This is a genomic window from Pseudescherichia sp., from assembly GCF_032052675.1.
In the GTDB taxonomy this organism is placed as follows: Bacteria; Pseudomonadota; Gammaproteobacteria; order Enterobacterales; family Enterobacteriaceae; genus Pseudescherichia.
This window is the reverse complement of the sequence record NZ_DAMBWA010000002.1, coordinates 1-57,671: the sequence shown is the minus strand read 5'-3', so window position 1 is coordinate 57,671 and position 57,671 is coordinate 1. Positions and strand designations below refer to the sequence as shown.

Sequence of the window (57,671 nt, the reverse complement as noted above, 5' to 3'; positions counted from 1 at the left end):
AGAAGCCACCCCTGCCCCGGCACCGCAGGCGGCACCGGAAGCTAACCCTGTCCCAGCACCGCAGGCGGCACCGGAAGCCACGCCGCCAGCGGCAGTGCCTCAGCAGTAACCCCCATGCCCCTCTCTGGAGGGGCTATTTTTTGACGATGAGTCGCGCCTTGAGGGTCTGGCTGCGGGCGAGACTGTCCTCTTTCGCAATACGCTGCATGATCCGTTCCGCCAGGGTATAGCCCATCTCCCGAGCAGGCGTTGTCACCCATATAATCGGCAGCTCGTCCAGCGCGCTTTCGGGGACATCTGCAAAAGCGGCCAGGGTCACCTGCTGCTCAAAATAGCTATCCATCCCTGCCTCACCGCTCTGACGCCCCGCCCGCATTAAGCCAAACCAGGCACCCCGGGCAGTGATGTCGTTGTAACAGACCACGGCACTGATGGTGGGATTATGCCGTAGCAGTGCCGCGACCGCGTCTGCGCTCTGCTTCTGGCTGGTGTCGCACTCAACAACCCACTCGCTGTGAAAGGGTAAGCCATATTTCAGTAGAGTGGCGCAGTAGCCGCCTACTCTCTCTGCCCGCGTTAGCGAGGCGCTGTTGCCCCCCAGCCAGGCAATGCGCTGATGGCCACGTTGGATCAGATACTCAGTGAGCATCTGTGCCGCCTGCATGTTATCCGGCCTGACGCAGTCAGCGTCGTCGAGATAGCTGGCGCGCGAGGCAAACACAAGCGGAATGCCCTGCTCTGCGGCGCACGCCTGAAGCTCACCGCTCACCCCAGCCCCCCCGGCTATCACGACGCCGTCCACCCCCTGTGCCAGCAAGGTGTTAAAGCGCTGGAGAAGCTGCTCACCGCCGTCGCCGCCATGCAGGAGAAACACCATCCGCCCCTGGGCTTCAAGCGCCTCCGTAAGCCCTGCCGTGAGTTCGGCATAAAACGGTGAAGAGAGGTTACGTACAATCAGGCCAATCACGCCGCTCTGCCCGCCGCGTAGAGCGGAGGCCTGGCGATTGCGGACAAAGCCGAGTTTTTCGATAGCCTGGTTAACGCGCTCACCGGTGGCCGTAGAGATACGTCCTTTGCCGCTGAGCACCAGCGAAACGGTGCTGACAGAGACCCCTGCCGCGACGGCTACATCGTTAATGGTTATTTTTTTTGGCGTCATCATAAAAAAGCAAATCCCTGGTACTGGCTTAGATAAAACGATTTATCTATAGGACATATTTATACACTGAGTTATCGCTCAGCATTGTGATTTATAGCGCATAAAATTTAGGTAAAACGTTTTATCTTTCTCGCACAACAACCTCATCTGCATCTCTTTTCGACAAGGAGTCGTTTATGACGACGAAAACCGTACAGAAAATTACGCTGTGGGAATTTTTCCAGCAGTTGGGCAAAACCTTCATGCTGCCCGTCGCGCTCCTCTCCTTTTGCGGGATCATGTTAGGCATCGGCAGCTCGCTAAGCAGTCGTGACGTCATGACGCTGATCCCCGTACTGGGTAATCCGGTTCTGCAGGCTATTTTCATCTGGATGGGTAAGATCGGCTCCTTCGCCTTTAGTTTCCTGCCGGTGATGTTCTGCATCGCTATTCCACTGGGGCTAGCGCGTGAGAATAAAGGCATTGCGGCCTTTGCCGGCTTCGTTGGCTATGCGGTAATGAACCTGGCCGTGAACTTCTGGCTGACGGCAAAAGGTATCCTGCCCACCACCGATGCAGCACTGCTGAAGGCCTACAATATTCAAAATGTCCTCGGGATCCAGTCTATTGATACCGGGATCCTCGGCGCGGTGATCGCCGGGGTGATTGTCTGGCTGCTGCATGAACGTTTTCACACCATCAGGCTGCCCGACGCGCTCGCTTTTTTTGGCGGCACCCGCTTCGTTCCTATTGTGACCACCGTGGTGATGGGACTGGTCGGTCTGGTGATCCCGTTAATCTGGCCTGTGTTTGCAATGGGGATCCGCGGCCTGGGCCAGATCATTAACAGCGCAGGTGATTTTGGGCCGATGATCTTCGGCACCGGTGAACGCCTGCTCCTGCCGTTTGGCTTGCAGCATATTCTGGTCGCCCTGATCCGTTTCACCGACGCAGGCGGCACCCAGGAGGTATGCGGCCACACCGTCAGCGGCGCGCTGACCATATTCCAGGCCCAGCTGAGCTGCCCGACCACCCACGGGTTTTCAGAAAGCGCCACGCGTTTTCTTTCGCAGGGTAAAATGCCCGCATTCCTCGGCGGCCTGCCCGGCGCGGCGCTGGCGATGTACCACTGCGCCCGCCCGGAAAATCGTCATAAAATTAAGGGACTGCTGATTTCCGGCCTGATTGCCTGCGTTGTAGGCGGCACCACGGAGCCGTTAGAGTTCCTGTTCCTGTTCGTCGCCCCGGTGCTCTACCTTATTCATGCCCTGCTCACCGGTCTCGGCTTTACGGTGATGGCGGTGCTGGGCGTCACCATCGGCAACACCGACGGCAACGTCATTGATTTTGTCGTATTCGGCATCCTGCACGGTCTGGCGACCAAGTGGTATCTTGTGCCGGTGGTCGCCGCCGTCTGGTTCGCGGTGTACTACCTCATCTTCCGCTTCGCTATCCTGCATTTTAATTTGAAAACGCCGGGCCGGGATATCGAAACGGCCAGCACCGTCGAGAAGACGATGGCAGGCGCGCTGGGACGCTCGGGCTATAACGTTCCGGCCATCCTCGCCGCGCTGGGCGGAAGTGAAAATATCGTCAGCCTAGACAACTGTATTACCCGTTTACGCCTGTCGGTTAATGATATGTCGCGGGTGAACGTGCAGGCGCTGAAAGACAATCGCGCCATTGGCGTGGTACAGCTTAACCAACACAACTTACAAGTGGTGATTGGGCCGCAGGTCCAGTCGGTAAAAGATGAGATGGAAGCTCTGATGAACTCGGTGCAGGCGTAAAGGATAAGGCTATGTTTGACTTTTCGACAGTCATCGATCGGCATGGAACATGGTGTACGCAGTGGGACTACGTGGCCGATCGCTTTGGCGTGGCCGACCTGCTGCCCTTCACTATTTCGGATATGGATTTTGCGACCGCCCCCTGCATTATTGACGCCATCCAACAGCGGCTGGCGCACGGCGTGCTGGGCTACAGCCGCTGGAAGAGTGAGGATTTTCTTGGTGCGGTGTGCCACTGGTACCGAACCCGCTTTGCCACCGGGATCGATCCTGAAGCTATCGTCTACGGGCCATCGGTGATCTACATGGCCTCGGAGCTGATCCGCCAGTGGTCCGCGCCTGGAGACGCTGTCGCCATCCACACCCCGGCCTACGATGCATTTTATAAAGCCATTGAGGGAAACCAGCGTCACGTCCTGAGCGTGCCGCTGGAAAAAACCAATACCGGCTGGGTATGTGATTTCGCGACTCTGGAGGCCGTGCTCTCCCTGCCGGAGACTAAAATTCTGCTGCTGTGCAGCCCGCATAACCCGACCGGTAAAGTGTGGACGCATGACGAGTTGGAGGCGATGGCTATGCTCTGCGAACGTCATGGCGTCAAAGTGATTAGCGACGAGATCCATATGGATATGGTATGGGGCGAGGCCAGGCATATCCCCTGGTGTCAGGTAGGACGAGGCGAGTGGGCGCTGCTGACCTCCGGGTCGAAAAGCTTCAATATTCCGGCCCTGACCGGGGCGTATGGCATTATCAGCGACGCGCGACGCCGTGATGACTACCTCGCTGCGCTCAAGGGGCGGGACGGGCTCTCCTCCCCGGCGGTGCTTTCGCTCTGCGCGCATATCGCCGCCTACCGGGAGGGCGCCCCCTGGCTGGATGCGCTTCGCACCTACCTACAGGGTAATATGGCGATCATCGCCAGCCAGCTAAATCAGGCCTTTCCGCAACTTCACTGGCAGCCGCCCGAGGCAAGCTATCTGGCATGGATTGATCTGCGCCCGCTTAATCTGGACGACCGTGCGTTGCAGGATGTGCTCATTCACCAGCAGAAAGTGGCGATTATGCCTGGGTACACCTATGGTCCCGAAGGGAACGGGTTTGTAAGGCTGAATGCGGGCTGCCCAAGGGTGAAGCTGGATGAAGGGCTGAGTAGATTGATTGCAGGGATGAACACGTTGACACACTAAACCCTAAAATATCACGCTTGCTCTAGAGGCTTTGCCGCAAGCGACGCCTCCGGCGGCAGTACCTCAGCAGTAATTTTCCAGCCCCTCTTCTGAGGGGCTATTTATTTCACCTCTCAGTGCAACATTATGCAGTTATTTGCATATATCGACCTATGCCATTGATATAAAGAGTACCGACAATTTTGGTTGTTAATGAATCCATCACGTCAACAGGCGTTGGTTGAGGGCCATCTACTTCATATGCCATAGCGTATACGCTGGTATCGTCGGGACTCACGCCTACAGAGCTACAGGAAGAAGCGAGCTGTACCGAACTTATCACCTCCAGGCTGGCCAGATCAACTGTATAAACACCTGACGAAAGCGTTCCAACATATAAGTATGATTCACTTGCTGAAAGCGCTATAGCGCGTGGGCTATCATCCAGCATAATATAGACTATCTCTTTTGTTGCCGTATCAAGGGCCGCGATAGAGTTCCCATCTTGATTTGCGACGTAAAGGGTGGTGCCCTCTTTAGATATAATAATCTCCATTGGCAAACGGCCTACAAATACGGTATCTGTGACTGAAGAAGTTGCAATATCGATTAAGCCGATCTGATCTGTGCTATAGAGGGCAACATACACTGTTTTGCCATCAGGAGAAACAGTCACACCTCGAGCGTGGCCAGGAAGCTCAACTCCTTTCAGACGAATATTATTCAATGTATCAATAATTTCCAGGGTTTTAGTGGTATCGCCCGTAACATATAGCCTTGTTTCATCAGGACTCAACGCCATCTGAAAAGGCGTTATGGACGAACCACTTGGCTGCCGCGTGGTAATAGAACCCGTAACTGACTGTGATAATAAATCAACAATGATAATTTGATCGTTATAGCTATCAGCAATCCAGGCGATGGTATTGTTTTTGTTAACGGCAAACCCTTCGGGGGTTATCATCGACCCCAGGTTGATACTATAAACCTCCTCACCTGTTGATAAGTCTGTACCTGAAAAATAACCATCCCCGCCGGTCAAAGCGCAGGTGGCCCATAAAAAACCTGATGTAGATAGTATATTATGCATTTTTACTCCTATAATTAACTGAATAGATATATTAATGATTAATTTTGCGCGCCCAACCATTCTTATATATTTAACACGGATATATCTAATTTTTCTGAATGAGTTATGGGCAAAAAAAAGTCAACTCTTTAAGAATCATTACTATTTTGGGAACATTTGAGAAGTATTGTATAATCAGTTGCACTTCATCTAAAAAAGAGTGCGACCATGATTGACGCTAACCTCCCTTTAACCGACATTCACCGCCACCTTGACGGCAACATCCGGGCGCAAACCATCCTTGACCTTGGCCGTGAGTTTTCCCTCACCCTGCCCGCCGACTCACTTGAATCGCTGCGCCCGCACGTCCAGGTTACCGCTAACGAACCGGATCTGGTGAGCTTCCTGGCGAAGCTGGACTGGGGCGTCAAGGTGCTGGCCTCGCTGGACGCTTGCCGCCGCGTGGCATTTGAAAATATGGAAGATGCCGCACGCAACGGGCTGCACTATGTTGAGCTGCGCTTCTCCCCCCGCTATATGGCGATGACCCACGGCCTGCCGGTCGCGGGCGTGGTTGAAGCGGTGATCGAGGGCGTGCGTCAGGGCAGCCAGGCATTCAACGTTCAGGCGCGTCTGATCGGTATTCTTAGCCGCACCTTCGGCGAGGACGCCTGCGTCGAAGAGTTGGAGGCGCTGCTGGCCCATCGCGATGCCATCACCGGGCTAGACCTGGCGGGCGATGAGCTGGGCTTCCCCGGCAGCCTGTTCCTGTCCCACTTTAACCGTGGCCGCGACGCGGGCTGGCATATTACCGTTCATGCCGGTGAAGCCGCCGGACCGGAGAGCATCTGGCAGGCAATTCGCGAGCTGGGCGCGGAGCGTATCGGTCATGGCGTTAAAGCCATTGAGGATCGGGCTCTGATGGATTTCCTCGCCGAGCAGCGCATCGGCATTGAGTCCTGTCTGACCTCCAACATCCAGACCAGCACCGTGGCGTCGCTGGAGTCCCATCCGCTAAAAGCCTTCCTTGAGCACGGCATTCTGGCGACCATCAACACTGACGATCCGGCGGTACAGGGCGTAGATATCATTCATGAATACAGCGTGGCGGCCCCGCAGGCTGGCCTGAGCCAGGCGCAGATCCGCCAGGCACAAATTAACGGCCTCGAGGTTGCATTCCTCAGCGCGGCAGAGAAACAGGCGTTAAGAGATAGCCTGCGCACCGCGTAAAAAAATGCCGCCCGGGCGGGCGGCATTATGTTTGCTTTAGAGAGCGTTATGCCAGGCAGAGCGTCGACCGATGTTTGGCCGACTCGATGCCTAACTCAATCAGCTCCATGATCTGAATCGCCTGGCTGGCGGGAACCGGGTTTTCGCCCACGCCGTTAAGCGCATCGCGAATGCCGGCATAGTAGGCAGGATAGTTCCCCGGTACGGTGAGCCAGCTCTCCTCTACTACCTCTTCACCGTGCACGCGTGTCAACACGCCGTCGCGCATATCATAGCCCCAGTCCTCCTGCGGCAGACGCTCGCCGTTTTTCAACCGCTCCTCCTGAGGGTCGAGGCCATACTTGACGTAGCTCCCGCGAGTACCGTGGACGATATAGCGCGCCGACTCGGCCGCTGCCAGCAGCGTACCGTGCAGCACCACACGGCGCTGGGGATAGCTCAGCACCGCATGGAAGTAGTCCGTGGCCTGCGCCCCTGGACGCAGCTGGGCCAGATCGACGGTCAAGCTCACCGGCAGGCCAAACAGATTAACCGCCTGGTCGAGCAGATGCGGACCCAGATCGTACCAGATGCCGCTGCCCGGCCCGGCCAGCTCGCGCCAGCGATTACGCACCTGCGGGCGGAAGCGATCGAAATGCGACTCAAAATAGGTCACCTCGCCCAGCGCACCATCGGCCAGCAGCGCCTTCACCGTCAGGAAATCACTGTCCCAGCGGCGGTTATGGAACACCGAGAGCACGCGGCCCAGGCTTTTTGCCAGCGCATCAAGCTCACGTGCCTGTGACAGTGTCACGGTAAAGGGCTTATCCACGACCACATGCTTGCCCGCTTCCAGCGCTGCTTTCGCCAGTGGGAAATGAGTATCGTTGGGCGTCGGGATGACAATGAGATCGAGGGTAGGATCGTTGAAAAGATGCTTAGGTTCAGAGACGACCGGCACCGTAGGCCAGTCCGCCTTTACTTTCGCCTCATCACTGCTGGAGATCGCGGCCAGCTCCATACCCGACGTGCCATCAATCAGCGGGGCGTGGAATGTCTTACTGGCGTAGCCGTAGCCAATTAATCCGACCCGAATTTTATCATTCATTGTGCTGCCTCTCATCAGTGCGTGGGGATATTTCAATCCTCAACATAGTTGTCACAATAATATGCATTTTATAACTTATCTAAAACATCCTGTAGCACACTTTAACGTTCCAATTGCGAATAGGCTGAAAATATGGTTTGTTACTTGCTGAGGCTTTTTGGCACCGATACTATGCCATTTCTATATACAGGGAGAAATAGAAAAGTATGTCCGGAATAATGAATCGAATCATTGAATTAGCTGGGTGGATTGTGCTGGGCGTGAGCGCCATACTGCTGGGCTTTGCCAGCCACATAGATAACTACCAGCCGCCGGAACCTGCTGCTACCGTTCAGGCTAAATAGCGCCCACCCGCGTTATTTTTATACGCTTACCGCTACGGTCATTTGTCGCCGAGTGCGGTAGGAAATAGCGCGGGTAGCATTCGCTGTATAATGCTTTATACTCTCGCCCTGCAAAAGAGAATGAGCCACGCCAGGGGAGAGAATGATATGACCGCAACGCCTGCTGAACGCCCCGCTGAACGGATTGGAGGATGGTTGCTCGCCCCGCTCGCGTGGCTGCTGGTCTCCTTACTGGGTACGCTGCTTGTGGTGGCGCGTTTTATCGCTGTGCTGCTGACGCCTGACATGGTCGCCGTGCTGAATGCCCAAAGCGCCGGAGATAAAGCGCTGTGGTACACCTCGTTTATCTTTGCTGTTGCTATGGGCGGTTACACCCTGTGGCTAACCATCGCCTTCTTTAAGCGTCGTCGGGTGGTGTCGAAACACTATATCATCTGGCTGCTTATCACCATTCTGCTGGCGCTGAAGGCTTTTGCGTTTTCACCGGTTTCGGACACCCTGGCGCTGCGCCAGCTGCTGTTCCCGTTACTGGCTGCCGCCCTGATCGTGCCCTATTTCAAGCGATCGCAGCGGGTCAAGAAGACCTTCGTAAACCCGTAATTAACCCTATTCGTTGTACTGTTGTCGCCCGGATCGATTTATCCGATAATAGGCGGCTACTCTTTTTCAGGCTGAATAATGACTGATTACTTGCTGCTGTTTGTCGGAACCGTACTGGTTAATAACTTCGTGCTGGTTAAGTTCCTCGGTCTCTGCCCGTTTATGGGGGTGTCCAAAAAGCTGGAGACCGCGATGGGGATGGGACTGGCGACCACCTTTGTCATGACGTTGGCCTCTATTTGCGCATGGCTGATTGATACCTGGATTTTAATTCCACTGGATCTCATCTATCTGCGTACGCTGGCCTTTATTCTGGTTATCGCGGTGGTGGTGCAGTTCACCGAGATGGTCGTGCGTAAAACCAGCCCGGCGCTCTACCGCCTGCTGGGGATCTTCCTGCCGCTGATCACCACAAACTGTGCGGTGCTGGGCGTGGCGCTGCTGAATATCAACCTCGGGCATAACTTTTTACAGTCGGCGCTCTACGGTTTTTCCGCTGCCGTCGGCTTCTCGCTGGTAATGGTCCTGTTTGCCGCTATTCGCGAACGTTTGGCGGTGGCGGACGTACCGGCACCGTTTCGCGGTAATGCCATTGCACTGATTACCGCGGGTTTAATGTCTCTGGCCTTTATGGGCTTTAGTGGTCTGGTGAAGCTGTAATGTCTGCTATCTGGATAGCCATTGCGGCCCTGAGCGTGCTCGGGCTGATCTTTGGTCTGATTCTCGGCTACGCCTCGCGCCGTTTTGCGGTAGAGGACGATCCGGTCGTCGAAAAAATTGATAATCTGCTGCCGCAAAGCCAGTGTGGCCAGTGCGGTTACCCGGGCTGTCGCCCCTATGCCGAGGCCGTAGGGAGCCAGGGCGAGAAGATCAACCGCTGCGCGCCCGGTGGCGAAGCGGTAATGCTTAAAATCGCCACGCTGTTGAACGTCGACCCGCAGCCAATTGGTGACGATGCCGAGGCCGCCGAGCCGGTACGTATGCTGGCGGTCATTGATGAACCGAACTGCATTGGCTGCACCAAGTGCATCCAGGCCTGCCCGGTTGACGCCATCGTCGGCGCAACCCGCGCCATGCACACGGTCATCAGCGATCTCTGCACCGGCTGTAATCTCTGTGTTGCCCCGTGCCCGACGCAGTGTATCGACCTGCGTCCCGTCGCGACAACAACCGAAAGCTGGAAATGGGATCTGCAAACCATTCCGGTACGCATTATTCCTGTGGAACAACATGCTTAAGCTATTCTCCGCGTTTAAAAAAGATAAGCTCTGGGACTTCAACGGCGGCATCCATCCGCCAGAGATGAAAACTCAGTCAAACGGTACGCCGCTGCGCCAGATCCCGCTGGCGGGGCGTTTCGTCATTCCTTTGAAACAGCACATCGGCGCTGAGGGCGAGCTGTGCGTGGCCGTCGGCGATCGCGTCCTGCGCGGCCAGCCGCTGACTCGTGGGCGCGGACGTATGCTGCCCGTTCACGCTCCTACATCCGGTACGGTGGTGGCGATTGCCCCCCACTCTACCGCGCATCCCTCGGCGCTGGCCGAGCTGAGCGTGATTATCGATGCCGACGGTGAAGACCGCTGGATTGAGCGCGACGGCTGGAGCGACTATCGCTCCCGCTCCCGCGCCGAGCTGATTGAGCGCATCCATCAGTTTGGCGTGGCAGGCCTCGGCGGCGCGGGCTTCCCAACCGGTAATAAACTGCAGGGCGGCGGCGATAAAATCGAAACGCTGATTATTAATGCCGCCGAATGCGAGCCTTACATTACCGCTGACGATCGGCTGATGCAGGACTGTGCCGCGCAGGTCGTCGAGGGTATTCGTATCCTCGCGCAGATTCTCCAGCCGCGTCAGGTGCTGATCGGCATCGAAGATAACAAGCCGCAGGCCATTTCGATGCTGCGGGCGGTGCTGGCTAACGCGCACGATATCGTGCTGCGGGTCATCCCCACCAAATACCCCTCCGGCGGTGCGAAACAGCTGACGCAGATCCTCACCGGCAAGCAGGTGCCGCACGGCGGTCGTTCATCTGACATCGGCGTGCTGATGCAAAACGTCGGCACCGCCTTCGCCGTTAAGCGTGCGGTGGTTGATGGCGAACCGCTGACCGAGCGCGTAGTGACCCTGACCGGCGAGGCCGTTGCGCAGCCGGGCAACGTCTGGGCGCGCCTGGGTACGCCTGTACGCCACCTGTTAGACACAGCGGGTTTTTGCCCCTCCGGCGAGCAGCTGGTGATCATGGGCGGGCCGCTGATGGGCTTTACCCTGCCGTGGCTGGACGTGCCGGTGGTGAAAATTACTAACTGCCTGCTGGCACCTTCGGCAAGTGAAATGGGTGAGACGCAGGAAGAGAAAGGCTGTATTCGCTGCAGCGCCTGCGCCGATGCCTGCCCGGCAGATCTGCTCCCGCAGCAGCTCTACTGGTTCAGCAAAGGCCAGCAGCACGATAAAGCCACTGCCCATAACCTCGCGGACTGTATCGAGTGCGGAGCCTGCGCCTGGGTCTGCCCCAGCAATATTCCGCTGGTACAGTACTTCCGCCAGGAGAAGGCTGAGATCTACGCTATTGCCCAGGAGGAGAAGCGCGCAGCCGAGGCGAAAATCCGCTTTGAAGCGCGTCAGGCCCGCCTGGAGCGTGAGAAAGCGGCGCGTCTTGAGCGTCACAAGCAGTCTGCTGCCCAGCCAGCCGCCAAAGACAAGGATGCGGTGAACGCAGCCCTGGCCCGCGTGCGTGAGAAACAGCAGCGCGCCACCCAGCCGGTGGTGATCCAGGCCGGTACCGAGCCAGATAACAGCGCAGTGATTGCCGCTCGCGAAGCCCGTAAGGCCGAAGCCCGCGTGCGTCAGGCCGAAAAAGCCCAGCAGCCTGCTGCAGCTAGCGCGGCTGAGCCTGTGGATCCGCGCAAAGCCGCCGTCGAGGCCGCCATCGCCCGTGCGAAAGCACGTAAAGCGGCACAGACGGTTGCGCCTGAAGCGGCACCTGAACCGGCCGTCGAGGAGGCATCCGCAGCAGTCGACCCACGTAAAGCCGCCGTCGAGGCCGCCATCGCCCGTGCGAAAGCGCGTAAAGCGGCACAGACGGCTGCGCCTGAAGCGGCACCTGAACCGGTCGTCGAGGAGGCACCCGCAGCGGTCGACCCGCGCAAAGCCGCCGTCGAGGCTGCCATCGCCCGCGCGAAAGCACGTAAAGCGCAGCAACAGGTCGTTGATAAGATAGTTGATACCCCTGCGGCCAATGACGATCCGCGTAAAGCGGCCGTCGCCGCAGCCATCGCCAGAGCCCAAGCCAAAAAAGCCGCAAAACAGGCAGTTAACGAGGAATAGATGGTCTTTCGAATCGCAAGCTCCCCCTATACGCACAATCAGCGCCAGACATCACGGATTATGATGCTGGTCCTGCTCGCGGCCCTACCCGGTATCGCGGTGCAGACGTGGTTCTTTGGCTGGGGCACGCTGATGCAGATCCTGCTGGCAGGCGCTAGTGCCTTTGTTGCTGAAGGCGTGGTGCTTAAGCTGCGTAAGCAGAATGCAGGGGCAACCCTCAAGGATAACTCTGCCCTGCTCACCGGCCTGCTGCTGGCGATCAGTATTCCGCCGTTCTCCCCCTGGTGGATGGTGGTGCTGGGTACCGTTTTTGCGGTAATTATTGCCAAGCAGCTGTACGGTGGCCTTGGACATAACCCCTTCAACCCGGCGATGATCGGCTATGTGGTGCTGCTGATCTCTTTCCCGGTGCAGATGACCAGCTGGCTGCCGCCTCATGAGATTGCTGCCAACGTGCCCGGCTTTATGGATGCGCTTCAGGTTATTTTCACCGGCCACAGCGCTGGCGGGGCTAATATGGATACCCTGCGGATGGGCATTGACGGCGTTAGCCAGGCCACCCCGCTTGATACCTTTAAAACCTCGCTGCACGCCGGACACCCTGTCGAGCAGATTATGCAGTACCCCATCTACAGCGGCGTCCTGGCGGGTGCGGGCTGGCAGTGGGTCAACGTTGCCTATCTGCTTGGCGGGCTGTTCCTGCTGGGCAAAGGCGCTATCCGCTGGCATATTCCGGTCAGCTTCCTGGTGACGCTTACCTTCTGCGCCACGCTGGGCTGGATCTTTTCGCCGGAGAGCCTCGCCTCGCCGATGCTGCATATTTTCTCCGGGGCAACGATGCTTGGGGCGTTCTTTATCCTGACCGATCCGGTCACCGCCTCGACAACCAATAAAGGGCGCCTGATCTTCGGCGCGCTGACCGGGGTGCTGGTCTGGCTGATCCGCAGCTTTGGCGGCTACCCGGACGGCGTCGCCTTCGCGGTGCTGCTGGCGAATATTACCGTGCCGTTAATTGACTACTATACGCGTCCGCGCGTCTACGGCCATCGCTGAGGAGACCGCCATGTTAAAGACGATGCAGAAACACGGCGTAACGCTGGCCCTCTTCGCCGCCTGCTCTACCGGCCTGACGGCGGCTATCGCCCAGCTGACCAAATCCACCATTGCCGAGCAGGCCGCTATACAGCAGAAGGCGCTGTTTGACCAGGTGGTGCCCGCCAATCTCTATAATAACGATCTCAGCCAGAGCTGCTTTCTGGTTAACGCCCCGGAGCTGGGCAAGGGCGAGCGGCGGATCTATATTGCCCGCCAGAACGACAAGCCCGTGGCGGCGGTGCTGGAAGCGACCGCTCCGGATGGCTACTCTGGTGCTATTCAGCTGCTGGTTGGCGCAGATTTTAACGGTACGGTGCTGGGTGCGCGGGTAACCGAACACCATGAGACGCCAGGCCTTGGCGATAAGATCGAGCTACGCCTCTCAAACTGGATCACCTCCTTCAGCGGCAAAACGATTGCAGGCGCGTCTGACAGCCACTGGGCAGTGAAGAAGGACGGCGGCGATTTTGACCAGTTTACCGGCGCGACCATCACCCCACGCGCGGTAGTCAATGCCGTCAAACGTGCCGGACTGTATGCGCAGACCCTGCCCGCCCAGCTTAATTCCTTACCGTCTTGCGGAGAGTAAACCATGAGCGAAATTAAAGAGGTTATCGTCCAGGGACTCTGGAAGAACAACTCAGCGCTGGTGCAGCTGCTGGGCATGTGTCCGCTGCTGGCCGTAACCTCTACGGCCACTAACGCCCTGGGCCTCGGCCTGGCGACGACGCTGGTGCTAACCCTGACCAACCTGACTATCTCTGCCCTCCGCCGCTGGACGCCCTCTGAGATCCGCATCCCGATCTACGTCATGATTATCGCCTCGGTGGTAAGCGCGGTGCAGATGCTGATCAACGCCTATGCCTTTGGTCTCTATCAGTCGCTGGGGATCTTTATCCCGCTGATCGTGACCAACTGCATTGTGGTCGGCCGTGCAGAGGCCTTTGCGGCGAAAAAAGGTCCGGCGCTCTCGGCGCTGGACGGTTTTTCTATCGGCATGGGGGCCACCTGCGCCATGTTTGTGCTCGGCTCCCTGCGTGAAGTATTGGGCAACGGCACGCTGTTTGACGGCGCAGACGGTCTGCTGGGCAGCTGGGCCAAGGTGTTGCGCATTGAGGTATTCCATACCGATTCGCCTTTCCTGCTGGCGATGCTGCCTCCAGGCGCGTTTATTGGCCTGGGCATGATGCTGGCGGTGAAATACCTGATCGATGAACGAACCAAAAAACGCCGGGCGGCGGCGGCTGCTTCCGCGCCTGCAGTAGAAACCCCTGTCGCGCCCGGGAAGGCTTGATGAATAAAGTAAAACGGCTCGAGATATTATCCCGACTTCGGGAGAACAATCCGCACCCTACCACCGAGCTAAATTTTAACTCGCCGTTTGAGCTGTTGATTGCGGTGCTACTTTCGGCGCAGGCTACGGACGTCAGCGTCAACAAGGCGACGGCGAAGCTCTATCCCGTCGCTAATACCCCCGAGACGATGCTGGCCCTCGGCGTCGAGGGGGTGAAGTCTTATATCAAAACCATCGGCCTGTTTAACAGCAAGGCAGAGAACGTCATCAAGACCTGCCGTATCCTGCTGGAGCAGCACGGCGGCGAGGTGCCGGAGGATCGTGCCGCGCTGGAGGCGCTGCCCGGCGTCGGACGTAAAACGGCTAACGTCGTACTGAATACGGCCTTCGGCTGGCCTACCATTGCCGTTGATACGCATATTTTCCGCGTCTGCAACCGGACCATGTTTGCCCCGGGTAAGAACGTAGAACAGGTCGAGGAGAAGTTGCTGAAGGTCGTGCCGGCAGAGTTCAAGGTCGACTGCCACCACTGGCTGATCCTGCATGGCCGCTACACCTGTATTGCGCGTAAACCCCGCTGTGGCTCCTGCATTATTGAAGATCTCTGCGAGTACCGGGAGAAGGTGTACGAGTAATCTCTCCCCCCGCTCCTTTTTCTTTTTATAACGCCAGCTTATGTTTTCATGCCCACTCAGGGCGTGATAAAACTCGGCTGGTTATTACTTTTTAAGGTTAATCGTTTTTTTAATACAAAAAATTTCTATACGTTTGTGATAGAGATCACCCTGGCTAATGAAGGTTAAAAAAATGTTTAAATGTTTAGCCCGGCACCTGCATCAGACAGCATCCCATAAGCAATCGGCGGTAGATTAAACCACTATTTTTAGCAATAGCGGCCCATTGCGCTGCCTGAGAGGCAAAATAGCAGAAGATATCGCCATAGCCCCCAATCTTCCGATTTCATTTAGTGGAAAAAACTATCAAATGGCTAAAGCCAAAATTTAACGCTAAATAACAATCTTCCAACCGGCGCTTTATCCCGGACAATTTATATGTAACAGTTTATTACAAAGGTATTGCCTCAGCGTCCTGGATAGGGAACATTACCCGCCGTTTCCCCTCCCTTATAACTATAAGCTCGATGGGCTCTGGCCATCGCGCACTGAACACCCCCGTTAATATGGGATGTAAAAAAAGAGGTATATGTGTCGACTGCAAACAACAAACCAACAGAGAGCGTCAGCCTGAACGCTTTCAAACAGCCCAAAGCGTTTTACCTGATCTTCTCCATTGAGCTGTGGGAGCGTTTTGGTTTCTACGGCCTGCAAGGGATTATGGCAGTCTACCTGGTGAAACAGCTGGGTATGTCAGAATCCGACTCTATTACGCTGTTCTCCTCCTTCAGCGCCCTGGTCTATGGCCTGGTGGCCATCGGCGGCTGGCTGGGTGATAAGATCCTCGGTACAAAACGCGTGATCATGCTGGGCGCGATTGTGCTGGCTATTGGCTATGCGCTGGTGGCCTGGTCCGGTCACGATGCGGCCATCGTCTATATGGGTATGGCAACCATTGCCGTAGGTAACGGCCTGTTCAAAGCCAACCCCTCTTCGCTGCTCTCTACCTGCTATGCGAAAGACGATCCGCGTCTTGATGGCGCCTTCACCATGTACTACATGTCCATCAACATCGGCTCATTCTTCTCTATGCTGGCAACTCCGTGGCTGGCGGCGAAGTTTGGCTGGAGCGTGGCCTTCTCCCTGAGCGTGGTCGGGATGCTGATCACCGTCGTTAACTTCTTGTTCTGTAAGCGTTGGGTAAAACAGTACGGCTCGAAGCCGGACTTTGAACCGCTGCGCGTCGGTAGCCTGCTGGCCACTATCGCTGGCGTTGTTGTCCTGATCGCCGCGGCAACCTGGCTGCTGCACAACCAGGGTATTGCCCGTATGGTACTGGCGATCGTGGCGCTGGGTATCGTGATTATCTTTGCCAAAGAGACCTTCTCAATGCACGGCGCGGCGCGTCGTAAGATGATCGTGGCCTTCATTCTGATGCTGCAGGCGATTGTGTTCTTCGTCCTCTACAGCCAGATGCCGACCTCGCTGAACTTCTTTGCCATCCGCAACGTTGAGCACTCTATTCTGGGTATCGCCTTCGAGCCGGAGCAGTATCAGGCCCTGAACCCGTTCTGGATCATTATTGGTAGCCCGATTCTGGCCGCTATCTATACCAAGATGGGCGACACGCTGCCGATGCCGTTTAAGTTCGCCTTCGGGATGGTGCTTTGCTCAGCCGCGTTCCTGATCCTGCCGCTGGGGGCTAAATTTGCCAGCGACGCCGGGATCGTCTCTGTGAGCTGGCTGATCGCGAGCTACGCCTTCCAGAGCATCGGTGAGCTGATGATCTCCGGCCTTGGTCTGGCGATGGTGGCCCAGCTGGTTCCACAGCGCCTGATGGGCTTCATCATGGGCAGCTGGTTCCTGACAACCGCCGGGGCAAACCTGATCGCTGGCTACGTAGCAAACATGATGGCTATACCGGAAAACGTGACCGATCCGCTGATGTCGCTGGACATCTATGGCCGCGTATTCCTGCAGATTGGCATGGTGACCGCTGTTATTGCAGTGCTGATGCTGCTCACCGCGTCGAAGCTGAACCGCATGACGCAGATGGATGAGAAAGAGTTAGCTGAGTCTGAAGCAGCCTCCGCGTAACTGTCCCGGGAAACGCAAGCCAACAAAAAAGCCGCTGAGAGATCAGCGGCTTTTTTTGTTTTAACAGAGATGCAGGATACGGGGTTTTGTAGGCCTGGTAAGCGTAGCGCCACCGGGCATTACTCTGCTGGCGCAACAACGCCGGGCGACACTGCGTTTGCCCGGCCTACGTTTAAGGCAGATTATACCTCTGTGGCGCGGAACAGATGCTCGGGTCGGGCAATGCGATCCTGAGCTGCAACTACCTGTAGCTCATACTCGCCCATCTCTTTGGTGGTAAGCATGATTTCATACACTGCCGCCGTCACGTGCTCCAGCGCATCGCGCAGGGATGCCCCCTGAAGCAGTTTAACCAGCAGCAGCCCGCTGGTAACGTCGCCCACGCCCACCGGCTGACGCATACCAAAATCCACCAGCGGGCGGCTGATGTGCCAGGCTTCGCTCTGCGTGACCAGCAGCATCTCGAAGCACGCCATGCTTTTAGCGGCGCGTGCCAGATGCTTGATCAAGACAACCTCCGGCCCCTGAGCAATCAGCTCGCGGGCGGCGACAACGGCCTCGTTGATGCTGTTAACCGGATGGCCGCAGAGCATCTCCAGCTCAATCAGGTTCGGAGCGATAATATCGCTGGCAGGCAGGGCATAGCGCGCATGGAACTCGGCGACGCCGGGGGCGACGATGCATCCCTTTTCCGGATGGCCCATCACCGGATCGCAGAAGTATTTCGCCTGCGGATTGGCCGCTTTGACCTGGCGCACAATGCCCAGAATATGCTCACCCTGCTCCGCTGAACCGAGGTAGCCCGTTAACACCGCGTCGCACGTCTTTAGCTTGTCGATATCGGCAATGCCCTGCACGATCTCGGTCAGATGCGCAGGTGGCATCACGCAGCCGGTCCACTTGCCGTACTGGGTGTGGTTAGAGAACTGAACCGTGTTGAGCGGCCAGACGTTGGCGCCAAGGCGGCGCATCGGGAACTCAGCGGCGCTGTTGCCGGCATGACCAAAGACGACGTGAGACTGGATGGCGAGGATATTCTTCATTTTCTTACCCGGACATAAAAATAAGGGAGTGATTTCTCACTCCCTGTGCTTAGTGCATTACTTCCAGCAGATCAGACAGTAATTTTTCTTGCCGCGACGCAGCAGCGTATAGCGACCAAACAGGCGATCGCTGTCGGTAAAGGTGTATTCCGCGTCGGACTGTTTTTCACCGTTGACGGTGACCGCGTTGGAGGCGATGGTCTTGCGTGCCTGGCCGCGGGACGGCTGCAGCTCAGAATCTACCAGCGCCTGCATGAGATCCGCGCCCTTCTCCATTTCAACCATCGGGACGCCGTCCTGCGCCAGCTGCTCGAAGTCGGCTTCGCTCAGATCGCTAAGGGTACCGTTGAACAGGCTGGCGGTAATCCGTTTCGCCGCTTCCAGCCCCTCTTCGCCGTGTACCAGACGGGTCACCTGCTCGGCGAGCACGTACTGGGCGCGCGGCGCTTTACCGCTGTTCTTATCTTCCTCTTCCAGGGCGTTGATCTCCGCGATATCCATAAAGGTGAAGAACTTCAGGAAGCGGTAGACGTCGGCATCGGCGGTGTTGATCCAGAATTGGTAGAACTTATACGGGCTGGTTTTCTTCGGATCGAGCCAGACCGCACCGCCCTCGGTTTTACCAAACTTGGTGCCGTCGGCTTTGGTGATCAGCGGAACGGTCAGGCCGAAGACCTGATTCTGATGCAGGCGGCGGGTCAGGTCGATACCGGAGGTGATGTTGCCCCACTGATCGGAGCCGCCAATCTGCAGCGCCACGCCGTGCAGCTTGTTCAGGCAGGCGAAATCGTAGCCCTGCAGCAGGTTATAGGAGAACTCGGTAAAGGAGATACCCTGATCGTCACGGTTCAGACGCTGCTTCACCGCTTCTTTGTTGATCATCTGGTTTACCGAGAAGTGTTTCCCGATATCGCGCAGGAAGGTCAGCACGTTCATGCCGCCAAACCAGTCGTAGTTGTTTGCCGCAATGGCCGAGTTGTCACCGCAGTCAAAGTCGAGGAAAGGCGCAACCTGTTTGCGGATCTTATCGACCCACTCCTGGACGGTATCTTCAGTGTTAAGTTTACGCTCGGCGGCTTTAAAGCTCGGATCGCCAATCAGGCCCGTTGCGCCACCCACCAGCGCTACAGGCTTGTGGCCTGCCTGCTGGAAGCGTTTCAGGCATAACAATGGAACCAGATGCCCCAAATGCAAGCTGTCAGCGGTGGGATCGAAGCCGCAATAGAGCGCGATCGGGCCTTGCGCCAGTCGCTCTGCTAACGCATTTTCGTCCGTCACCTGAGCCACGAGGCCCCGCTCTTGCAATTGTTTAATCAAGTTACCGCTTGCCATCAAATTCTCCATGTATCTAACGCTGCACCTCTGCCGGTACACGACTTTTCGCTCGTTACGAAAGAGGGATAGAATAAAGCGCTGGAACCAGGAGTACCAGCGCTTAAATCAACATTTTTCAGCGATTAAGGCGCAAGACGATCGATTTTCCAGCCGCTGTTTTCACGCTGGTATAAAAAACGGTCGTGGAGGCGGTGCTGACCCCCTTGCCAGAACTCCATCTGCTCAATGCTGACGCGGAAGCCGCCCCAGAAGCTGGGTAGCGGCACCTCACCCTGCTGAAACTTCTGCTTAAGCTCAAGGAATTTACTTTCGAGCACGCCACGGGCGGAGATGCGGCTGGACTGCTGAGAAACCCATGCGCCAATCTGGCTGTCGCGCGGGCGGCTGTGAAAATATTTCACCACTTCAAGCGTAGAGAGGCGTTCTGCTTTCCCGATGACCATTACCTGGCGCTCCAGCATATGCCAGGGGAAAAGCAGGCTGATCTGGGGATTGTTCTCGATATGGTACGCCTTGCGGCTGCCGAGGTTGGTATAGAACACCAGACCTTTTTCATCATAGTGCTTGAGCAAAACGATACGCTGGTAGGGCTGACCTTTCTCATCAACCGTCGCCACCACCATTGCGGTAGGATCGGCGAGGCGAGCCTCACAGGCCTGGCTGAGCCAGCGTTCAAACAGATCTAGCGGCTGGGAAGGCAGATCGGCGCGGCGCAGACCGCCTTTGGTGTACTCGCGGCGCAGGTGTGCGATATGCTGCAGATCGCTGTTATTTGCATCATTATTGTCTGACATGGCGTTCGCTACGTGAATGTTCAGGTGACGCTATTGTGCGCCGCCCGGGTAAAAATCTCAACGCTGCGGATTTTGTAGCTGGCAGTTATTCAAAATAATGCGATCGTGCTTGTAAACCGTGGCGTTATCCCCTTTTGACCAGAAGACGTAGATCCCATCGGTATAGCGCGCGCCAGAGGCAGAAAGCCCCTGCTGCAACGTAAGCGGCGTATCGTCGAGCATGAAGCTAACCTCCTGGCGGGTCTGGTTTAGCTTAACCGTCAACGGTTTCTCATCATCGCACTGATACGCCAGCGTGTCGGTGTGCATACGTTCCATAAACTGGTTGTAGGTGGTACATCCAGCAAGCATCACGGGTAATAAAGCTATCAGTAATCTTTTCATGATCCATCCTAAAACATATCCCAGGGCAAAGCCTATCACGGCCTTGCCCCTGCTTTGTTTTAGTCTAACGTCTCGTTACAAAAGAAAATTTAGGTTATGTCTGATTATGCCGTGGATTAGCAGGAAAGATAGCGCCTAACACGCTGGGCTGAGAGGCTCCGGTAACGGAGGGCAAATTACCCGGCAGACCGGCAACGGTACGCCACGCTAACCAGGCGAAGGCCAGCGCTTCCATATCGTCTCCGCTAATTCCTGCCTCATCGGTCGTTCCTACCTCAATGCCCGGCAGCAGGCTGGCCAGCCGCGCCATTACCAGTGGATTTCGTCCCCCGCCGCCGCAGACCAGCAGACGTTCACAGCCGCCGCTCAACAATACCTGCTCAGCGATGCTGACCGCCGTCAGCTCTGCCAGCGTGGCCTGAACGTCGCTGCCCGCGAGACCAGGGAAATGGGCAAGCTGACGCTCTAGCCAGCCGTAGTTGAAGTACTCCCGCCCGGTGCTTTTGGGCGCGGGCCGGGCAAACCACGGATCGCTGAGCATCTGCTGCAGCAGCGGCAGGATGACGCTACCCGTGCTCGCCCAACGGGCGTCCTTATCGTAGGGCTGGCCCTTCTGCCGCCAGATCCATGCGTCCATCAGCATATTACCCGGTCCGGTGTCATAGCCTCTGACCGGCAACCCAGGAAAGAGCAGTGAAAGGTTGGCAATACCGCCAATGTTGAGCACCATACGCCGCTCAACCGGATGCGCCAGCAGCGCCTGGTGGAAGGCGGGAACCAGCGGCGCCCCCTGGCCGCCAAGCGCCATATCCCGACGGCGGAAATCGCCTACAACCGTAATCCCAGTGCGGGCGACGATCTGGTTGTTATCGCCAATTTGCAGCGTATGCGGCGCGTCGCCACCCGGCTCATGCCAGACGGTCTGGCCGTGGCAGCCAATGGCCACAATATCCTGCGGCCGCAGGTTTTCCTGTTTGAGCAGCGCCAGGACGGCATCGGCAAACAGTTTGCCCAGACGGCTGTCTAACTGCCCCAGTTGGGAGAGCGTGAGCTGTTGACCCTGGCAGATAGCGAGAATGGCCTCTTTCAGCGACACGGGAATAGGCCAGCTCAGGCTGGCCTGCTGCGCCACCATGCGATCGTCAATGGCCGCGAGGACAACATCTACCCCATCAAGACTGGTGCCTGACATAACGCCAATATAGCGACCCGATTTCATACGCCGTCCTTCTCTCTGCGTGGCTGTGTTCCAGTATCCCACCTTAAAGCGATTGCCCGGGATATGTGTAGCGCTATTTTGATTATTCAGTCCGAATTTGCACAGGATAACTTGTCCATTTATGGCTTGTTTAAGTAAAGTTAAGCTCTGCAACCGTACTATTTTCGCATTGTTTTGGCAGAAGGTGTGACCTGTCATCTTTAAATGCCATATAATTTATAGATGACGGATGCTCGTCCGAGCGTTTTAGGTGAACAGGAGATTCATAGATGATTTTACGTACACTGGCAGTTTCCCTGATTGGTTTCACTCTGGCGGGCTGCGTGAATGACAGCAGCCTCTCCGGGGACGTTTACAGCGCATCCGAAGCGAAACAGGTGCAAAATGTCACTTACGGTACCATTGTTAACGCGCGTCCGGTGCAGATTCAGGGCGGCAATGAAAATAATGTGATTGGTGCCCTGGGCGGTGCCGTGCTGGGTGGCTTCCTCGGTAACACCGTCGGCGGCGGCACAGGCCGATCGCTGGCAACGGCTGCAGGCGCAGTAGCAGGCGGCGTCGCGGGTCAGGGTGTCGAAGGTGCGATCAATAAAAGCCAGGGTGTAGAGCTGGAGATCCGTAAAGACGACGGCAACACCATCATGGTTGTGCAGAAACAGGGTAATACCCGCTTCGCAGCAGGCCAGCGTGTTGTACTGGCCAGCAACGGCAGCCAGGTTACCGTCTCTCCGCGTTAAGCATGCGAACAGTGGCCGCTACGGCGGCCCTTCCACCCTAAAAAAAGCCCTGCTTTCGCAAGGCCCTTGTCAGCGTTAGTCACGCGATTGTAACTCAATGATATTATGCTCAAGCCGGCCAATCAGGCTGATGAGCTGCTCCAGCTCGCTGGCTGAGATACCGGAAAGGATCTCCCCCCGCGTTTTATTGATGACGGACTCCATCTCATCAATGATGGGTGCGGCTTTCTCGGTGAGCTTGATACGTTTTGCACGCCGATCGCTGGCACAGGTCTGGCGCGAAATAAGCCCCTTCTCTTCCAGCTGATCCAGTGTACGCACCAGCGACGGCTGTTCGATGCCGATCGCTTTTGCCAGTTGAATTTGCGACTGTTCGGGCGGAAGCTGATGAATGTTATGCAGCGTTACCCAGTGCGTCTGCGTCAATTCCAGAGGTTTTAGGCGATGGTCAATCAGTGCACGCCAGATACGTACTAAACGTGCCAGATCAGAACCCAATGGCGATTCCAATTTCATCTCCTTATAATTAGCTTGCTAAGTTATTATGCTGATTTTAGAATAGTGTGCAATATTTATATTTCCAAAACAAACGTATTGCTTATTTTACCTAAAGCTGACCCGATCAGCTTAGAGCAGAAAAAGAGTGCGTTAACGTGGTTTTTGCTAAACCTATAAACAATGATAGTTAATGCAAAGGATTACGATTTGTGACGCTTATGCTTAATGCAACAGGATTGCCCCTACAGGATCTGGTGATCGGCGCCTCTCTCTATTTCCCCCCATTTTTCAAAGCGTTCGTATGCGGATTCATTATCTGGCTAGTGGCGCATCGTCTGTTGCGTGACTGGATCTATTCTGGCGAAATATGGCATCCCCTGCTGATGGATCTGTCGATCTTTACGCTTTGCGTCTGTCTGAGTTTCGTATTGCTGATTGCGTGGTGAGTATGTCGCTTAAAACAGTTAAATATTTTTCTACGATTGCGATCGCCGTTATCGCTGTGCTGGCGGGATGGTGGTTGTGGAACTACTACATGCAGTCCCCGTGGACCCGTGACGGCAAAATTCGCGCCGAGCAGGTGAGTATTACGCCTCAGGTTTCCGGCAGCATTACCCGGCTTACGATTAAAGACAATCAGTTCGTCAACGCTGGCGATCTGCTGCTGACGGTTGATAAAACGCCTTTTAACATAGCGAAACTTAATGCGCAAGCCGAGCTGGCTAAAGCGCGATCGGACCTCGCAAAAGCCACTAACGAAGCCACCCGCCGCCAGCATTTGTCACACAACTATATCTCCGCAGAAGATATGGATACCGCGAACCTGAACGTTAAAGCGGCCCAGGCCACCGTTGAGGCAGCCGAAGCGGCACTAAAACACGCGCAGTGGCAGCTTGAGCAGACCGACGTTCGCGCCCCTGTCGCGGGCTGGGTAACCAATCTTTCGACCCGTACAGGGGATTATGCCACCACCGGCCAGCCGTTATTCGCCCTTGTCGACAGCCACTCTTTTTATGTCATGGGTTATTTCGAAGAGACAAAGCTGCGCCATATTCGTGAAGGCGCGCCAGCCACTATTACCCTGTATAGCGGCAACGTAAAGTTACAGGGTCACGTTTCCAGTATTGGCCGCGCCATCTACGATCAGAGCGTAGAGAGTGATTCAGGCCTGGTGCCTGACATTAAACCCAATGTTCCCTGGGTGCGTCTGGCCCAGCGCGTGCCGGTTCGGATAGAGGTCGACTCGCTTCCCCATAACATCACGCTGATCTCCGGCACGACCTGCAGCGTTGCGATTGGGCAGCGTTAATGCGCGTTTCTTCTTTTAGCTGGCGTAATACGCCCTGGTTTAAAGCAACAGCCGGGCAATGGCGTTATGCATTACGTAACGCCATCGCCATGTGCCTCGCCTTAACGCTCGCCTACTGCTTTAACTTAGATGAGCCGTACTGGGCGATGACCTCCGCCGCCGTGGTGAGCTTCCCAACAGTGGGCGGCGTTATCAGCAAAAGTCTCGGTCGTATAGCTGGCAGTCTACTGGGTGCTACGGCGGCACTGATTATCGCTGGTCATACCTTAAATGAGCCGTGGCTCTTCTTATTTAGCATGGCGGCCTGGCTGGGTCTCTGCACCTGGGCCTGCGCATACTTTACCAATAACGTCGCTTACGCTTTTCAGCTCTCGGGCTATACCGCCGCCATTATCGCTTTTCCCACCGTTAATCTTGTTGATACCGTCCAGCTGTGGGATATCGCTCAGGCTCGCGTTTGCGAGGTCGTGCTCGGTATACTTTGCGGCGGGCTGATGATGATGATCCTCCCCAGCACATCCGACGGAACCGCCCTGCTCACCGCGTTGAAAAACATGCATGCACGCTTACTGGAACACGCCGGTCTGCTCTGGCAGCCTGAAACCAACGATGCCATTCGTTCCGCGCACGAGGGGGTTATTAACCAGATCCTGACGATGAATCTGCTACGTATTCAGGCCTTCTGGAGTCATTACCGCTTTCGTCGCCAGAATGCCCTGCTCAACGCGCTGCTGCACCATCAGCTGCGGCTGACCAGCGTCATTTCCAGTCTTCGCCGCCTGCTGCTGAACTGGCCCAACCCGCCGCAGCAGACCCGCGAGATCGTTGAACAGCTGCTCTCTGCGCTTGCCGCTCCCCATAGTGATCCTTACAGCATCGCACGAATTATCGCCCCCTTACGCCCACAGGACAGTAGCGACTATCACCACCTCGCCTTCTGGCAACGGCTACGCTATTTCTGTGCACTCTATCTGCGAAGCAGCCGCTGGCTGAGATCGCTGGAAAACGGCACGTCTGTCTCGCTGCATATCGCCAGGCGCAGCCCGGGGCTGGCGCGTCATACCGATAGTCTGGAAGCCTTATGGAGCGGTTTGCGCACCTTCTGTACGTTAATGGTGGTAGGTGCGTGGAGTATTGGCACGCAATGGGAGTCCGGTTCCAGCGCGCTTTCTCTGGCGGCAATTAGCTGCGTGCTCTATTCAATTGTCGCCACCCCGTTTAAATCGCTCTCCTTACTGATGCGGACCCTTGTGCTGCTGTCGTTATTCAGCTTTGTAGTGCAATTTGGCCTGATGGTGCAAATAACCGATCTCTGGCAATTTTTGCTGTTTCTTTTTCCGCTGCTGACCACCATGCAGTTACTGAAACTGCAAATGACGAAGCTGGCAGGGTTATGGGGCCAGCTGATTGTTTTTATGGGATCGTTTATCGCCGTGACCAATCCCCCCGTATTCGACTTCGCTGATTTTCTCAATGATAACTCGGCAAAAATCGTCGGGGTGGCTCTCTCGTGGCTGGCGTTCGCTATTCTGCGGCCCGGCTCGGACGCCCGTAAAAGCCGCCGACGTATACGCGCCCTGCGCCGCGACTTCGTCGATCAGCTCAGCCGCCGTCCGGCGCATAGCGAATATGAGTTTGAATCGCTGGCCTATCATCACATTAGTCAGCTCAGCACTAGTCAGGACGCACTGGCCCGCCGCTGGCTGTTACGTTGGGGGGTAGTACTGCTCAACTGCTCACATGTCGTCTGGCAGCTTCGCGAGTGGGAAACGCGTTCCGATCCGCTTTCACGGGTCAGAGACCTTTGCATTGTTCAGTTACGCGATGTGATGAGTGAGCGGGGAGTCGACCAACGCCATCTGACCACCACGCTGCAGACGCTACAGCGTATCTGCGATACCCTGTCCCATCACCATCAACCTGCCGCCCGAGAGCTGGCGGCGCTTATTTGGCGACTACAGATATCCCTGTCGCAGCTTGTACAAGCGCCACCGCCGGGGATGATAAGGTAATTAGTTAATCACGCCACAGGCGTAGCGTGCCCCGCCACCGCCTAACGGCTCTGGTTTATCGGCGTAGTTGTCGCCACCCACGTGGATCATCAGGGATCTGTTTTTCACTTCATCCAGTTTTTTCAGACGCGGGGAGACCACGGGCTCGGTTGCTTTCCCGTCGTTATTAACCTGAAGCACTGGCAGATCCCCCGTATGACCCGCACCTTCTGGCCCCTCATGTTTACCGGTTGTATGGGGATCAAGGTGACCTCCGGCTGCCTCAGCCGCCGACGGCTTACCCTCCTTCATGGCAGGCTCACAGCTTCCCTTGGCATGGACGTGGAAGCCGTGATCGCCAGGCGGAAGCGCTTTCAGATCGGGCGCAAATTCCAGCCCCTTATCCGTTTCGGTGATTTTCACCGTCCCGATGGACTGTCCTACGCCCTGAGAGGTGACAAGGTGCATCTCGACCTCTTCACTGGCAGCCTGCGCACCGGTGCAGGCTAACAGAGTCAATACGGCCAGGCTTAATCGCTTCATATGATCTCCGGTTATTGGCTGTTATCCCTGAAGTTTAAACCAGGGATGCAGATATCACCGGAGAATCAGATAATCAGCTATCAGGGTACGTCATACCCGAGGGCGGCTTTACGGATGCGGAACCACTGTTGGCGGGTAAGCGTGAGTGCTTCAGCAGCAATGGCCGCACGCACGCGCTCGATTTTACCGGAGCCGATAATCGGCAGGGGCGTAGACGGTAGCGCCATGACCCAGGCATAGACCACCTGTTCAATGGTTTCAGCGTTGATCTCCTGAGCGACCTGAGCCAGCTCATCGCGCAGCGGCTGGAAAGCCTCATCGCTAAACAGCCGCCCACCGCCGAGGCAGGACCATGCCATCGGGCGAATGCGCAGCTGCTGAAGCTGGTCGAGCGTGCCGTCAAGCAGCAGAGGCTGATGCACCGGCGAAATTTCAACCTGATTGGTCGCAAGCGTGAACGGCAGACGCGACTGCAGCAGCGCAAACTGTGCTGGCGTAAAGTTAGAGACGCCGAAGTGGCGTACCTTGCCGCTCTGGTGGAGCTGAAGGAACGCCTCGGCAACCTCGTCGGCATCCATAAGCGGATCGGGGCGGTGGATAAGCAGCAGATCGAGGCGATCGGTTGCCAGATTCACGAGGGACTGCTCGGCGCTACTGATAATGTGCTCTTTATCGGTGATGTAGTGGCCGATAACATGCTCTGGACGCGCCGTTGTGGCAATGCCGCACTTCGAGACCACCTCCATACGCTCACGCAGGTGCGGAGCCAGCTTAAGCGCTTCGCCAAAGGCGGCCTCGCACTGATAGCCGCCGTAGATATCCGCGTGATCGACCGTGGTAACGCCAAGATCTAAATGCGCCTCAATAAAGCTGACCAGCTGGCGTGGCGACATATTCCACTCCATAAGACGCCAGTAGCCCATGACAAAACGGGAGAACTCTGGCCCCTGGGGCGCAAGGGTAATACGCTGAACCATAACCGCTTCCTTTCTTTGCAAAGAGATAGGCAAAGAGTATACGTAAAACGGTGCTTAAAACAGTGAGGGCTGCTGCGGTTCTTCATCTGCCGGCTGGCTACCTGCGCGCATTTTGCGCAGGGCTCGCTGACGGCAGAGACGCAAAACGTTCTGCTTTTCGCTATCGCTCATGCGCTGCCAGTTAAAGCGCTCATCCCGGCTGCGCAGGCAGCCCCGGCAGTAGCCATGCTCGTCGGTCTGACAAATTCCCCGGCATGGACTAAGAATGGGGAAAAACTCCAGCTGTTCCGGCACGTCCTTCCTCCTGTAAACGATCGATACTCACTATTGAAGACGCCCGCTGGCCAGAAAGCAACCCTTGCATTAGACCGAATGGTCTATTAGAGTAATATTTATGAACAGAGATACCGAACACGATACCCGTGAACACTTACTGGCAACCGGCGAGCAGCTCTGCATGCATCGCGGGTTCACCGGCATGGGACTAAGCGAGCTCTTAAAAACGGCAGAAGTGCCGAAGGGATCGTTTTATCACTATTTTCGCTCGAAAGAGGCGTTCGGGGTGGCCATGCTTGAGCGTCACTATGTTGGTTACCACCAGCGGCTGGCGCACCACTTTGCTCATGGCAGCGGTAACTACCGCGATCGCGTCATCGCCTACTTCCAGGAAACGCTGAACCAGTTCGCGCAGAAGGGCGTTATTAGTGGCTGCCTGACGGTGAAGCTCTCGGCTGAAGTATGCGATCTCTCTGAGGATATGCGTAGCGCAATGGACAGAGGCGCGAGCCGCGTCATTGCGCTGCTGGCCGAGGCGCTGGAGAACGGGCGCGCAACCCGCTGCCTGGCGTTTGAAGGCGATGCCCTGACCCAGGGGCAGGTACTCTATGCCCTGTGGCTGGGTGCCAATCTGCAGGCTAAAATTTCCCGCAGTGCCCTACCGCTGGAGAGCGCGGTGGCACATGCTAAAACAGTACTTATCACGCCTGTATAACGCAGGCGTTTTATTTGACTTTTAACTAGTCGACCGGTCTATTCAGGAGAAGCTATGTCGAACAAACTGTTTACCCCGCTGAAAGTGGGTGCGATTACCGCGGCGAACCGCGTCTTCATGGCCCCACTGACGCGTCTGCGCAGCATTGAGCCAGGCGATATCCCTACTCCGCTGATGGGTGAATACTACCGTCAGCGCGTCAGCGCCGGGTTAATCATCAGCGAGGCAACGCAGATCTCTGCTCAGGCCAAAGGCTATGCCGGTGCGCCTGGCCTGCACAGTCCTGAGCAGATTGCCGCATGGAAAAAGATCACCGACGGCGTTCATGCTGAAAACGGCCATATGGCCGTTCAGCTCTGGCATACCGGCCGTATCTCCCACGCCAGCATTCAGCCGGGCGGCAACGCGCCGGTGGCCCCATCGGCAATCAACGCCGGGACCCGCACCTCGCTGCGTGACGAAAAAGGTAACGCGATCCGTGTCGATACCTCAACGCCGCGCGCGCTGGATATTAGCGAAATTCCGGGCATCGTTGACGACTTCCGTCAGGCCGTGGCTAACGCTCGTGAAGCTGGATTCGACCTGGTAGAGCTGCACTCCGCTCACGGCTACCTGCTGCACCAGTTCCTCTCTCCGTCAGCTAACCAGCGTACCGACGCGTACGGCGGCAGCGCTGAAAACCGCGCCCGTCTGGTACTGGAAGTGGTCGACGCCGTGAGCAAAGAGTGGAGCGCGGAGCGTATCGGTATCCGTCTCTCTCCGATCGGCACCTTCCAGAATACCGACAACGGCGATAACGAAGAGGCGGATGCCCTCTACCTGATCGAAGAGTTAGCTAAACGTGGTATCGCCTATCTGCACCTCTCCGAGCCGGACTGGGCGGGCGGTCAGCCCTACACTGATGAGTTCCGTGAAAAAGTGCGTGCGCGTTTCCACGGTCCGATCGTGGGTGCCGGAGCCTATACGCCTGAGAAAGCGGAAAGCCTGATTGCCAAAGGGCTGATCGATGCGGTTGCCTTTGGTCGCGACTACATCGCTAACCCGGACCTGGTAGAGCGCCTGCAGCGTAAAGCTGAGCTGAACCCGCAGCGTCCGGAAAGCTTCTACGGCGGCGGCGCGGAAGGCTATACCGACTACCCGACGCTGTAATCGGTACTATTACTGGCATTGATTTACTGGCATTGATAGCGGCAGGGATCCGCCGCTATACTAAAATAGACTTTATGACTTAAATGCCTGAGCAAAAAAACGAAAGAGGATATTATGCGCTTACTTCATACCATGCTGCGCGTGGGCGATCTGCAACGCTCCATCGAGTTCTACACCAAAGTTCTGGGCATGCAGCTGCTGCGCACCAGCGAAAACACCGAATATAAGTACTCGCTGGCTTTCGTAGGCTACGGCCCGGAGAGCGATGAGGCAGTGATCGAGCTGACCTACAACTGGGGCGTGGATAGCTACGATCTGGGTAATGCCTATGGCCATATCGCCCTGAGCGTGGAGAACGCAGCAGAAGCCTGCGAGCGCATTCGTCAGAACGGCGGCAACGTGACACGCGAAGCCGGCCCGGTTAAAGGCGGCACCACCGTTATTGCATTTGTTGAAGATCCAGACGGCTATAAAATCGAGCTGATCGAAGAGAAAGACGCGGGCCGCGGCCTGGGTAACTGATTTCAGCGGGCGCCCTCTGCGCCCGTTGTTTTATCTGCGCGAGACAATTTCCACTTACAGTACAATTTCTACTTAAAGTACAATCCCTACATAAAGTTTGCCATAATGCGCGCTGCTTTTTCCTGTATTAAGAGATCCTATGTCCGATAACGCACAGCTCACCGGTCTTTGCGACCGTTTCCGTGGTTTTTATCCTGTCGTGATTGATGTTGAAACCGCCGGGTTTAATGCCAAAACCGATGCGCTACTGGACATTGCCGCCATAACGCTAAAGATGGATAGCGATGGCTGGCTGATGCCGGACAGCACCCTGCACTTCCAGGTTGCCCCCTTTGAAGGCGCCAATCTGGTCCCCGAGGCGCTGGCGTTCAACGGCATCGATCCTAATGACCCACAGCGCGAGGCGGTGAGCGAATACGATGCGCTACACGCGATCTTCAAAATGGTACGCAAGGGAATTAAAGATTCCGGCTGCAACCGCGCCATTATGGTGGCGCATAACGCCACCTTCGATCACGGCTTTATGATGGCGGCGGCAGAGCGCGCCTCGCTCAAGCGTAACCCGTTTCACCCCTTCGTCACCTTCGATACCGCCGCGCTGAGCGGGCTGGCGCTGGGGCAAACCGTGCTGTCAAAAGCCTGCATGGCCGCCGGCCTGCCGTTTGACAGTACCCAGGCCCACTCCGCCTTGTACGATACGGAACAGACCGCCCTGCTGTTCTGTGAGATCGTCAACCGCTGGAAACGCCTTGGCGGCTGGCCGCTGCCGATTGTTGCTGACGAGGCATAACGCCACGAGTAAGGGCGAAATAGTGGCTGATGAGCTGCTGTAAGTGCTGCTTCGTCTGACGTTTTTGCCCCTCCGGGATCGCGCCGGGCGTTTGCTGCACAGCCATAAGACGGAGCTGCTCCTCCACCGGCACCGTCTTGTCAAAGGCCAGCGTGGCGGCAAACACCTGTGATTTCAGCTCGCTAACGGTAAGATATTTTCCCTTTTGACCATCAAGCGCATTGAGCTGCTCACTCAGGCTCTGCAGCCTTAACATGCCCTGATGCCAGCCGGTAAGCGATTCATCCGCAAGCCCGCTCGGCGTCTGCTCGTACGGCAGCGCAGAGAGCATATCTGGGCGGGCCAAATAGTACCAGCCAGCAAAGCCAACGGCACTCAGCGCAAAGGCGGTCAGCATTCCGCTCAGGAAGAGACCCACCCGTTGTGGGGCAGGTGCTGTTTCTTGCCCCCTCTCAAGGTTTGTCGCGCGCGCCTGCTGGATCACATACAGCGGCTGGGGAGCGGGCGCACTCTCCATTCGTATCAACGCCCCACGTACCTGTTGCAGCAGAGAGGCTATCTGGCTTACCTGCTGCAGGTCATGCCGGGACAGAATGCCATTCAGAGTCTCAAGCGTGGATGCCAGCTGCTGTAGCTGCTGGTCCTCCTCATGGCATAAGGTAAAGGTGCGAAACACCTTCTGTAGCCGTTGAAACAGTCCGCAGAGAATTTCTGCCCGTGCGCGGCTGGTCTGAGGCCAGGCGTGAGCCCAATGCTGGTTCAGCATCACTGCAATAATGTTCAGCCCGTCGTGCATGCCTTTCACCTCGGCCAGATGAGTGCGCGCCAGGGTATACCAGGCCGCTGTCTGCAGTTCCACGCCGTTTTTTTCAAACAGGGCCAGGGAGAGCTGCTCTACCCGCTCCCAGCTGATGTCGGGCCTCGCCGGGTGGGTCTGCTTGCTTATTTCAGTACGCAGCGCAATGAAGTCAGGGAACTGACGCGGATCGCCGCCGATGCGCATAGGTTGGAGTTCTGTGTGCTTCATGATGGAGTCATCCGTGGATTTACAGAAAGGAGTTATCTAATCGACATAATTTTGTTGCTTCAGATGGCGGATTAGCACCCGTCCTTCTGGCATAAACGCTGTCCCATAGCGCACCAGACCCACACCCTTAAGTTCGGCGTCAATGGCATAACGCAGCTCGCCGGGGACCGTCTGGTCAAGCAGGATGACGCGGATGCTTTTCAGCCGGGGCTCATACTTAAGCAAAACGGCTGATAGCGTTCCCATGAGTTCGTGAGCGGTTCCCGGCATGCCCTGCAAGATTTTGGTCATGTCGGGCAGACCATAATCCGGCAGATGCGCCAGCGTCCCGGCGCGGCAGTTCAGGATATGCTGCATATTGTCCAGCACGGAGAGGATCACCTGATTCTCCTCACTGACCAGGTTCAGGTCGAGATCTCCGGTGAAATTACCGTAGAGCGTTTCGTAGAGTGAGGGACGTGTCCTGTCATTCATCTTTCACTGCCTTAACCGTCAGCTGGTTATTGCCTGCCTCGATGATCCGGGCCTTGTCCGGATCCAGATCGTCACGGCTCAATACCACCCGCCAGGTGTTATTAGCCTGATCCGGGGAGATAAACATCCCCGCTACGGCGACATACTGAGCATTGTCATCCATCGGCATATCGATCATCACCGCCCCACCCGGCTGCAGGCGGATATCTTTTTCTGCAACCAGATCGGCTTTGATGACCTGGCTGTCGGATGCAAACAGTGACGGGTAATCTGTGCTGTCGAACGTCTTGCGGTCTTTCAGCTGATAGATGCGTATGACAGTGGACAGCGGCACACCGCCGGCATTTTTATTGACGGCCTCACGGGCGCGAAAATCAAGATGCAGGGTTTTCACCTGCTTATAAAAAACAGATTTGGTCACGGCTATTGTGCCCTCGGCGACGTCTTGGGTCAGGCCACAGCCTGCCAGCATCATCGCGATACCCGACGCCAGTACAAATAAGGTGGTTTTACCAGCGGTAATCGCCATCTTCATCAGTCTCCCTGCGGTGTATATTTTCCTGAACCCGCTCATAGCGGCCCAGATTAATGAGGATTGTGTTGGTTTGTGCTGGGGCATTCGAGTTCAGGGGGCGCATGACGGCCGTCCATCCGAGTTGCCCGGCTCCCGGACGCGGCTGGCTGTTTATTGTCGCATCCGGAAGCAGGCTTCGCGCAACACACAGCTGCAGGCGAACATCGAGACGTGACCCGAGATAGACATGCAGCAGCGCCATGAGATCGGTATGAATATCACCTCCAGGTAACCAGCCCTCTACTTCCTCCGGATCCGTGGTGGTGAGCTGCATCAGCACCTGACTGTTCACATCGGTGGCATAGCTCCCCATCACCGGGCGGTTTGCCAGAGTAACGGGCTGACGTATGCTCATGGCCAGCGGCTTTTTCAGCGGGACACGTCTCCTGTCGTGCTGCCAGATGGCCGCCTGCGTCCCCGGTGCCAGCAGTCGAACCAGGGACGCCATCCCTTCGGCCGTTCGTCCCGGTAACAGCATGACCGGCAGCAGCGCCAGAAAGCGTGATGCCGGTGCGGCAATACTCTCTGCACAGCCGCCAATCCCAAGCCCGACGAGTCCGAGCAGGTACTGTGAGGTCCTGTCTTTTCCGCCGTCTTCAAAGGTTGCCGGATAAGAGTATTTCCGCCAGATACGGTAGTACTGGGCAATCAACCGGTGGTTAAAGATATCGAGAAAATCGGCCGTGGCTTCATAGCCTTCGCGTCGCCGGGTGATATCGTCAATGTAATGAGTCGGTAGCGGGGACTCCACGCCGTACAGTCCCATAAAGGTGACACGCACCGTATGCGGCAGGTGCGGATGGGCTGGCGGCTCCAGCGCTTTGATCTCCGAGGCCGGGAAGCCCATCCCCGGATGCGGCCGGAAACGCACCGGCTCGTACTTAACCTGCCAGGTACTACCGATAACAGGCTTATCGGGCTGGCTCTGCTCCAGCAGCTGGCAAAAGCGGTAAAAGTTAATATATGGCAGCCGGTCGCCCAGCTGCGCCATCAGCCGGGCAGGCGCGGACTGTGATTCTCTTTCCACCGGATGCATTTTCCTTCTGGATGAACAATAAGCGTGAGCTGGTTGAACTGGTTCATGTCGGCATAAAGCGCAAAAAAGCGGTTGAGCATTTCGCCAAACAGGTGAATATCCCCCTCCCCCGTGAACCCGTTGCTGTCGAGGGTCACTTCGATATCCAGGCCCCGCAGCAGAAAGCCCTGCTCATAACGCTGAAGACGGTGATGTTCCACGTGCTGAATCGCCTCCAGACGCCGGGTGTTCAGTTCATCTTCCTGCCAGTTATAGAGCGCCAGGGTGCCACGCAGGACTTCGGCAGTACTCATCATGTTCAGGAACCCGGAGCCCAGGTGGCTCAGAACCCGCCAGTGGAAGCGATCTTCAGCAGGCGGGTAAACCGGTAGCGTAGGTTTGCAGAGGTTTTTCACCGACAGCGGCGTCTGCACCACCTGCTCGCAGCGGTCCAGCAGCGTGCTCTGCAGTGCCCGGCGCGGTAACTGGCCGTTGGTGCCGGTGATTTGCAGCGACACCGCTTCGCGCTCGACAAGTCTGTCCTCTTCCCACTGGTGGCCGCCGAGGATAAGCCAGGTGTCATACAGTCCAGTAACACCTCGCTTAACACGGGTGTGGTAATACCGGGGCGGTGCCTGGCGGCGCATCATCCCGCCCTTGTGGCGAAAGCTGCTGAACGGCACGTATTCGGCATCACGGGTCCGGTTTGAACCGGTGACCGAATCCACGGTATAAATCTCGGTGTGTCCGTCCTGCAGTCGTTTGGGGCGCAACAGATATTCACTTTCAAGGCCAGTGATGGTGAGCGGGTCCGCTTCCAGCGTGAACAGGTTAATCACCGGCACACAGTGAAGAAGAACCGCGTCATCACTGACCGGCAGGTCTGATGGCCACAGCGTACTGAACACCACCTCAATGTCGAAGTACTCCGCCCCTGCCGGTGGCGTGATACCGTCCAGTCCATTGAGATGGACAAACATAAACTTGTCGCGGAAGGTGAAGTACTCCAGCAGCAGCTGATACCCGCTGAAGGCCGTATCGCCTTTTGGCCACAGCCTGTCTTCCTCAGCAAATCCCCCCGGCGAGAAGTAGCCGTCAAGGCGAATACGATCGGTCTGCCCGGGCAAGCGCATATACAGGGCGGCCTGTCGTCTGGTCAGCATCAGATGCAGCTGACTGCTGACGGGGGCATCCGCACCGAGATAGAGACTCAGGTGGCTAAGATCGGCATGGGACCAGTCCGCCTGCGTGCTACAGGCAAAACGCATCCGCAGCAGCGAACGCCCGTCAGGCCCGGTGGTCATGGTCACCCCTGAGATACTCAGGGGATTGAGCATCACATCCCGGGTGGTGCGGTAGCGGCAGACCGTGTTTTTCGGTCCCACCGGGCGGGAGTACACTTCCAGGCCCGCGGGCATCACTTCCGCCATTTTTACGGCCTGAAGCGCGGGCGTGAACGCCACCACCGAGAGTGACGGAATGGTGCGCAGGTAGTGTGGCCAGAGCATACTCACCAGCCCTTCCGTCAGTTCCGGCAGGTCGTCGTCAATCTTCTCCCGCAGCCGCCCCATCGAGAAAGCAAAGCCTTCAAACAGCCGTTCGACATACGGATCGGGTGTGCCGGCCTTATCCAGATCCAGCATGGCTGCCCGGTCCGGGTGGGTCTGGGCAAATTCCTTGGCGGCTTCACGGAGGTAGCGCATTTCTGCGTCGTAATAACGCAGGGTCAAATCGTCCATTTATTCCTGTTCCTGTGGAGTTAACCGCAAAGCACGGCGGCCCGGGCAGGATCGATTGCGATCAGCCCGGCAAGTAACTGGTCCATTACCGGCGTAAGGCGGGCCTTATCAGCTTCACTGCGACCGGCTTTCAGCCGCAGGAGTTTCAGATGGCGGGCCTGAACCTCAAATAACAGCTCAGGCTCCCACTCCCTGAGGGTCACTTCTCCGGCGCGTTCACCCAGCGCTGCAAACACGTGCACCGCCAGATCGTTTTTACCGTACTGCTCGGCAATGCGGCCCATCAGCAGGCGCAACAGCCACTTCTGGCGATCGGTGGCCATGCCCAGCCGGGTCTGTAACCAGCCCAGCGCGGCATCCGGGCCTTCAATGTCAGCCAGCGCCACGGCTTCCGGCTCCAGTGCCAGAATGTCATCGTTGCCACCGGATATCGGTGCGGACGGCGTATCATTGCCCCACCCGCCTGTGGTATCCAGCACGCTCTGCTGGATCCAGTTCAGCGTCACGTCATCCGCAAACGGCGTACCGTCGCTGAACGCCAGCGTTTCGAGTCCGGAAAGGCGGGTCAGCAGTCCTTTCAGGTCAGCCGCAATAATGTCGGCCAGCGTATCCTGGCCGGATTTTGTCAGCGCCTGATGGATATACCACTGCAAATCCAGCCACAGATGATTAGCGCCACGGGAGAAGGTGCTGTCTGCCGTTTCCAGCATTTCAGTCCAGTTCTGTTGCAGGTACTGACGCCTGAGTCGTGCCCGCTGGTCCGCCCGTGGCGGCTCAATACGCGTGCGGCCCTGCGCATCCGGGGCCGGAATGGCCCGTAGCGTATCGTGGCGCAGACTCTTCATCAGGTGATGTGCTGACAGCCAGCCGTCGGGCTGCTCACGCAGGTATCCACAAAGTACGCGGGCCTGTGCCAGCAAATCCTGACCGGAGGTGATGCGCCCGATGGACGGGGCATCACGGTTGCTGGTCATGGAGGGGGTTTCACTGTTACCGGCATTCTGCGGTACGACGGCATCTACCCCGCCCGCTTTCTGCAGGCGATTTTCCAGCGCGCCGTACAGCGCATTGAGTTCCGGCCGGGTTTCATCCGGATCGTTTTCAGTCAGCTGCGCTATCAGCAGCAACGCCCCGGTGGTACGCATCACTTCGTCCCTGGCCACTTCCGGGTACAGGGAGAGGGCGTCGGTTATGCGCGACCCCGCCAGCCATTCCAGTGCCGCCTTTCGGCTGCGGTCACGCTGCGGGTGCAGTTGTGTACCAAAGCATTCAAGCAGCCCGGCCAGCAGTTCGAGTCCTTCAGCCAGCCCCTGTTCACCTTCGCGGCGCAGCTTCGCCCAGCAGTACCAGGTTGCCACACGGATATCTTTGGCAACGGTGGTTAAAATCTTTTCTGCATGCTGGCAAATAAGCTCTGTGTTTGCACCAGAGAGCTTATTAATTTCCTCACGCATCTGCTGGAAGTCATCGTCATAGCCCGGATCGTCACCGACAGGCGATGAGCCTGACAGCGGCTGTAACCAGCTATCCCACTGCGCCACGCGCTCACGGGTCACGGCGAGCAGTGGCCCCTGCTCTGTCTGACAGGCAGTGAGTAAGGCATTCAGCGTGCTCATCAGTAGACCTCCCTGGCATCACTGCCTGCACTGGCAACCTGGCCCGGCACTGCCGCGTCGGTCGTGTTGAAGATGGTCTCCGGCAGGCGGAAATTACGCAGCTTCAGCAGCACCAGTGGCCCCTCTCCCGCTTCGGTACGCAGGGTGTAATTGAGCGTGCGACCGTCCTGTGCCTTCCAGCGCAGGCTGTAGCTGCTGCCGACACCCGGATACGCACTGACGGCGGCTTTATCGAGCAGGCGGATCCAGCCCCAGCTACCCGGGATATCCGCATACTGACGGGTTCCCGCCTGGGTACTGATCCAGCTTAAGTCAGCCCCCGGAGCCTCAGTATCGGCAGGCCAGGTGAAGCGCTTCCATACCGGCAGCTGGTTCACATAGGTCAGTTTCTGGCTGTCGATGATCATGTCGGTCTGCATCACGCCTGCGGCAGTGCCCGGACGCAGCTCGAAGTTCATGCCAGCATTGCCTTCGGTGAAGGCCACATCCGAGATATGGCTCAGGGTGTTGATGGCGTTGAGGAACGCCGGGTTAAAGGTCAGCCCCTGGGCGTTAATGCTGTCCGGCACCCAGTGATTACCTTCCTTGTGCAGCACGCCCTTAAGGCGGGTCTGGAGAAACTGCGCGATACGCCCTGAATCCGCATTGAGGTATCTGGCGAGCAGCGGCAGAGAAACATCACTGCTGCTGTCGCTGAACGGATAGCGACCACCGAAGGCGGCGTTCCACTCGCTCACTACCGCCTGCTGCCACTGGGCATTGAGGCTGTCCGCCGCCGGGGTCAGCACCTGCTGCCAGGCCTGCTCCATCGGATCCACAAACACGGTGCGGCCAAAGCCACTCCACTCCTGCCCCAGCCCGGCGGCAATCAGGCTGCCATAGTCGCGGGTTTCGGTCAGGTCCACCGCTTTGCCCTGGAATACCGTCTCGGCGATGGTCCGGGTCATTGCCTGCGGGTCAGCGGCACTGGTGACCTGCTGCAGGCGCAGACGCACCTGCGTCACCCGGGTCAGATACGATTGCAGGCTCTGATCCTGTGCGCCCGTGCGGGTCTTGTCCATCAGCGCCAGCAACGGGCCAAAGGTCGCATCCAGAGGCCCGTGCACACCGGCACTCTGGTCAATGGCATCCTCGTTGTCGCCACCCAGCAGGTTCTTCGCTGATTTCACCAGAGAATCGGAAATCGCCTCGCCGGTTTGCCCGGTGCGCCCCTGTACGTTCAGGGTGTTCATCAGTGCCACCAGCGGCGACTGACGCACGTCAGCCATCAGGGTCAGCTGGTCAATGGAATCCGACAGCGTGGCGGCCTGGTTCCAGCGCAGGCTGTTGAGGAACGCCAGCCAGGCACCGCCAAAGTCAGCAAAGTAACGCGCCGTCAGGCGTTTTTTCAGCGCCTCCGGGGAGAGATCTTCCTGCACCTTATGTTTACTGTCGGTCAGCACCCAGTCGAGTTCATCCCGGCGGGCCTTCACCACGTTCCCGATGGCGGGCTGTACCGCCTGCTCCCAGGCCTGGCGGGTAAACATCCCGGGCACCACCTCGCTGGTGCTGAACAGGCGGGCGGCATCGGTATCGCCGGTCATGTCTTCAAGACGCATATCAACATAGAGATGCGCCACCTGAGAGAGCATCTTCTGGTACAGGGTCGATTCGCTGTTACGCATCCCCATCAGGCGAATCAGCAGGGAACGCGCCTGGCTGACCATGCTTTCATCAGCGGGTAATCGCCACTGCGGATGGGTCGTCAATTGCGCACCCCAGAACGACAGCAGTGACGGGGCCACGCCCTGCCAGACGCTGTCCTTCACGCCATCGCGCTTCGGCCAGTCGTGCAGGAGTGCCGTGCTGAACCAGGCCGCATCCATATGTTCCGGACGGGCCAGCATCAGGTAAAGCTTCAGCTGGTCATACGTGGTCTTTGCCCTCTGTTCACGCAGCGGACTATCCGGCGGCAGCGCATTAAAGGCATTAATTTGCTTCTGCAGATGGTCTGCGGCTGCATCACGCAGCAGCGGTCGGGCGCTGTCAAGGTAGCGTGGCCAGAGGGCCGCCAGCAGGGCACTGTTCTGGCTCAGTCCGGCCTGCTCGTACCACGGCACGCCGTGCTCAGAGCGGTACTGCAGACGGGCCAGCGTTTTTTGCAGTTCCGCCAGGGCGTGCAGTTGTGCTGCCAGCGGCTGGTTTTGCCGGGAAGCCATCACAGCCTGGGCATTCGCGCCGGCAATCTGGCTGCGGTTGGTTATATATGCGATACCCATCCACGCAGCCCAACCCACCATCGTAAGCGCAGCAACAGACGCCAGCACTTTAGGCCACGAAATGCCCGGCCTGCGGGGACGCAGTGCAGCAGGAAGCATCCGGACAGATGCAGGCAGAGCCTCCCAGCGTCTATCCATGCCCCAGTGATGCTGCACGGCACGCTCAGTACCGGCAGAAGGCTGGCTGAACACCACCCCGGCCAGCGGCAGCGGACGGTACGGATTGAGCATTACCGACAGCGGCGCAGTCACGCTCTCCGGTTCGCGAATGAGCTGGTCGGCAAGCCGCAGCAGGAAGTTATGTTTCACCTCACCACAGGTCTGCTGCAGTCCCTGCGCGATCAGGTCCGGCGTCAGGGCGGCAAGCTGTGCTGTTAACTCTTCGCTACGACACCCGGCAGGCAGCAGACAGCCTGCGGCCTGCACAATGCGCCCTTCCGGCTGACCGGCGCGCGGATGCAGGGACCAGACGTACAGCGGAAGCTGCCAGCCCAGCACACCCATGCGTTCGCTGATGGCGTGAGACAGGAAATCCATGGTGCTTTCAGCAGGCACCGGCAGCAATGGCTCCGGTCCCGGCGCGGATAGCTGGTCCAGGGCTGAGGTGACCCACACCAGACCATCTACCGGGCGACGGCGCAGCTTACGCAGCGCGGTAAGCCAGGCACTGTCGGCCGGGGTGTTGAGATCACCGCCCCACAGCAGCAGTGTCCCGCGATCCTCCTGCCAGAGCTGGCTGACAAGGCCGGGGGTCAGCTGCTCCGCCTCTGAGGCGGTCCCGGCGATTAGCAGGATGCGGACTTTGCTGCCCCAGCGGCGGCCGTAGAGGCTACGCATGGCTTCACGTATTGCGGTGACGGTGACGTTACGGGGTGCAGTCTGTCTGACGCGGCCTTCATCGGCAGGCAGGGCATTCTTCCGCTTAGCCTGAAAACGATGCCACCCCTGCCTGATGGCAAGGCCAATTGTTTTGCCATGCGAAAACATCAGTATCATAAGTAAAGCACCGGCAAATGCCAGGCTCTTCAGAAATGGAGTGCGCAGCCCAACCTGGTCGCCAGCGTGCCAGATTAACCAGGCAATCCCCCCTGCAATAAGGGCAGAGAACCCCAGTCTGCCCCACCCCCCACGCCATGACGAATTACCTGTTGTCATTATTTCTGTTCCCTGTTTGCACTGTATTAATAAATCTCTGTTCGCTGTCAGAGGAGAGCATCAGACAGTCTGCTTTCTGTATATTGACGATATCGCTGACTACTGCGGCCATTATCCAGGGGGAAAAGGGGCCGCTGAGTCCGGCATATTGTTCCAGCCAGTGGAGCTGTTCAGGTTGCCAGCGCCCTGCGTGTTCAGCTGCCGCTTCAAGCAGGTCCGCAAATACATCGCCCCAGTCAGCCCGATCGCCGATAATATTTTCTGTGGCGCAGGCCTGAGTCTGCGTGGAGAAAAACGTATCCAGTGATTTCTCTATAACACCCATGTCCAATAACATTGGGCGTAGCAGGCAGGCATCGTGTGTGAGTTGATATTTAGAGGCAACATCATCTGATGTCAGCAGCAGCGCGGCCAGAGCATCGCTATACCGACCTTCCCCCTGAATCTGTTGCACCAGAATCAGATCCACATCCAGCGTGGGTGATTTAATCCGTTCATCCAGTGCTATAAAGGATTTTGCGGTCTGTATATTCAGAACAGGGACTGGACGCAAAGGCGCTGAGTCCTGCCAAGCCGTTGCAAATGCGGCCTGAAGTGTAAGGCGATCTTCCTGCGAATCCGTCAGCAAAGTGACGCTGAGGGGTAAATCCGCTGGAACCCTGGCCAGGGCCTCACTGGCACATTCAAGTAGTTGAGAGAAGCAACTTCCGGCAGTTGGGCGAGGTAAACGCCGCGACAATGTTGTGTGCTGCATTTGCTCAGCAGAGGCCTGTAAAAAACGACAGGGCGTCAGAGCATCCGGAAAAATGACATTGCTGTGCAGTACGGCAACGTTGCGCCCGGCCCATTCTGTCCATTGCTGCTGGGCATATTCAGCCTCATTAACCTCGAACTCGTGCTGATCAAACGCACTGTTAAAAAGCCAGCCCCGCAGACAGAGGAAGAAGAACCAGATAACGATGGGGCCTGCTGTGACGACCCAAAGATTGAATCCCTGTAAAGGCCCTGAAAGCTTGTTAGCATGCAGGACGAACAGCATCACACTCCCTACAACCGCAGCTAGCCCTAATATAAGCCACAGAACAAATGAGGGTTCTTCAGGCTTCCCGGATACCGTTAATTTCTGACGCTCCCAGCTCATTGCTTATCCTATTACACAATCCGGTGCGCTGGATATCAGCTGACAACCACATTCACAGCGGCAACCATTGACAGCAATCGCTTTACCGTCTGAGGACCACTCTGATGAACCTTCAATAATAGTGTTGATGCCATGACCCGCTACCGGGCAGCTAACTTTATCCCCCATCAGCGCAACCTTTTTACCATTAACAATCATTGTTGATGATGCAGATATAACCTGACCACCATGTGTGGTTTTATCACCGAGTAATACGAAACCTTTAGACATAATAAATTTCCTTTTGCTTTAAAAAACAGATTTTTAAATGGCTGGATTTACATTTCTAATGACAACCTGGAAAGCCACATTATGGCTACTTTATTTAAATAAACCCACCCTCTTGTTTGGATTTCTGAAATATCATAAACCTTACGAGATACGATCATCAGAAAAATCATGGGTCATTATTTATTAACTACGCAGCGGAACACACCAGTATCATAGTCATATTCATCATCTTCTGGTTTCGGATTAGGTGGAGAAGATTGTCTGAACATTGTTAATGCATATTGGTCATCCCCACCTACAGCTCCGCGCTGTACTTTCTTTTTCCCCTTAGCTGGTCCCTGTGGATCTTTGACGGGAGAATGCGAATAATAATCTGATGCATACCAGTCATTCGTCCATTCTTTTCCACTTAATCCCATATCATAAAGTCCTGATGGGTTGGGAGGATACTTACCAATTGGGTATATAGGAAGATATAACCCGTCAGTATATTTCTGCAACTCATCAAAAGTTGGGTAATTTCTACCACGCTCAATTTTTCCATTATCGGTTGCAAAAGGTAAATACTTACCTTCTGAACGTGCGGCATACTCCCACTGAGCTTCTGTCGGCAGATCTACTTTTTTTCCTGACTGCTCTCCCAGCCACAGGCAATAATCTTTTGCTCGCTGCCAGGTGACAGTCACAGAATAATTATCACTCAGAAGAGATGGAGAACCCTTGGCAAGACTGTCAACAGGAGGTGCGGGGATACCCGTCACCTCAAGATATGTTTTATAGTCTGCATTTGTGACTTTATATTTCGAGATCATAAAATCGCTAAGAATAACCTTATGTAATATCTTGTCATCCTGCTGAATACTAAAAGGTAATTTTTCCCCAACCAGTGGGCCAAAGTCTCCCATCAGAAAATCACCGCCTTTAATGCTCACCATGTCTGCAATGGATCTATCAACAAGCTTACTGGTTAACTCTTTCTTCTTTGATGAACTGTCACAGGCAACTATTGTAAAAATAAGAAGCAACAATATTTTTTCTATATTTGTTTTTTTCATTACAGTCTGCCTTACGCCATTTGTGTAGTGGAGTTATGGTTGTTACTAATCAAGGCGATATATTGTTCCATTTCGTTGTGAGGAATTGGTTTAAAAGGTTCATCTGGATCAACAGTGTCGGGAAGTCTTTCATAGAGAGTCTGGAGGTTTTGTTGGTATTGCGTCGAGAGGTTCCCCATAAATCCGAACTCTGTCATCCCTAAAAATTTCAACAGTGCTTGCTCATTGTCCTTAATACTCCCTTTTTCCGCAGCAGGCCTCGCCGTCATATGCTGCATCACATTATTATAATCCGCTTTACTCTGCACCCACTTGAAGCAAAGCATTATTGCTGTTTTCCTTAACTGCATTACCCCCCATTTACTGGTGTCTTTTTTTTGATTTCTCTGATCTATAATATCCAATGCGTTAACATCCATTAACTGGAATATTATGGATCCTTTTGTCTCAGGTGGCGTGTATTTCAATTGATCTGGGTTGGCATTGATGCTGTTCATCAGAGTCACACGCTTATCTTCATTATTTAATGCTTGGTTGAACTGCCTTAAAATACCATTAATGTCGTCTTCAAGATGATCAAACATGTCAACACCAATTTGAATTTTTTCCGCAGCCAGTATTATTGGTATCGCACATAATGACTGAAATGAACCTGGGTGCATCATGTCCTCAAGCTTCTGATAATCCACATTTCTGAGCATATACATAAAGCCCTTCATAAAAGCTGCAAACGAATTACCATCAACCTCAAAGCCTAAAGACCCTTTGGCACCCACACCCCAGCAAAGTGCGGCCTTGCAATATATTCTGAAGCGGCTGTTAACATACGTTACGTAAAAAATTGCAGATCCGCCTGCCCCGGCCTGTGCTGTTACACCAAGATTCAGTTTGGCAATGGCGGTAAACTCCTTCTCTTTATTCACAATTTGCTTGCTACTGTCATGAGCAATTTTCTTGTCTTCTTCAGGATGCGGATCAAACCATTCAATAGCCCCGCTGACATTGCCACCGGCCTGAACGCCAGCAAAAGCGCCAATTTCACCACCCGCTTTCACATCAGGTTGTGGAAGGGTCAGATTAACCCGCCTTTTGCCAGGGGGTGGCGGAGGTGTCAGCTTCGCCGGACTCCCCTTAATGCCATAGCCCTTTGCCATTTCGTCACTAAAGTCGGCTTCTACACCCAGTTCAATGCCGAGACTGGCCCCGGCATTGCCGGATAACACTGCATTTATTACGTACCGGATAGCCCCCATATTACAGACACCACCTGGTGCACCCGCAGAGGCTCTGGCAGGAAACAACAGTGCGGTACCAAGCCGATCGGGAATAAAAAGTTCAGCGGACGCTTTTGCCTCACCCAGCGCAAAAGTTGAGTGGCCTTCCATCTTCGCGGCAGCTTTCCTGTGTAAGGGGTTAAACTCAGCAGACAGCCCGGCTCCCTGACTGTAGCGCATCAGCTGTGCCTGTGTACTGATGTCAACATACTGATGATAAGTTGACTCATCTTCAGGTTTATCACTTTCTATGGGCCATGTTAGCCCTTTATTCATTTTTTTCGCCCAGTCAGTAAGGACAACATTACTGTCTTCTAATAGTTCATCTTTAATCTTAAGGTTATGCGATGCTTCTTTTAATTGTCTGCTGAGCTCTTCGGGATCTATTTTCCCTGTTCTGACTGTTTTTTTTGTTTCATTTCCGTCAGCATCGACGCCAGTCACTTCTTTATCTGTATATTTAATGAAGCTGGCCTCTCCGCTTTCTTTATCCACCTCACTGAGCTTGTATCTCCTCCAGTGGCTGCGAATTTTGTCAGAACGGACATAGGTACTTTTAAATCCTTCAGTATTCTGAAGGGGGATCAGTTCCATAAGACCTATAGCCGACTCTTTGGAATTTTCATCGAGCAGTTCCCCTTCGGGCACCTTTGCAGTCAGGGTTTTAAGTTCTGCCTTTAATTCTTCGTTAGCGTCATTGAGTTGCTGGTAAGCGCTCTGAAGTTTGCTGTCATAAGCACGTTGTGGCCTCTTACCTGCCTGAGTCAACATCTCGAAATTGAGTTTATCCAGAGCCGTCTGCGCCTTCTTCTGTTTTTCCAGCAACGCTGTCATTTTCAGCTGTTCCTGAATGAATAAGCGATTATCTTTTGCATCAACCCAGAGTAATGTTGCACTGCCCGTGTGAAAATAAACCTGAGGGTCATGCTCTCCGTTGACAACAGTATTTTTACTCACGTTATCCAGACGACTTTGCTGTGTACCTTTAGTCATTTACTCACTCCCTTAATCAGCCACCGAGCAGTTCAATACTGATTTTGCTTTTTGCCGCACCAAATATTTCAGCCGTCTTACCTTCACTGTCAGTGCGCCCTTCAGCTTCTTATTCATCTCATTCCTTAGTGATTACGCCATCATGGTGTTTTCATGAGGGTTGATGAAAGTGCTATTTATTCATCACGCAGCGGAATACATACTGTGGACCAACGCCATACTTCTCATAATCGTCATCAGCATTGATCTTAGGAACTGGTAATTTGGATTGTCTGAACATGGTCAGGGCGTACTGGCTGTCACCACCAACATAACCCCGTAATACTTTCCGGGTACCATTCTCTGGGCCTTGGGGATCGTTCACTGGTGAATAAGAGTAATAGTCCGATGCGTACCAGTCGTTCACCCACTCGGAACCGCTTAGGCCCATGTCATAAAGGCCGAGTGGATTTGGAGGGTATTTGCCGATAGGATAAAAAGGGAGTCCGACACCGTCTGTATATTCATCCAATTGATCTTCGTTGGGTATATTCTTTCCTTCCTCAAACTTACCATTGTCGGTTGCAAAAGGAAGATATTGCCCCCTGGACCTCGCGGCATATTCCCACTGAGCCTCGGTCGGCAGGTCGATCTTTTTACCTGACACCTTACCCAGCCACTGGCAGTAATCTTTAGCCTGTTGCCAAGTAACACTTACCGAATAATCCCCCTTCAGCAGTGAGGGATGGCTTTTCATAAATGGGCCTACTGGTAATGTCTTTATACCCTTTGATTCAATGTATGAACTATAATCCGCATTCGTCACCTTGAACTTTGATATCGCGAAGTCACTCAAAACGACCTTATGCAGCTTCTTATCATCCTGCTGAATACTGAACGGCAGCTTCTCTCCGACCAGTGGGCCAAAGTCCCCCATGAGAAACTCTCCACCCTGAACGGACACCATGTTCGCGACGGACTTATCTGCAAGGCTTTTTGCGGCCAGAGTATCGGCTGCTGCACTACCCTGATCGCAACCGGTCAGAAAACAGACTCCTGCCGCGATCGCTATTAGCTTCTTATTCATCTCATTCCTTAGTGATTACGCCATCATGGTGTTTTTCATGAGGGTTGATGAAAGTGTTACTTGTTCATCACGCAGCGGAATACGTATAAAGGGCTCACCCCATACTTATCATAGTTGTCGCGCCCCCCGAATTTAGGCACTGGTTGAGACGATTGTCTGAACATAGTCAGTGCATATTGGCTGTCACCACCAACATAGCCGCGCAATACTTTCCGGGTGCCTTTCTCGGGCCCCTGAGGATCATTCACTTGGGAGTGGGAATAATAGTCAGATGCGTACCAGTCATTCACCCATTCAGAACCACTTAAGCCCATGTCGTAGAGCCCCAACGGGTTTGGGGGGTATTTGCCTATGGGGTAGATGGGAAATCCATAGCCATCTGTGTATTTATTCAGTTGATCTTCGTTGGGTATATTCTTACCTTCCTCAAACTTACCATTGTCGGTTGCAAAGGGAAGATATTGTCCCCTGGACCTGGCGGCGTATTCCCACTGAGCTTCGGTCGGCAGATCGATGTTTTTACCTGACACCTTACCCAACCACTGGCAGTAATTCTTAGCCTGTTGCCAGGTTACACCGACAGAATAATCATCCTTTGCTATTGATGGATAATCTTTCAACAATATGTTGACTGGGGGAGGCTTTATCCCCGTAGCCTTCAGATAGGCTGCATAATCCGCATTCGTCACCTTGAACTTTGATATCGCGAAGTCACTCAAAACGACCTTATGCAGCTTCTTATCATCCTGCTGAATACTGAACGGCAGCTTCTCTCCGACCAGTGGGCCAAAGTCCCCCATGAGAAACTCTCCACCCTGAACGGGCACCATGTTGGCAACGGACTTATCTGCAAGGCTTTTTGCGGCCAGAGTATCGGCTGCTGCACTACCCCGATCGCAACCGGTCAGAAAACAGACTCCCGTCGCGATTGCTATTAGCTTGTTATTCATCTCATTCCTTAGTGATTACGCCATCATAGTGTTTTCATAAGGGTTGATGAAAGTGCTATTTATTCATCACACAACGGAAAACATACTGCGGTCCCACCCCATATTTTTGATAGTCATCATCTTTATCAATTAATGGAACTGGAAGCTTTGACTGTCTAAACATTGTTAAAGCATATTGTTGGTCTCCACCAATATATCCCCTCACAACTTTTTTACTGCCACTTACTGGGCCTCGTGGGTCTTTCTCAGGTGATTGATTGTAATAGTCAGATGAATACCAATCATTAGTCCACTCTGAGCCGCTCAGCCCCATATCATAAAGACCAAGAGGATTTGGTGGGAATTTACCTATGGGATAAAATGGAAAACCAAACCCATCGGTAAACTTATCTAACTCATCATCGCTTGGTATATTTTTACCTTTCTCAAACTTACCATTATTGGTTGCAAATGGTAGATATTGGCCTCGAGATCTCGCAGCATATTCCCATTGAGCTTCCGTAGGTAAATCAATATTCTTACCTGACATATGGCCTAACCATTGACAATAATCTTTGGCCTGTTGCCAAGTGACACCGATGGAATAATTACTGTTGCCTAAAGAAGGATAATCCTTAACAAAAATATTAACTGGTGGCTTTTTCTTCCCAGTTGCATTCAAATAGATAAGATAATTAGCATTCGTAACTTTGAATTTTGAAATTGAAAAATCACTTAACACAACTTTATGTAATTTTTTATCATCTTGATTAATGCTAAAAGGAAGCTTCTCACCGACCAGTGGGCCAAAATCCCCCATTAAAAATTCCCCACCTTGCACAAAAACCATATTCGATATGGACTCCTCAACAAGATTTTTTGCAAGCTTTTCATTTGCAGATGAAATTTTCTGGTCACACCCTATCAGTAAGAATGAGGTGATGCAAATAATAAAAATTTTATTCATTTAAACACCAATAATTAATTAAGCCGTCATAGTGTTTGCTGGGTGTTGCTCATCAACCAAAGCGAGGTACTCAGCCATTTGATGGTCTGATATTGATACAAAGGGATCATCAGGATCGACAGAGATTGGTAAGTTATCATGCAGTAATGTGAGTTTCTTCCCATAATTGGTAAAGAAGGGAAGCTCATGTTCGCCAAGTGAAAGAAACTTAATGACGCTCTGTTCATTAACCTGTTCATTTCCTTTCTTGCCGCCTGGTAATAAACTTAAATGCTGCATTACATTTCGATAATCAGCCTGGCTTTGTATCCACTTCATTGACATAAACACAGCTTGTTTTCGTCTTTTTAAGGGACCAATCTTCCAGCTACTTATCGAAAAGAAATCGTTGCTTTGGTTCCTTGGATCGGCCCAATCAACCCAATCATTATCAATTAACATTGCGATTACAGCCCCTTTCGTTTCTGGCGGCGTATATTTTAATTGATCAGGGTCATTTAAAATGCCGTTCATCAAATGAACCCTCTCATTTTCATCAGACAAGACTTTTTTCAATTCAGCCAATATTGTTAATGCATCTTCATACATTGCTTCTGTTGCCTGAACTCCTTTTGCTGCCATAATTAAAGGAATTGTAGAAAGAGCATGGAAAGCATGTGCTTCCATCATTTCGCTTAGCTTCTGATAGTCCACATTGCGGAGCATATAAAGAAAACTCTTCATAAATGCCGCAAACGAATTACCATCGACCTCAAAACCCAAAGAACCTTTGGCACCAACACCCCAGCAAAGTGCTGCCTTGCAATATATTCTGAAGCGGCTGTTAACATACGTTACGTAAAAAATTGCAGATCCACCTGCCCCGGCCTGTGCCGTTACGCCAAGAGACAGTTTGGCAATGGCGGTAAACTTCTTCTCTTTATTCACAATTTGCTTGCTCCTGTCATGAGCAATTTTCTTGTCGTCTTCAGGATGCGGATCAAACCATTCAATAGCCCCGCTGACATTGCCACCTGCCTGAACGCCCGCAAAAGCACCAATTTCACCACCCGCTTTCACATCAGGTTGTGGAAGGGTCAGATTAACCTGCCTCTGGCCAGGCGGTGGCGGAGGTGTCAGCTTCGCCGGACTCCCCTTAATGCCATAGCCCTTTGCCATTTCGTCACTAAAGTCGGCTTCTACACCCAGTTCAATGCCGAGACTGGCCCCGGCATTGCCGGATAACACTGCATTTATTACGTACCGGATAGCCCCCATATTACAGACACCACCTGGTGCACCCGCAGAGGCTCTGGCAGGAAACAACAGTGCGGTACCAAGCCGATCGGGAATAAAAAGTTCAGCGGACGCTTTTGCCTCACCCAGCGCAAAAGTTGAGTGGCCTTCCATCTTCGCGGCAGCTTTCCTGTGTAAGGGGTTAAACTCAGCAGACAGCCCGGCTCCCTGACTGTAGCGCATCAGCTGTGCCTGTGTACTGATGTCAACATACTGATGATAAGTTGACTCATCTTCAGGTTTATCACTTTCTATGGGCCATGTTAGCCCTTTATTCATTTTTTTCGCCCAGTCAGTAAGGACAACATTACTGTCTTCTAATAGTTCATCTTTAATCTTAAGGTTATGCGATGCTTCTTTTAATTGTCTGCTGAGCTCTTCGGGATCTATTTTCCCTGTTCTGACTGTTTTTTTTGTTTCATTTCCGTCAGCATCGACGCCAGTCACTTCTTTATCTGTATATTTAATGAAGCTGGCCTCTCCGCTTTCTTTATCCACCTCACTGAGCTTGTATCTCCTCCAGTGGCTGCGAATTTTGTCAGAACGGACATAGGTACTTTTAAATCCTTCAGTATTCTGAAGGGGGATCAGTTCCATAAGACCTATAGCCGACTCTTTGGAATTTTCATCGAGCAGTTCCCCTTCGGGCACCTTTGCAGTCAGGGTTTTAAGTTCTGCCTTTAATTCTTCGTTAGCGTCATTGAGTTGCTGGTAAGCGCTCTGAAGTTTGCTGTCATAAGCACGTTGTGGCCTCTTACCTGCCTGAGTCAACATCTCGAAATTGAGTTTATCCAGAGCCGTCTGCGCCTTCTTCTGTTTTTCCAGCAACGCTGTCATTTTCAGCTGTTCCTGAATGAATAAGCGATTATCTTTTGCATCAACCCAGAGTAATGTTGCACTGCCCGTGTGAAAATAAACCTGAGGGTCATGCTCTCCGTTGACAACAGTATTTTTACTCACGTTATCCAGACGACTTTGCTGTGTACCTTTAGTCATTTACTCACTCCCTTAATCAGCCACCGAGCAGTTCAATACTGATTTTGCTTTTTGCCGCACCAAATATTTCAGCCGTCTTACCTTCACTGTCAGTGCGCCCTTCATAAACAGAACCATCTGCCGTGGTGATCCGGTATCGCGTGTTTGCCAGGATGTCGCCAGATTCCTTGTCCTGTGCAACAAAACGCTCACTGTATCCTTGCGGAAGTTCAGGCTCTGGGGCGTCATAGTCCGCACTGCTCATTTTCTGGACACTGGCACACTTCAGTAAAATATTGCCCGGTGCGCCGAGTTCCATATTTCCACCTGCCAGTTTCATAAATGCCCCGTCACAGTTAACGACCAGCTCTGTTGCACCCGTAATGATCACTTTGCCTTCTAAACTGGTCACCGTGACGTCTTTCTTCGCAATAGCCTCCAGCGCATCGTCCTGCGCCTGAATTTCCATCTTTCCTTTGGCGGCAAAAAGCTTCATCCCGGCCTTGCGGGCCAGCATACTCACAGCTTCGCCCGCCGCCACCGTAAAGCGCTTCAGTGCGCTGATATCTGTATTCTGCTGGGACATAATCCCCACACTGGCAGCACCCGAAGCTACCCGCACAGCCTGAGGACTGGTGATACTCACGCCTTCAGGCGCATTCAGTATGATCCCTGGTTTCGCGAGTTCTTTGAGTGCTGCGTTAAGCGTCTGCTGACTTGCAGTGTCTGCTGGCAGGGCATCTGCCCCTTCAGCAGCAGAGGACAAGCTTTTTGCTATCGTCAGCGCATTTTCCAGCTGGGCAATCGCCTCCTGCATAGAGAGCATCCTGTCCCCGGCGAGCGGTTGTTTATCGGCTGTGATAAACACCCCGGCACCGCCACGAATGGAAACGTGTCGATCGGTACGAAGCTCAGCACCTTCACCACGCAGCGCGCGGGAAGCATTCACATTGTGACCCAGATTAAGCTGCGTCTTACCCCCGTACTCCGTACTGAGCTTGATGTGCTCCTCACCGCGTTTGTCCTCCATCCGCAGTTTGTTGAGGCCGGCTGTACGGATGACGTTTCGGGTGCTGTTCAGTTCGGTGACATGGTCAACGTGACGGGAATCGTGCATCGCGTGCGCGATATACGGGCGGTCCGGATCGCCTTCGTGGAACGCGATGGCCACCTCCGTGCCCTGGATCAACGGAAAGTGGAAGCCGTACTTGTCACCACCGTAAGGTTTGGCAAAGCGCACCGGCATGCTCTCCATGCCCTGACGCTTGTCATCCCGGTCGGCATCAAACTTCACCCGGTACAGGCCGGATGCATCCTGCCAGGCGTAGATATCATTGTCTTTCGCGCTGGTCACCCGCGCCATCAGGGTACCGCTCACCACCGGGCGCTTTTTAGCAGCAGGACGCCAGCAGCGGTTCTCGTAGTACGGCATGGACGCCCACTCCACCCGCAGCGCGTTCTGCCGGCTGGCGGTGTAACCGGCGCTGATGATGATGAGGCCATTTTCAGTTTCACGGGGCAGCGTCGGCGGGACAGCCGTCTCGGTGATGGTGAGCACCTGGGCCGGGCTCAGTGTATGGTCGGTGCTGCTGCCGGTTACCGTGGTCTGGGTCGACAGGAAGCGCTCGTGCTCCAGACGCGCCCAGAAGTTGCCGGTTTCTGCTGCGGGGTTAATTTTGTCACCACGCTCCAGATGGCGCGGGCGATAATGGTACACATCACCGTAAGTGTTGCCCTCCCCGTCGCCGCGGGTCATGTCTGCCGGTGCGGACGTCAGGACGTTCTGCGCCTCACGGTGGTTGTAGTCGCTGGCCGTGACGGTGTGTGCCACCACGTTATGCCAGACGTGCACGTCCCACACGGAGTCAGCCGCATTGTCATTTGCCCCGGACGGGCTGTTCAGCGGCAGCGTTTTACCAAACGTCCAGGCGCTCTGCTTGTCCGCAAAGTGCACCACTTCGGTTTGCGTGTCCGGCTGCAGGCTGAAGAAGTAAAATATCCCCACCTCCGCCAGCAGACGTTCAATAAACGCGAGGTCGTTTTCCTGATACTGGTTAATCTGCTCCCGCTTTGGATAATCAGCCTTGAGGGTAAACTGATACTCCCAGCCTTTCAGGCCATGCTCCTTAAGTACCTCGGTGACCACTTCCGGCACCGATTTGTTGACGAAAAAGCGGTGGGTGCGGAACTGGTTACCCAGCAAAGACAGGAACGGCTCGATAATAATCTGGTACGTCGCTTGGTCACGTGACCCACTGATACGCTTAAAATGCGTCACCACGCCATGTACCACTTTCTGGCCGGTCAACTCGATCAGCGGCCCTGTGCCCATGGTCAGCGTGGCCAGTTTGCTCAGCAATTCTGTGGCATTAATATTCAAATCACTACTGGTAAACAGAACGGTGTAATGGTAAAGCTCACTCATGAACTCCTTACCGCTAAACTCTTCCACATCCAGTGAAGCAGTACAGGACGGAATATCCAGACGGTAGCGGTTCAACCCGTCTTTCGTTAGCGCAGACAGGGTGTTCTTAAGCGAATCTGTCAGACTCATGATTTTGACTCCATAGGATAACCTGTTGTCCATGACTTTCTTGCCGACGGGCAAATAACCGATTTAATCAGGGATACTCAGCGAGTACGAAAAAGAGTGATGACGGCTCCAGCCCCGAGGACACAGGTGAGGGTTTTAATCAGTAAAACGGTCATTTCAAAATTGTTCATGCCGTATTCGCCATCGCCACTAATAGGGATAAAGCGCTTAACAAATGTGTAAAAACAGGCATTCGGCAGAAAGAGCACCCCCGCCATTACCAAAACAACAAATATAATAACTTTCATTATTTTCATTTCTAAACTCTATTCTGGAACTTCAATCGAACCATAAGGTCTTAGTATTTCTCTATCCGTCAGTGGGAAGCCATATACTTGGCCATGGTCCAGCCCCACGCCGACAACAAACTTCCTTGGCTCAGCAGCACTTCCAAGAGAGGTCAGAACAAATTCAACGATATATTTCTCATTATCTGTAAATTGATAAAATGACGGAGGAATGCATAGTTGCTCAGATCTAATTCGGAGTGACGGATTATCAATAAATTCCTGCTTCTTCGGAGACGTCCCTCTTAGATTTATCGATATAATTGCAGGTTGGTAATTCCGTGCATTTGTAATATGGAAACAAATGTTATCGCCAATCAATTTAACCTGTGTCGTTTCATCAAGCTGCAGTCGATCCCCCTGACCAGGACACCCCATCAGCAAAAAAATGAAGGGTATGGTTAGAACCATTAAAAAAAAAGAACTATGATTTTTAATCACCATGGAAACCCCCTTAATGCCTCTTTATAATGCTGTCGGATTGCACTTTCTGAAAGATCACCATCCAGAGTAACGTCATTCGATCTTCGTAATGTAATCCATGCTTTATAGCCATGTGCCTGCAAGATGAAATTATCCGCAATTATCTGCGCCTGCTGTTCCATCGGAAAATCACTCAATAGACGACCGTCAAGGGTATAGCGATAGCTGACCCACCAACTTACCAGACCTCTACCAATGATGTTCATTCCCTTGGTCCGTTGCCAGACATGACTCATCTCATGGATGAAAAGATGTTGCATGTCGTCGAGCGTCTGAGAGAAATCGTCTCTGTACAATCTTGTACGGAAATACAGCTCACCATTTGGAGTCATCGCAAAATTATCTCCCTGCAATCCAAATGGCAGATAACTGCCATGATGGATCCTGATCTTTTCGTAATCGATCCGGTTACCGAATACCGTTCTGGCTAAGACGATTTCTCCTGTGGTCAATTTTCTGACTGAATCATCTTCCTGTTTCTTGTCTGTCTTCTTTTTCCTTTTGCTGGCATCGTGAATCGACATTTTCTGCCTCCGGTTTAGCTTTCAGTCGCGCCTGAAAATTCAATTACAATCCCCTCTTCCTCATTCCAGCCGAGCGTCAGGGCGTGTGGTTTCTGTTTCGCAGCCATATGGGTCAGCAGCTGCTGGCTCAGCACCGGCAGGATCTGCTGATTGAGCAGACTGTCGACGTTGCGCGCCCCGGTGTCCGGCAGCAGGCAGGCGGCGGTTAGGGCGTCGTACAGGCTTTCGGCGATCTGCGTTGTCATGCCGTAATGGCGAGCCAGCCGCTGGCTGACCTGGTCAAGCTTCATCCCCACGATGGTATGCATCGCCTCCTGCCCCAGCGGGCGGTAGATCACGGTCTGGAAGCGAGCCAGTAGCGCAGGCTGGAAGTGGTCCCGCAACAGCGGGCGCAGTAGTTCGTGCAGGTCGACATCGGCGGCGTCCGGCTGATCATCCAGCAGCTGCATGATGCGATCGCTGCCGAGGTTGGAGGTCATCAGGATCACCGTGTTACGAAAATCGATTTCCCGCCCTTCGCCGTCGCGCATAAAGCCGCGGTCAAATACCTGATAGAAGAGGTTCATTACGTCCCGGTGCGCTTTCTCCACTTCATCGAGCAGCACTACGCTGTACGGACGCTTGCGCACCGCTTCAGTCAGGATCCCACCCTGGCCATAACCGACGTAGCCCGGCGGGGAACCTTTCAGCTGGGAGACGGTGTGCGGCTCCTGATACTCCGAGAGGTTGATGGTGATAAGGGCCTTGTCGCCGCCAAACAGCACATCCGCCAGCGCCAGCGCCGTCTCGGTTTTCCCGGTGCCGCTCGGGCCGACCAGCAGGAACACACCCTGCGGCCCGTTTTCGGATGCAAGCCCGGTTTTTGCAGCACGCAGGCGCTGTGCGATGGCCTTTAGCGCTGAACCCTGACCGACTACACGTTTTTCCAGCGCGGCCTCAAGGCTCAGCAGCGCCGTCTGCTCGTTCTTCATTAATGAGGAGAGCGGCACCCCGGTCCAGTCGGCGATAACCGTGGCAACGGTGCGCACACCCACCTCTACCTCCAGCAAAGGACGACTCTGCTGAACCTCAGCAAGCTGATGTCGCAGAGCAGCAATGTCTGCCTGACGGGAGATATCCGCGCGGCATGCCAGCAGCTGTTCGCTGAGCGCCAGCTCCTGACCATACTGCGTCTCCAGCGCGTCAAGCTGGAGAATAATGCTCACCTCTTCTTTATCGATAGCCTCCAGCCGTTCGCCGTGCGCGCTGTTCCCCACCGCCAGGTCCTCCAGCAACGCCTGTTTTTCTATCTCAAGCGCGGTGATGGCGGATTTCATGCGGGTCAGCGGCTCCGGCACGGTGTCCAGGTTCATGCGAACGCGGGCGGAGGCGGTATCGAGCAGATCGACAGCTTTATCTGGCAACTGGCGTCCGGTGAGGTAGCGTCTTGAGAGCGTGACGGCGGCACGCACGGCTTCGTCAGTAATATGCACACTATGATGCTGCGCGTAGCGGTTTTTCAGCCCCCGGAGCATCAGGCAGGCGGTGTCGTCATCCGGCTCATCTACCTTAATCATCTGGAAGCGACGCTCCAGTGCGGCATCGCGCTCAAAATACTGCTTGTATTCGCTCCAGGTGGTGGCGGCGATGGTCCTGAGCTCACCGCGTGCCAGCGCGGGTTTCAGCAGGTTAGCGGCATCGGCGCCCCCCGCCTGATTGCCCGCTCCGATGATGGTGTGTGCCTCGTCGATAAACAGCAGAACAGGCACGGGCGACTGCTGCACGGCATCGATGACGTTTTTCAGCCGCTGCTCAAACTCGCCTTTTACACCCGCTCCTGCCTGTAAAAGGCCGAGGTCGAGGTTACGCAGGCTGACGTTCTTCAGGCTGTCCGGCACGTTACCTTCGACAATGCGCAGTGCCAGCCCTTCCACCAGCGCGGTTTTGCCCACGCCAGGATCGCCCACCAGGATTGGGTTGTTCTTGCGCCGGCGGGAGAGAATATCCACCATCTGGCGGATTTCCGAGTCACGGCCAAACACCGGATCGATGTTACCCTCGCGCGCTTTAGTGGTGACGTCGAGGGTGAATTTATCCAGCACGCTCTGTAACGCCGGGTTCAACTCACCGCCGTGCGTTAGCGCCAGCTCTGCATCATGCTGAACGTCCGGGCGTTCATCAGACTGCGCATCGAGCAGGGGTCGCAGACGTTCCAACTGGCTCTGGCCCAGGGTCAGCAGCGGCCAGAGACCGTCGCAGCGCGCCAGTTTCGGGTTGTCCACCAGAGCCATCAGCAGATGGACGCTGCGAATGTACTCTTCACCCGCCAGCGAGGCACGCAGCCAGGCGTCCTGCATCAGGGCCTGCGTGCTCTCTGCCAGCTGCGGACGGCTGCGCACGGAGCGCGGCAACGCGTCCAGCCAGCCGAGTAAATCCTGCCACAGCGCGTCCATATCCCACTCATAGCGACGCGCCAGCACCGTCAGGTCACCCTCGCCCTGCTCCAACAGTTTCAGCAGCCAGTGCTCAGGCAGAATTTCCCCATGCGCCCGGGTCTGGCACAGGGAGGCGGCCGCTTCCATCGCACGGGCACAGTGAGGGTTGAGGCGGCGTAGCAGAACGGCAGGATTTTCCATGACTCTCTCTCTTTATCGGTTCCTGGACACGCTACCGCCCATCGCTGTTTCCCGTTATTCAGGAGACCAAAGCGCACGAGGTCGGTCGCGGATTGTGTTTTTTGCTGAAGGTCCGCATTCGCAGGCGTTCAGCAAAAAAGCGGACAGAGGGGCGCTGTCCGCTTGCTGGTTTACGCAGTAGCGCGTTCGTTCCATGAGTCGGAATGAATGATGTTGCCGTCCTTATAGGTCCAGGT

At 54.9% G+C, this 57,671-nt stretch carries 54 protein-coding genes and 1 pseudogene (1 of these 55 running past the window's edge); 22 read left to right on the top strand and 33 right to left on the bottom strand.

From position 1 onward, the window contains the following. Window positions 1–109 carry the final stretch of a YdgA family protein gene (locus RTX96_RS02830; protein ID WP_312670061.1) on the top strand. 1,541 nt of this gene lie to the left of the window's left edge, so the window shows 109 of its 1,650 coding nt (coding positions 1,542–1,650); its start codon lies beyond the left edge, outside the window; the stop codon is at window positions 107–109. Window positions 110–133: 24 nt separating this feature from the next. Here RTX96_RS02830 and RTX96_RS02825 read toward each other — a convergent pair whose 3' ends face one another. Continuing rightward, window positions 134–1,162, bottom strand: a complete 1,029-nt coding sequence (locus RTX96_RS02825; RefSeq protein WP_312235452.1) for a Mal regulon transcriptional regulator MalI — start codon at window positions 1,160–1,162, stop codon at window positions 134–136. A gap of 173 nt (window positions 1,163–1,335) precedes the next feature. Between RTX96_RS02825 and malX the strand changes: the two genes are divergently transcribed. Then, window positions 1,336–2,928 (top strand): maltose/glucose-specific PTS transporter subunit IIBC, encoded by a 1,593-nt coding sequence (gene malX, locus RTX96_RS02820; RefSeq protein ID WP_312670059.1) that lies wholly within the window; start codon window positions 1,336–1,338, stop codon window positions 2,926–2,928. A gap of 11 nt (window positions 2,929–2,939) precedes the next feature. After that, window positions 2,940–4,115 (top strand): MalY/PatB family protein, encoded by a 1,176-nt coding sequence (locus RTX96_RS02815; protein WP_312670057.1) that lies wholly within the window; start codon window positions 2,940–2,942, stop codon window positions 4,113–4,115. 124 nt (window positions 4,116–4,239) lie between these two features. Here RTX96_RS02815 and RTX96_RS02810 read toward each other — a convergent pair whose 3' ends face one another. Beyond that, window positions 4,240–5,184: a YncE family protein gene (locus RTX96_RS02810; RefSeq protein WP_312670055.1), complete on the bottom strand. Its 945-nt coding sequence runs from the start codon at window positions 5,182–5,184 to the stop codon at window positions 4,240–4,242. A 207-nt stretch (window positions 5,185–5,391) separates the two neighbouring features. Between RTX96_RS02810 and add the strand changes: the two genes are divergently transcribed. Further along, entirely contained in the window at window positions 5,392–6,393 is a 1,002-nt protein-coding gene (add, locus tag RTX96_RS02805; protein WP_103820919.1) for an adenosine deaminase, read from the top strand. Window positions 6,394–6,439: 46 nt separating this feature from the next. Here add and RTX96_RS02800 read toward each other — a convergent pair whose 3' ends face one another. Then, a complete protein-coding gene (locus RTX96_RS02800) occupies window positions 6,440–7,480 on the bottom strand; it encodes an oxidoreductase (protein WP_312267977.1) in 1,041 nt (346 codons plus the stop codon). Between the two features lie 218 nt (window positions 7,481–7,698). Between RTX96_RS02800 and blr the strand changes: the two genes are divergently transcribed. The 10 genes from blr (at window position 7,699) to dtpA (ending at window position 16,848) form a co-directional block, all read left to right on the top strand. Further along, the gene (blr, locus tag RTX96_RS02795; protein WP_181016642.1) at window positions 7,699–7,824 is read left to right on the top strand and encodes a division septum protein Blr; all 126 of its coding nucleotides are present in this window, start codon (window positions 7,699–7,701) and stop codon (window positions 7,822–7,824) included. 147 nt (window positions 7,825–7,971) lie between these two features. Continuing rightward, complete coding sequence (locus tag RTX96_RS02790; protein WP_103820916.1) at window positions 7,972–8,424, top strand: DUF2569 domain-containing protein; 453 nt, start codon at window positions 7,972–7,974, stop codon at window positions 8,422–8,424. A gap of 78 nt (window positions 8,425–8,502) precedes the next feature. Continuing rightward, window positions 8,503–9,084 (top strand): electron transport complex subunit RsxA, encoded by a 582-nt coding sequence (gene rsxA / locus RTX96_RS02785; protein ID WP_005121199.1) that lies wholly within the window; start codon window positions 8,503–8,505, stop codon window positions 9,082–9,084. Beyond that, window positions 9,084–9,662 carry an electron transport complex subunit RsxB gene (gene rsxB, locus RTX96_RS02780; RefSeq protein WP_042393745.1) on the top strand — a complete coding sequence of 193 codons (579 nt, stop codon included), beginning with the start codon at window positions 9,084–9,086 and terminating at the stop codon, window positions 9,660–9,662. The genes rsxA and rsxB overlap by 1 nt, the downstream gene beginning before the upstream one ends. Beyond that, entirely contained in the window at window positions 9,655–11,748 is a 2,094-nt protein-coding gene (gene rsxC / locus RTX96_RS02775) for an electron transport complex subunit RsxC (protein WP_312670052.1), read from the top strand. The genes rsxB and rsxC overlap by 8 nt, the downstream gene beginning before the upstream one ends. Next, window positions 11,749–12,801: an electron transport complex subunit RsxD gene (gene rsxD, locus RTX96_RS02770; RefSeq protein ID WP_312670051.1), complete on the top strand. Its 1,053-nt coding sequence runs from the start codon at window positions 11,749–11,751 to the stop codon at window positions 12,799–12,801. It begins immediately after the preceding gene. A gap of 10 nt (window positions 12,802–12,811) precedes the next feature. After that, window positions 12,812–13,432 carry an electron transport complex subunit RsxG gene (gene rsxG, locus RTX96_RS02765; protein ID WP_103820913.1) on the top strand — a complete coding sequence of 207 codons (621 nt, stop codon included), beginning with the start codon at window positions 12,812–12,814 and terminating at the stop codon, window positions 13,430–13,432. A 3-nt stretch (window positions 13,433–13,435) separates the two neighbouring features. Beyond that, window positions 13,436–14,137 carry an electron transport complex subunit E gene (locus tag RTX96_RS02760; RefSeq protein WP_103820912.1) on the top strand — a complete coding sequence of 234 codons (702 nt, stop codon included), beginning with the start codon at window positions 13,436–13,438 and terminating at the stop codon, window positions 14,135–14,137. After that, complete coding sequence (gene nth / locus RTX96_RS02755; RefSeq protein WP_312670050.1) at window positions 14,137–14,772, top strand: endonuclease III; 636 nt, start codon at window positions 14,137–14,139, stop codon at window positions 14,770–14,772. Before RTX96_RS02760 ends, nth begins: the two co-directional genes overlap by 1 nt. Window positions 14,773–15,342: 570 nt before the next feature. Further along, the gene (gene dtpA / locus RTX96_RS02750) at window positions 15,343–16,848 is read left to right on the top strand and encodes a dipeptide/tripeptide permease DtpA (protein WP_312670049.1); all 1,506 of its coding nucleotides are present in this window, start codon (window positions 15,343–15,345) and stop codon (window positions 16,846–16,848) included. Between the two features lie 182 nt (window positions 16,849–17,030). On the opposite strand, the gene pdxY is transcribed toward dtpA, so the two are convergent. The 5 genes from pdxY to anmK form a co-directional block, all read right to left on the bottom strand. Further along, complete coding sequence (pdxY, locus tag RTX96_RS02745) at window positions 17,031–17,891, bottom strand: pyridoxal kinase PdxY (protein WP_103820909.1); 861 nt, start codon at window positions 17,889–17,891, stop codon at window positions 17,031–17,033. A 57-nt stretch (window positions 17,892–17,948) separates the two neighbouring features. Continuing rightward, window positions 17,949–19,223, bottom strand: a complete 1,275-nt coding sequence (gene tyrS / locus RTX96_RS02740; protein WP_103820908.1) for a tyrosine--tRNA ligase — start codon at window positions 19,221–19,223, stop codon at window positions 17,949–17,951. Window positions 19,224–19,348: 125 nt separating this feature from the next. After that, on the bottom strand, window positions 19,349–20,020 hold the full coding sequence (pdxH, locus tag RTX96_RS02735) for a pyridoxamine 5'-phosphate oxidase (protein WP_312670048.1): 672 nt from the start codon (window positions 20,018–20,020) through the stop codon (window positions 19,349–19,351). A gap of 57 nt (window positions 20,021–20,077) precedes the next feature. After that, window positions 20,078–20,404, bottom strand: a complete 327-nt coding sequence (gene mliC / locus RTX96_RS02730) for a C-type lysozyme inhibitor (RefSeq protein ID WP_103820906.1) — start codon at window positions 20,402–20,404, stop codon at window positions 20,078–20,080. A 94-nt stretch (window positions 20,405–20,498) separates the two neighbouring features. Then, window positions 20,499–21,623 carry an anhydro-N-acetylmuramic acid kinase gene (gene anmK, locus RTX96_RS02725; protein ID WP_312670047.1) on the bottom strand — a complete coding sequence of 375 codons (1,125 nt, stop codon included), beginning with the start codon at window positions 21,621–21,623 and terminating at the stop codon, window positions 20,499–20,501. Between the two features lie 269 nt (window positions 21,624–21,892). On the opposite strand from anmK, the gene slyB reads away from it, so the two are divergent. Next, window positions 21,893–22,360, top strand: a complete 468-nt coding sequence (gene slyB / locus RTX96_RS02720) for an outer membrane lipoprotein SlyB (protein WP_103820904.1) — start codon at window positions 21,893–21,895, stop codon at window positions 22,358–22,360. A 75-nt stretch (window positions 22,361–22,435) separates the two neighbouring features. On the opposite strand, the gene slyA is transcribed toward slyB, so the two are convergent. Further along, window positions 22,436–22,876 carry a transcriptional regulator SlyA gene (gene slyA / locus RTX96_RS02715; protein ID WP_312267988.1) on the bottom strand — a complete coding sequence of 147 codons (441 nt, stop codon included), beginning with the start codon at window positions 22,874–22,876 and terminating at the stop codon, window positions 22,436–22,438. Between the two features lie 191 nt (window positions 22,877–23,067). Here slyA and RTX96_RS02710 point away from each other — a divergent pair, with 191 nt between their 5' ends. The 3 genes from RTX96_RS02710 to RTX96_RS02700 are packed head-to-tail and all read left to right on the top strand — an operon-like array spanning window position 23,068 to window position 26,179. Next, window positions 23,068–23,304: a DUF1656 domain-containing protein gene (locus RTX96_RS02710; protein WP_103820902.1), complete on the top strand. Its 237-nt coding sequence runs from the start codon at window positions 23,068–23,070 to the stop codon at window positions 23,302–23,304. A 2-nt stretch (window positions 23,305–23,306) separates the two neighbouring features. Further along, window positions 23,307–24,167, top strand: coding sequence for an HlyD family secretion protein (locus tag RTX96_RS02705; protein WP_312670044.1), 861 nt, complete (start codon window positions 23,307–23,309; stop codon window positions 24,165–24,167). Next, a complete protein-coding gene (locus RTX96_RS02700) occupies window positions 24,167–26,179 on the top strand; it encodes an FUSC family protein (protein WP_312670042.1) in 2,013 nt (670 codons plus the stop codon). The genes RTX96_RS02705 and RTX96_RS02700 overlap by 1 nt, the downstream gene beginning before the upstream one ends. Here the strand turns inward: RTX96_RS02700 and sodC are convergent, their stop codons facing one another. The 3 genes from sodC to RTX96_RS02685 all read right to left on the bottom strand — a co-directional run bounded on the left by sodC (window position 26,180) and on the right by RTX96_RS02685 (window position 27,972). Next, entirely contained in the window at window positions 26,180–26,701 is a 522-nt protein-coding gene (gene sodC, locus RTX96_RS02695; protein ID WP_312670041.1) for a superoxide dismutase [Cu-Zn] SodC, read from the bottom strand. It abuts the gene before it with no gap. Between the two features lie 80 nt (window positions 26,702–26,781). Further along, window positions 26,782–27,678: an aldo/keto reductase family oxidoreductase gene (locus RTX96_RS02690; RefSeq protein ID WP_103820898.1), complete on the bottom strand. Its 897-nt coding sequence runs from the start codon at window positions 27,676–27,678 to the stop codon at window positions 26,782–26,784. Between the two features lie 54 nt (window positions 27,679–27,732). Further along, a complete protein-coding gene (locus RTX96_RS02685) occupies window positions 27,733–27,972 on the bottom strand; it encodes a DUF1289 domain-containing protein (RefSeq protein ID WP_103820897.1) in 240 nt (79 codons plus the stop codon). Window positions 27,973–28,072: 100 nt separating this feature from the next. Between RTX96_RS02685 and RTX96_RS02680 the strand changes: the two genes are divergently transcribed. The 4 genes from RTX96_RS02680 (at window position 28,073) to rnt (ending at window position 31,130) form a co-directional block, all read left to right on the top strand. Next, window positions 28,073–28,669 carry a TetR/AcrR family transcriptional regulator gene (locus tag RTX96_RS02680; protein WP_103820896.1) on the top strand — a complete coding sequence of 199 codons (597 nt, stop codon included), beginning with the start codon at window positions 28,073–28,075 and terminating at the stop codon, window positions 28,667–28,669. Window positions 28,670–28,723: 54 nt separating this feature from the next. Continuing rightward, window positions 28,724–29,818, top strand: a complete 1,095-nt coding sequence (locus RTX96_RS02675; RefSeq protein WP_312670040.1) for an alkene reductase — start codon at window positions 28,724–28,726, stop codon at window positions 29,816–29,818. 114 nt (window positions 29,819–29,932) lie between these two features. Next, entirely contained in the window at window positions 29,933–30,340 is a 408-nt protein-coding gene (gene gloA, locus RTX96_RS02670) for a lactoylglutathione lyase (RefSeq protein WP_144811861.1), read from the top strand. Window positions 30,341–30,479: 139 nt separating this feature from the next. Then, a complete protein-coding gene (rnt, locus tag RTX96_RS02665; protein ID WP_103820893.1) occupies window positions 30,480–31,130 on the top strand; it encodes a ribonuclease T in 651 nt (216 codons plus the stop codon). On the opposite strand, the gene RTX96_RS02660 is transcribed toward rnt, so the two are convergent. The 21 genes and pseudogenes from RTX96_RS02660 to RTX96_RS02560 all read right to left on the bottom strand — a co-directional run. Continuing rightward, window positions 31,072–32,157, bottom strand: a complete 1,086-nt coding sequence (locus RTX96_RS02660) for a VasL domain-containing protein (protein WP_312670039.1) — start codon at window positions 32,155–32,157, stop codon at window positions 31,072–31,074. The genes rnt and RTX96_RS02660 overlap by 59 nt on opposite strands. A gap of 36 nt (window positions 32,158–32,193) precedes the next feature. After that, complete coding sequence (tssE, locus tag RTX96_RS02655) at window positions 32,194–32,631, bottom strand: type VI secretion system baseplate subunit TssE (RefSeq protein ID WP_312670038.1); 438 nt, start codon at window positions 32,629–32,631, stop codon at window positions 32,194–32,196. After that, window positions 32,624–33,160 carry a type VI secretion system lipoprotein TssJ gene (gene tssJ / locus RTX96_RS02650; RefSeq protein ID WP_409418555.1) on the bottom strand — a complete coding sequence of 179 codons (537 nt, stop codon included), beginning with the start codon at window positions 33,158–33,160 and terminating at the stop codon, window positions 32,624–32,626. The genes tssE and tssJ overlap by 8 nt, the downstream gene beginning before the upstream one ends. Next, window positions 33,141–34,241, bottom strand: coding sequence for a type VI secretion system baseplate subunit TssG (gene tssG / locus RTX96_RS02645; protein ID WP_312670035.1), 1,101 nt, complete (start codon window positions 34,239–34,241; stop codon window positions 33,141–33,143). Before tssG ends, tssJ begins: the two co-directional genes overlap by 20 nt. After that, on the bottom strand, window positions 34,196–35,959 hold the full coding sequence (gene tssF / locus RTX96_RS02640) for a type VI secretion system baseplate subunit TssF (protein ID WP_312670034.1): 1,764 nt from the start codon (window positions 35,957–35,959) through the stop codon (window positions 34,196–34,198). The genes tssG and tssF overlap by 46 nt, the downstream gene beginning before the upstream one ends. A 20-nt stretch (window positions 35,960–35,979) precedes the next feature. Continuing rightward, on the bottom strand, window positions 35,980–37,575 hold the full coding sequence (tssA, locus tag RTX96_RS02635) for a type VI secretion system protein TssA (protein WP_312670033.1): 1,596 nt from the start codon (window positions 37,573–37,575) through the stop codon (window positions 35,980–35,982). Next, complete coding sequence (locus RTX96_RS02630) at window positions 37,575–40,988, bottom strand: ImcF-related family protein (RefSeq protein WP_312670032.1); 3,414 nt, start codon at window positions 40,986–40,988, stop codon at window positions 37,575–37,577. Before RTX96_RS02630 ends, tssA begins: the two co-directional genes overlap by 1 nt. Then, window positions 40,975–42,129, bottom strand: a complete 1,155-nt coding sequence (locus tag RTX96_RS02625) for a hypothetical protein (RefSeq protein ID WP_312670031.1) — start codon at window positions 42,127–42,129, stop codon at window positions 40,975–40,977. Before RTX96_RS02625 ends, RTX96_RS02630 begins: the two co-directional genes overlap by 14 nt. A 3-nt stretch (window positions 42,130–42,132) precedes the next feature. Next, window positions 42,133–42,399, bottom strand: a complete 267-nt coding sequence (locus RTX96_RS02620) for a PAAR domain-containing protein (RefSeq protein WP_312670030.1) — start codon at window positions 42,397–42,399, stop codon at window positions 42,133–42,135. 176 nt (window positions 42,400–42,575) lie between these two features. Then, on the bottom strand, window positions 42,576–43,454 hold the full coding sequence (locus RTX96_RS02615) for an SUMF1/EgtB/PvdO family nonheme iron enzyme (protein WP_312670029.1): 879 nt from the start codon (window positions 43,452–43,454) through the stop codon (window positions 42,576–42,578). Window positions 43,455–43,465: 11 nt separating this feature from the next. Continuing rightward, the gene (locus RTX96_RS02610) at window positions 43,466–45,721 is read right to left on the bottom strand and encodes a hypothetical protein (protein WP_312670028.1); all 2,256 of its coding nucleotides are present in this window, start codon (window positions 45,719–45,721) and stop codon (window positions 43,466–43,468) included. Between the two features lie 172 nt (window positions 45,722–45,893). Beyond that, window positions 45,894–46,787 (bottom strand): SUMF1/EgtB/PvdO family nonheme iron enzyme, encoded by an 894-nt coding sequence (locus tag RTX96_RS02605; protein WP_312670026.1) that lies wholly within the window; start codon window positions 46,785–46,787, stop codon window positions 45,894–45,896. Window positions 46,788–46,843: 56 nt separating this feature from the next. Next, complete coding sequence (locus tag RTX96_RS02600; RefSeq protein ID WP_312670025.1) at window positions 46,844–47,737, bottom strand: SUMF1/EgtB/PvdO family nonheme iron enzyme; 894 nt, start codon at window positions 47,735–47,737, stop codon at window positions 46,844–46,846. A gap of 55 nt (window positions 47,738–47,792) precedes the next feature. Then, window positions 47,793–48,683 (bottom strand): SUMF1/EgtB/PvdO family nonheme iron enzyme, encoded by an 891-nt coding sequence (locus RTX96_RS02595; RefSeq protein ID WP_312670024.1) that lies wholly within the window; start codon window positions 48,681–48,683, stop codon window positions 47,793–47,795. A gap of 18 nt (window positions 48,684–48,701) precedes the next feature. Beyond that, window positions 48,702–50,954 (bottom strand): hypothetical protein, encoded by a 2,253-nt coding sequence (locus tag RTX96_RS02590; protein WP_312670023.1) that lies wholly within the window; start codon window positions 50,952–50,954, stop codon window positions 48,702–48,704. Between the two features lie 16 nt (window positions 50,955–50,970). Beyond that, window positions 50,971–53,487, bottom strand: a complete 2,517-nt coding sequence (locus tag RTX96_RS02585) for a type VI secretion system tip protein VgrG (protein ID WP_312670022.1) — start codon at window positions 53,485–53,487, stop codon at window positions 50,971–50,973. A 77-nt stretch (window positions 53,488–53,564) separates the two neighbouring features. After that, the gene (locus RTX96_RS02580; RefSeq protein WP_312670021.1) at window positions 53,565–53,783 is read right to left on the bottom strand and encodes a hypothetical protein; all 219 of its coding nucleotides are present in this window, start codon (window positions 53,781–53,783) and stop codon (window positions 53,565–53,567) included. 9 nt (window positions 53,784–53,792) lie between these two features. Continuing rightward, complete coding sequence (locus RTX96_RS02575) at window positions 53,793–54,257, bottom strand: putative T6SS immunity periplasmic lipoprotein (protein ID WP_312670020.1); 465 nt, start codon at window positions 54,255–54,257, stop codon at window positions 53,793–53,795. Next, window positions 54,251–54,820, bottom strand: coding sequence for a type IV secretion protein Rhs (locus RTX96_RS02570; protein ID WP_312670019.1), 570 nt, complete (start codon window positions 54,818–54,820; stop codon window positions 54,251–54,253). The genes RTX96_RS02575 and RTX96_RS02570 overlap by 7 nt, the downstream gene beginning before the upstream one ends. A 14-nt stretch (window positions 54,821–54,834) precedes the next feature. Then, complete coding sequence (gene tssH / locus RTX96_RS02565) at window positions 54,835–57,435, bottom strand: type VI secretion system ATPase TssH (protein ID WP_312670017.1); 2,601 nt, start codon at window positions 57,433–57,435, stop codon at window positions 54,835–54,837. A 170-nt stretch (window positions 57,436–57,605) separates the two neighbouring features. Then, a pseudogene (locus RTX96_RS02560) lies at window positions 57,606–57,671 on the bottom strand (type VI secretion system tube protein Hcp); the annotation flags it as partial.

Coding starts and splice junctions, on each gene's coding strand:
- RTX96_RS02825 (WP_312235452.1), bottom strand. CDS start 1,162: ATGATGACGCCAAAAAAAATAACCATTAACGATGTAGCCGTCGCGGCA.
- malX (WP_312670059.1), top strand. CDS start 1,336: ATGACGACGAAAACCGTACAGAAAATTACGCTGTGGGAATTTTTCCAG.
- RTX96_RS02815 (WP_312670057.1), top strand. CDS start 2,940: ATGTTTGACTTTTCGACAGTCATCGATCGGCATGGAACATGGTGTACG.
- RTX96_RS02810 (WP_312670055.1), bottom strand. CDS start 5,184: ATGCATAATATACTATCTACATCAGGTTTTTTATGGGCCACCTGCGCT.
- add (WP_103820919.1), top strand. CDS start 5,392: ATGATTGACGCTAACCTCCCTTTAACCGACATTCACCGCCACCTTGAC.
- RTX96_RS02800 (WP_312267977.1), bottom strand. CDS start 7,480: ATGAATGATAAAATTCGGGTCGGATTAATTGGCTACGGCTACGCCAGT.
- blr (WP_181016642.1), top strand. CDS start 7,699: ATGAATCGAATCATTGAATTAGCTGGGTGGATTGTGCTGGGCGTGAGC.
- RTX96_RS02790 (WP_103820916.1), top strand. CDS start 7,972: ATGACCGCAACGCCTGCTGAACGCCCCGCTGAACGGATTGGAGGATGG.
- rsxA (WP_005121199.1), top strand. CDS start 8,503: ATGACTGATTACTTGCTGCTGTTTGTCGGAACCGTACTGGTTAATAAC.
- rsxB (WP_042393745.1), top strand. CDS start 9,084: ATGTCTGCTATCTGGATAGCCATTGCGGCCCTGAGCGTGCTCGGGCTG.
- rsxC (WP_312670052.1), top strand. CDS start 9,655: ATGCTTAAGCTATTCTCCGCGTTTAAAAAAGATAAGCTCTGGGACTTC.
- rsxD (WP_312670051.1), top strand. CDS start 11,749: ATGGTCTTTCGAATCGCAAGCTCCCCCTATACGCACAATCAGCGCCAG.
- rsxG (WP_103820913.1), top strand. CDS start 12,812: ATGTTAAAGACGATGCAGAAACACGGCGTAACGCTGGCCCTCTTCGCC.
- RTX96_RS02760 (WP_103820912.1), top strand. CDS start 13,436: ATGAGCGAAATTAAAGAGGTTATCGTCCAGGGACTCTGGAAGAACAAC.
- nth (WP_312670050.1), top strand. CDS start 14,137: ATGAATAAAGTAAAACGGCTCGAGATATTATCCCGACTTCGGGAGAAC.
- pdxY (WP_103820909.1), bottom strand. CDS start 17,891: ATGAAGAATATCCTCGCCATCCAGTCTCACGTCGTCTTTGGTCATGCC.
- tyrS (WP_103820908.1), bottom strand. CDS start 19,223: ATGGCAAGCGGTAACTTGATTAAACAATTGCAAGAGCGGGGCCTCGTG.
- pdxH (WP_312670048.1), bottom strand. CDS start 20,020: ATGTCAGACAATAATGATGCAAATAACAGCGATCTGCAGCATATCGCA.
- mliC (WP_103820906.1), bottom strand. CDS start 20,404: ATGAAAAGATTACTGATAGCTTTATTACCCGTGATGCTTGCTGGATGT.
- anmK (WP_312670047.1), bottom strand. CDS start 21,623: ATGAAATCGGGTCGCTATATTGGCGTTATGTCAGGCACCAGTCTTGAT.
- slyB (WP_103820904.1), top strand. CDS start 21,893: ATGATTTTACGTACACTGGCAGTTTCCCTGATTGGTTTCACTCTGGCG.
- slyA (WP_312267988.1), bottom strand. CDS start 22,876: ATGAAATTGGAATCGCCATTGGGTTCTGATCTGGCACGTTTAGTACGT.
- RTX96_RS02705 (WP_312670044.1), top strand. CDS start 23,307: ATGTCGCTTAAAACAGTTAAATATTTTTCTACGATTGCGATCGCCGTT.
- RTX96_RS02700 (WP_312670042.1), top strand. CDS start 24,167: ATGCGCGTTTCTTCTTTTAGCTGGCGTAATACGCCCTGGTTTAAAGCA.
- sodC (WP_312670041.1), bottom strand. CDS start 26,701: ATGAAGCGATTAAGCCTGGCCGTATTGACTCTGTTAGCCTGCACCGGT.
- RTX96_RS02690 (WP_103820898.1), bottom strand. CDS start 27,678: ATGGTTCAGCGTATTACCCTTGCGCCCCAGGGGCCAGAGTTCTCCCGT.
- RTX96_RS02680 (WP_103820896.1), top strand. CDS start 28,073: ATGAACAGAGATACCGAACACGATACCCGTGAACACTTACTGGCAACC.
- RTX96_RS02675 (WP_312670040.1), top strand. CDS start 28,724: ATGTCGAACAAACTGTTTACCCCGCTGAAAGTGGGTGCGATTACCGCG.
- gloA (WP_144811861.1), top strand. CDS start 29,933: ATGCGCTTACTTCATACCATGCTGCGCGTGGGCGATCTGCAACGCTCC.
- rnt (WP_103820893.1), top strand. CDS start 30,480: ATGTCCGATAACGCACAGCTCACCGGTCTTTGCGACCGTTTCCGTGGT.
- RTX96_RS02660 (WP_312670039.1), bottom strand. CDS start 32,157: ATGAAGCACACAGAACTCCAACCTATGCGCATCGGCGGCGATCCGCGT.
- tssE (WP_312670038.1), bottom strand. CDS start 32,631: ATGAATGACAGGACACGTCCCTCACTCTACGAAACGCTCTACGGTAAT.
- tssJ (WP_409418555.1), bottom strand. CDS start 33,160: ATGGCGATTACCGCTGGTAAAACCACCTTATTTGTACTGGCGTCGGGT.
- tssG (WP_312670035.1), bottom strand. CDS start 34,241: ATGCATCCGGTGGAAAGAGAATCACAGTCCGCGCCTGCCCGGCTGATG.
- tssF (WP_312670034.1), bottom strand. CDS start 35,959: ATGGACGATTTGACCCTGCGTTATTACGACGCAGAAATGCGCTACCTC.
- tssA (WP_312670033.1), bottom strand. CDS start 37,575: ATGAGCACGCTGAATGCCTTACTCACTGCCTGTCAGACAGAGCAGGGG.
- RTX96_RS02630 (WP_312670032.1), bottom strand. CDS start 40,988: ATGACAACAGGTAATTCGTCATGGCGTGGGGGGTGGGGCAGACTGGGG.
- RTX96_RS02625 (WP_312670031.1), bottom strand. CDS start 42,129: ATGAGCTGGGAGCGTCAGAAATTAACGGTATCCGGGAAGCCTGAAGAA.
- RTX96_RS02620 (WP_312670030.1), bottom strand. CDS start 42,399: ATGTCTAAAGGTTTCGTATTACTCGGTGATAAAACCACACATGGTGGT.
- RTX96_RS02615 (WP_312670029.1), bottom strand. CDS start 43,454: ATGAAAAAAACAAATATAGAAAAAATATTGTTGCTTCTTATTTTTACA.
- RTX96_RS02610 (WP_312670028.1), bottom strand. CDS start 45,721: ATGACTAAAGGTACACAGCAAAGTCGTCTGGATAACGTGAGTAAAAAT.
- RTX96_RS02605 (WP_312670026.1), bottom strand. CDS start 46,787: ATGAATAAGAAGCTAATAGCGATCGCGGCAGGAGTCTGTTTTCTGACC.
- RTX96_RS02600 (WP_312670025.1), bottom strand. CDS start 47,737: ATGAATAACAAGCTAATAGCAATCGCGACGGGAGTCTGTTTTCTGACC.
- RTX96_RS02595 (WP_312670024.1), bottom strand. CDS start 48,683: ATGAATAAAATTTTTATTATTTGCATCACCTCATTCTTACTGATAGGG.
- RTX96_RS02590 (WP_312670023.1), bottom strand. CDS start 50,954: ATGACTAAAGGTACACAGCAAAGTCGTCTGGATAACGTGAGTAAAAAT.
- RTX96_RS02585 (WP_312670022.1), bottom strand. CDS start 53,487: ATGAGTCTGACAGATTCGCTTAAGAACACCCTGTCTGCGCTAACGAAA.
- RTX96_RS02580 (WP_312670021.1), bottom strand. CDS start 53,783: ATGAAAATAATGAAAGTTATTATATTTGTTGTTTTGGTAATGGCGGGG.
- RTX96_RS02575 (WP_312670020.1), bottom strand. CDS start 54,257: ATGGTGATTAAAAATCATAGTTCTTTTTTTTTAATGGTTCTAACCATA.
- RTX96_RS02570 (WP_312670019.1), bottom strand. CDS start 54,820: ATGTCGATTCACGATGCCAGCAAAAGGAAAAAGAAGACAGACAAGAAA.
- tssH (WP_312670017.1), bottom strand. CDS start 57,435: ATGGAAAATCCTGCCGTTCTGCTACGCCGCCTCAACCCTCACTGTGCC.